The sequence below is a fragment of the Streptomyces sp. NPDC030838 genome, assembly GCF_055572035.1.
In genome coordinates this window covers 1-54,426 of record NZ_JBVIED010000021.1, presented here as the reverse complement: position 1 = coordinate 54,426, position 54,426 = coordinate 1, and the positions used below count along the sequence as shown (strand labels likewise).

At 71.9% G+C, this 54,426-nt stretch carries 58 protein-coding genes, 1 rRNA gene and 1 riboswitch (1 of these 60 only partly in view); of the genes, 25 read left to right on the top strand and 34 right to left on the bottom strand.

Going from position 1 to position 54,426, the window contains the following annotated elements; genetic code table 11:
• Window positions 1-222, top strand: the 3' portion of a protein-coding gene (locus ACZ42A_RS37280; RefSeq protein ID WP_468531802.1) for an Lrp/AsnC ligand binding domain-containing protein. 30 nt of this gene lie to the left of the window's left edge; only the last 222 of its 252 coding nucleotides appear in the window; its start codon lies beyond the left edge, outside the window; it ends in the stop codon at window positions 220-222.
• Window positions 223-225: 3 nt separating this feature from the next.
• Here ACZ42A_RS37280 and ACZ42A_RS37275 read toward each other — a convergent pair whose 3' ends face one another.
• Genes ACZ42A_RS37275 through ACZ42A_RS37265 form a run of 3 tightly spaced genes read right to left on the bottom strand, consistent with a single transcriptional unit; the run spans window position 226 to window position 3,049 of the window.
• On the bottom strand, window positions 226-957 hold the full coding sequence (locus ACZ42A_RS37275; protein WP_468531801.1) for a cupin domain-containing protein: 732 nt from the start codon (window positions 955-957) through the stop codon (window positions 226-228).
• Window positions 951-1,883 carry a DUF6807 domain-containing protein gene (locus ACZ42A_RS37270; protein WP_468531800.1) on the bottom strand — a complete coding sequence of 311 codons (933 nt, stop codon included), beginning with the start codon at window positions 1,881-1,883 and terminating at the stop codon, window positions 951-953. The genes ACZ42A_RS37275 and ACZ42A_RS37270 overlap by 7 nt, the downstream gene beginning before the upstream one ends.
• Window positions 1,880-3,049, bottom strand: a complete 1,170-nt coding sequence (locus ACZ42A_RS37265; RefSeq protein WP_468531799.1) for a Gfo/Idh/MocA family protein — start codon at window positions 3,047-3,049, stop codon at window positions 1,880-1,882. Before ACZ42A_RS37265 ends, ACZ42A_RS37270 begins: the two co-directional genes overlap by 4 nt.
• A gap of 298 nt (window positions 3,050-3,347) precedes the next feature.
• Between ACZ42A_RS37265 and ACZ42A_RS37260 the strand changes: the two genes are divergently transcribed.
• The 3 genes from ACZ42A_RS37260 to ACZ42A_RS37250 all read left to right on the top strand — a co-directional run bounded on the left by ACZ42A_RS37260 (window position 3,348) and on the right by ACZ42A_RS37250 (window position 5,079).
• On the top strand, window positions 3,348-4,223 hold the full coding sequence (locus ACZ42A_RS37260; protein ID WP_468531798.1) for an undecaprenyl-diphosphate phosphatase: 876 nt from the start codon (window positions 3,348-3,350) through the stop codon (window positions 4,221-4,223).
• Window positions 4,224-4,322: 99 nt separating this feature from the next.
• On the top strand, window positions 4,323-4,502 hold the full coding sequence (locus ACZ42A_RS37255) for a hypothetical protein (RefSeq protein WP_468531797.1): 180 nt from the start codon (window positions 4,323-4,325) through the stop codon (window positions 4,500-4,502).
• A 7-nt stretch (window positions 4,503-4,509) separates the two neighbouring features.
• Window positions 4,510-5,079: a chloramphenicol phosphotransferase CPT family protein gene (locus ACZ42A_RS37250; protein ID WP_468531796.1), complete on the top strand. Its 570-nt coding sequence runs from the start codon at window positions 4,510-4,512 to the stop codon at window positions 5,077-5,079.
• A 12-nt stretch (window positions 5,080-5,091) separates the two neighbouring features.
• Here the strand turns inward: ACZ42A_RS37250 and ACZ42A_RS37245 are convergent, their stop codons facing one another.
• Window positions 5,092-5,697 (bottom strand): DUF4291 domain-containing protein, encoded by a 606-nt coding sequence (locus tag ACZ42A_RS37245; protein ID WP_468531795.1) that lies wholly within the window; start codon window positions 5,695-5,697, stop codon window positions 5,092-5,094.
• Between the two features lie 98 nt (window positions 5,698-5,795).
• Between ACZ42A_RS37245 and ACZ42A_RS37240 the strand changes: the two genes are divergently transcribed.
• Window positions 5,796-6,281 (top strand): nuclear transport factor 2 family protein, encoded by a 486-nt coding sequence (locus tag ACZ42A_RS37240; RefSeq protein ID WP_468531794.1) that lies wholly within the window; start codon window positions 5,796-5,798, stop codon window positions 6,279-6,281.
• Between the two features lie 67 nt (window positions 6,282-6,348).
• A complete protein-coding gene (lnt, locus tag ACZ42A_RS37235) occupies window positions 6,349-7,920 on the top strand; it encodes an apolipoprotein N-acyltransferase (RefSeq protein WP_468531793.1) in 1,572 nt (523 codons plus the stop codon).
• Here lnt and ACZ42A_RS37230 read toward each other — a convergent pair.
• On the bottom strand, window positions 7,832-8,749 hold the full coding sequence (locus ACZ42A_RS37230) for a Gfo/Idh/MocA family protein (RefSeq protein ID WP_468531792.1): 918 nt from the start codon (window positions 8,747-8,749) through the stop codon (window positions 7,832-7,834). The two genes, lnt and ACZ42A_RS37230, sit on opposite strands and share 89 nt — an antisense overlap.
• Window positions 8,750-8,759: 10 nt before the next feature.
• A complete protein-coding gene (locus ACZ42A_RS37225) occupies window positions 8,760-9,941 on the bottom strand; it encodes an FAD-dependent monooxygenase (protein WP_468531791.1) in 1,182 nt (393 codons plus the stop codon).
• 104 nt (window positions 9,942-10,045) lie between these two features.
• Here ACZ42A_RS37225 and ACZ42A_RS37220 point away from each other — a divergent pair, with 104 nt between their 5' ends.
• Window positions 10,046-10,651 carry a TetR/AcrR family transcriptional regulator gene (locus ACZ42A_RS37220; protein ID WP_468531790.1) on the top strand — a complete coding sequence of 202 codons (606 nt, stop codon included), beginning with the start codon at window positions 10,046-10,048 and terminating at the stop codon, window positions 10,649-10,651.
• Window positions 10,652-10,824: 173 nt separating this feature from the next.
• The gene (locus tag ACZ42A_RS37215) at window positions 10,825-11,307 is read left to right on the top strand and encodes a hypothetical protein (RefSeq protein ID WP_468531789.1); all 483 of its coding nucleotides are present in this window, start codon (window positions 10,825-10,827) and stop codon (window positions 11,305-11,307) included.
• 18 nt (window positions 11,308-11,325) lie between these two features.
• Here ACZ42A_RS37215 and ACZ42A_RS37210 read toward each other — a convergent pair whose 3' ends face one another.
• The 5 genes from ACZ42A_RS37210 to fabG all read right to left on the bottom strand — a co-directional run bounded on the left by ACZ42A_RS37210 (window position 11,326) and on the right by fabG (window position 16,198).
• The gene (locus ACZ42A_RS37210) at window positions 11,326-11,862 is read right to left on the bottom strand and encodes a hypothetical protein (RefSeq protein ID WP_468531788.1); all 537 of its coding nucleotides are present in this window, start codon (window positions 11,860-11,862) and stop codon (window positions 11,326-11,328) included.
• 213 nt (window positions 11,863-12,075) lie between these two features.
• A complete protein-coding gene (locus ACZ42A_RS37205; RefSeq protein ID WP_468531787.1) occupies window positions 12,076-12,759 on the bottom strand; it encodes a uracil-DNA glycosylase in 684 nt (227 codons plus the stop codon).
• 89 nt (window positions 12,760-12,848) lie between these two features.
• Window positions 12,849-14,429 carry an ABC transporter substrate-binding protein gene (locus ACZ42A_RS37200; protein WP_468531786.1) on the bottom strand — a complete coding sequence of 527 codons (1,581 nt, stop codon included), beginning with the start codon at window positions 14,427-14,429 and terminating at the stop codon, window positions 12,849-12,851.
• Window positions 14,430-14,670: 241 nt separating this feature from the next.
• Window positions 14,671-15,423, bottom strand: a complete 753-nt coding sequence (locus ACZ42A_RS37195) for an SDR family oxidoreductase (protein WP_468531785.1) — start codon at window positions 15,421-15,423, stop codon at window positions 14,671-14,673.
• Window positions 15,424-15,436: 13 nt separating this feature from the next.
• The gene (fabG, locus tag ACZ42A_RS37190; protein WP_468531784.1) at window positions 15,437-16,198 is read right to left on the bottom strand and encodes a 3-oxoacyl-ACP reductase FabG; all 762 of its coding nucleotides are present in this window, start codon (window positions 16,196-16,198) and stop codon (window positions 15,437-15,439) included.
• 266 nt (window positions 16,199-16,464) lie between these two features.
• Here fabG and ACZ42A_RS37185 point away from each other — a divergent pair, with 266 nt between their 5' ends.
• Complete coding sequence (locus ACZ42A_RS37185; protein ID WP_468531783.1) at window positions 16,465-16,950, top strand: excalibur calcium-binding protein; 486 nt, start codon at window positions 16,465-16,467, stop codon at window positions 16,948-16,950.
• A gap of 661 nt (window positions 16,951-17,611) precedes the next feature.
• Here ACZ42A_RS37185 and ACZ42A_RS37180 read toward each other — a convergent pair.
• A complete protein-coding gene (locus tag ACZ42A_RS37180) occupies window positions 17,612-18,028 on the bottom strand; it encodes a DUF3037 domain-containing protein (protein ID WP_468531782.1) in 417 nt (138 codons plus the stop codon).
• Window positions 18,025-18,789: a HipA family kinase gene (locus ACZ42A_RS37175; protein ID WP_468531781.1), complete on the bottom strand. Its 765-nt coding sequence runs from the start codon at window positions 18,787-18,789 to the stop codon at window positions 18,025-18,027. The genes ACZ42A_RS37180 and ACZ42A_RS37175 overlap by 4 nt, the downstream gene beginning before the upstream one ends.
• Window positions 18,790-19,019: 230 nt before the next feature.
• Here ACZ42A_RS37175 and ACZ42A_RS37170 point away from each other — a divergent pair, with 230 nt between their 5' ends.
• Window positions 19,020-19,430: a Rieske (2Fe-2S) protein gene (locus ACZ42A_RS37170; RefSeq protein WP_468531780.1), complete on the top strand. Its 411-nt coding sequence runs from the start codon at window positions 19,020-19,022 to the stop codon at window positions 19,428-19,430.
• A 9-nt stretch (window positions 19,431-19,439) separates the two neighbouring features.
• Here the strand turns inward: ACZ42A_RS37170 and ACZ42A_RS37165 are convergent, their stop codons facing one another.
• Window positions 19,440-20,072, bottom strand: a complete 633-nt coding sequence (locus tag ACZ42A_RS37165; RefSeq protein WP_468531779.1) for a cysteine hydrolase family protein — start codon at window positions 20,070-20,072, stop codon at window positions 19,440-19,442.
• A gap of 104 nt (window positions 20,073-20,176) precedes the next feature.
• Here ACZ42A_RS37165 and ACZ42A_RS37160 point away from each other — a divergent pair, with 104 nt between their 5' ends.
• Window positions 20,177-20,665 (top strand): pyridoxamine 5'-phosphate oxidase family protein, encoded by a 489-nt coding sequence (locus ACZ42A_RS37160; RefSeq protein WP_468531778.1) that lies wholly within the window; start codon window positions 20,177-20,179, stop codon window positions 20,663-20,665.
• Here ACZ42A_RS37160 and ACZ42A_RS37155 read toward each other — a convergent pair.
• Entirely contained in the window at window positions 20,607-21,560 is a 954-nt protein-coding gene (locus ACZ42A_RS37155) for a LysR family transcriptional regulator (RefSeq protein WP_468531777.1), read from the bottom strand. The genes ACZ42A_RS37160 and ACZ42A_RS37155 overlap by 59 nt on opposite strands.
• Before the next feature lie 97 nt (window positions 21,561-21,657).
• On the opposite strand from ACZ42A_RS37155, the gene ACZ42A_RS37150 reads away from it, so the two are divergent.
• Window positions 21,658-22,596 carry a DMT family transporter gene (locus ACZ42A_RS37150; RefSeq protein WP_468531776.1) on the top strand — a complete coding sequence of 313 codons (939 nt, stop codon included), beginning with the start codon at window positions 21,658-21,660 and terminating at the stop codon, window positions 22,594-22,596.
• A 4-nt stretch (window positions 22,597-22,600) separates the two neighbouring features.
• On the opposite strand, the gene ACZ42A_RS37145 is transcribed toward ACZ42A_RS37150, so the two are convergent.
• Window positions 22,601-23,932 carry an aminotransferase class I/II-fold pyridoxal phosphate-dependent enzyme gene (locus ACZ42A_RS37145; protein ID WP_468531775.1) on the bottom strand — a complete coding sequence of 444 codons (1,332 nt, stop codon included), beginning with the start codon at window positions 23,930-23,932 and terminating at the stop codon, window positions 22,601-22,603.
• 35 nt (window positions 23,933-23,967) lie between these two features.
• Between ACZ42A_RS37145 and ACZ42A_RS37140 the strand changes: the two genes are divergently transcribed.
• Entirely contained in the window at window positions 23,968-24,651 is a 684-nt protein-coding gene (locus tag ACZ42A_RS37140) for a pyridoxamine 5'-phosphate oxidase family protein (protein ID WP_468531774.1), read from the top strand.
• A 157-nt stretch (window positions 24,652-24,808) separates the two neighbouring features.
• Here ACZ42A_RS37140 and ACZ42A_RS37135 read toward each other — a convergent pair whose 3' ends face one another.
• A complete protein-coding gene (locus ACZ42A_RS37135) occupies window positions 24,809-25,813 on the bottom strand; it encodes an EamA family transporter (protein ID WP_468531773.1) in 1,005 nt (334 codons plus the stop codon).
• A gap of 165 nt (window positions 25,814-25,978) precedes the next feature.
• Entirely contained in the window at window positions 25,979-26,560 is a 582-nt protein-coding gene (locus ACZ42A_RS37130) for a peptidase (protein ID WP_468531772.1), read from the bottom strand.
• 198 nt (window positions 26,561-26,758) lie between these two features.
• Between ACZ42A_RS37130 and ACZ42A_RS37125 the strand changes: the two genes are divergently transcribed.
• Window positions 26,759-26,947, top strand: coding sequence for a hypothetical protein (locus ACZ42A_RS37125; protein WP_468531900.1), 189 nt, complete (start codon window positions 26,759-26,761; stop codon window positions 26,945-26,947).
• Window positions 26,948-27,063: 116 nt separating this feature from the next.
• Window positions 27,064-27,492: a type II toxin-antitoxin system Rv0910 family toxin gene (locus ACZ42A_RS37120; protein WP_468531771.1), complete on the top strand. Its 429-nt coding sequence runs from the start codon at window positions 27,064-27,066 to the stop codon at window positions 27,490-27,492.
• Between the two features lie 75 nt (window positions 27,493-27,567).
• Here the strand turns inward: ACZ42A_RS37120 and ACZ42A_RS37115 are convergent, their stop codons facing one another.
• Complete coding sequence (locus ACZ42A_RS37115) at window positions 27,568-28,203, bottom strand: PadR family transcriptional regulator (RefSeq protein ID WP_468531770.1); 636 nt, start codon at window positions 28,201-28,203, stop codon at window positions 27,568-27,570.
• Between the two features lie 169 nt (window positions 28,204-28,372).
• Between ACZ42A_RS37115 and ACZ42A_RS37110 the strand changes: the two genes are divergently transcribed.
• Both ACZ42A_RS37110 and ACZ42A_RS37105 read left to right on the top strand, forming a co-directional pair.
• The gene (locus ACZ42A_RS37110; RefSeq protein ID WP_468531769.1) at window positions 28,373-29,314 is read left to right on the top strand and encodes an aminoglycoside phosphotransferase family protein; all 942 of its coding nucleotides are present in this window, start codon (window positions 28,373-28,375) and stop codon (window positions 29,312-29,314) included.
• Window positions 29,315-29,403: 89 nt separating this feature from the next.
• A complete protein-coding gene (locus tag ACZ42A_RS37105; RefSeq protein WP_468531768.1) occupies window positions 29,404-30,213 on the top strand; it encodes a PhzF family phenazine biosynthesis protein in 810 nt (269 codons plus the stop codon).
• 56 nt (window positions 30,214-30,269) lie between these two features.
• On the opposite strand, the gene ACZ42A_RS37100 is transcribed toward ACZ42A_RS37105, so the two are convergent.
• On the bottom strand, window positions 30,270-31,070 hold the full coding sequence (locus ACZ42A_RS37100) for a CPBP family intramembrane glutamic endopeptidase (protein ID WP_468531767.1): 801 nt from the start codon (window positions 31,068-31,070) through the stop codon (window positions 30,270-30,272).
• A 147-nt stretch (window positions 31,071-31,217) separates the two neighbouring features.
• A complete protein-coding gene (locus tag ACZ42A_RS37095) occupies window positions 31,218-32,735 on the bottom strand; it encodes a glutamate-cysteine ligase family protein (protein WP_468531766.1) in 1,518 nt (505 codons plus the stop codon).
• A 559-nt stretch (window positions 32,736-33,294) separates the two neighbouring features.
• Between ACZ42A_RS37095 and ACZ42A_RS37090 the strand changes: the two genes are divergently transcribed.
• Both ACZ42A_RS37090 and ACZ42A_RS37085 read left to right on the top strand, forming a co-directional pair.
• Window positions 33,295-33,879, top strand: coding sequence for a hypothetical protein (locus tag ACZ42A_RS37090; protein WP_468531765.1), 585 nt, complete (start codon window positions 33,295-33,297; stop codon window positions 33,877-33,879).
• Between the two features lie 236 nt (window positions 33,880-34,115).
• A complete protein-coding gene (locus ACZ42A_RS37085) occupies window positions 34,116-34,322 on the top strand; it encodes a DUF5999 family protein (RefSeq protein WP_468531764.1) in 207 nt (68 codons plus the stop codon).
• 94 nt (window positions 34,323-34,416) lie between these two features.
• Here the strand turns inward: ACZ42A_RS37085 and ACZ42A_RS37080 are convergent, their stop codons facing one another.
• Window positions 34,417-35,961: a glycoside hydrolase family 43 protein gene (locus ACZ42A_RS37080; RefSeq protein WP_468531763.1), complete on the bottom strand. Its 1,545-nt coding sequence runs from the start codon at window positions 35,959-35,961 to the stop codon at window positions 34,417-34,419.
• A 140-nt stretch (window positions 35,962-36,101) separates the two neighbouring features.
• Here ACZ42A_RS37080 and ACZ42A_RS37075 point away from each other — a divergent pair, with 140 nt between their 5' ends.
• The 5 genes from ACZ42A_RS37075 (at window position 36,102) to ACZ42A_RS37055 (ending at window position 40,134) form a co-directional block, all read left to right on the top strand.
• Window positions 36,102-36,665 (top strand): hypothetical protein, encoded by a 564-nt coding sequence (locus ACZ42A_RS37075; protein ID WP_468531762.1) that lies wholly within the window; start codon window positions 36,102-36,104, stop codon window positions 36,663-36,665.
• A gap of 81 nt (window positions 36,666-36,746) precedes the next feature.
• A complete protein-coding gene (locus ACZ42A_RS37070; protein ID WP_468531761.1) occupies window positions 36,747-37,142 on the top strand; it encodes a TOBE domain-containing protein in 396 nt (131 codons plus the stop codon).
• Between the two features lie 147 nt (window positions 37,143-37,289).
• Window positions 37,290-38,090, top strand: a complete 801-nt coding sequence (gene modA / locus ACZ42A_RS37065; RefSeq protein WP_468531760.1) for a molybdate ABC transporter substrate-binding protein — start codon at window positions 37,290-37,292, stop codon at window positions 38,088-38,090.
• Entirely contained in the window at window positions 38,087-38,914 is an 828-nt protein-coding gene (locus ACZ42A_RS37060; protein WP_468531759.1) for an ABC transporter permease, read from the top strand. The genes modA and ACZ42A_RS37060 overlap by 4 nt, the downstream gene beginning before the upstream one ends.
• A 152-nt stretch (window positions 38,915-39,066) precedes the next feature.
• Window positions 39,067-40,134 carry an ABC transporter ATP-binding protein gene (locus ACZ42A_RS37055; protein ID WP_468531899.1) on the top strand — a complete coding sequence of 356 codons (1,068 nt, stop codon included), beginning with the start codon at window positions 39,067-39,069 and terminating at the stop codon, window positions 40,132-40,134.
• Window positions 40,135-40,217: 83 nt separating this feature from the next.
• On the opposite strand, the gene gcvP is transcribed toward ACZ42A_RS37055, so the two are convergent.
• Window positions 40,218-43,103 carry an aminomethyl-transferring glycine dehydrogenase gene (gene gcvP, locus ACZ42A_RS37050; RefSeq protein WP_468531758.1) on the bottom strand — a complete coding sequence of 962 codons (2,886 nt, stop codon included), beginning with the start codon at window positions 43,101-43,103 and terminating at the stop codon, window positions 40,218-40,220.
• Window positions 43,104-43,280: 177 nt separating this feature from the next.
• Window positions 43,281-43,375, bottom strand: a riboswitch (glycine riboswitch).
• Between the two features lie 113 nt (window positions 43,376-43,488).
• Here gcvP and ACZ42A_RS37045 point away from each other — a divergent pair.
• Window positions 43,489-43,860 carry a PRC-barrel domain-containing protein gene (locus ACZ42A_RS37045; RefSeq protein WP_468531757.1) on the top strand — a complete coding sequence of 124 codons (372 nt, stop codon included), beginning with the start codon at window positions 43,489-43,491 and terminating at the stop codon, window positions 43,858-43,860.
• An 84-nt stretch (window positions 43,861-43,944) separates the two neighbouring features.
• On the opposite strand, the gene ACZ42A_RS37040 is transcribed toward ACZ42A_RS37045, so the two are convergent.
• The 11 genes from ACZ42A_RS37040 to rrf form a co-directional block, all read right to left on the bottom strand.
• Complete coding sequence (locus ACZ42A_RS37040) at window positions 43,945-45,366, bottom strand: DNA polymerase IV (protein ID WP_468531756.1); 1,422 nt, start codon at window positions 45,364-45,366, stop codon at window positions 43,945-43,947.
• A gap of 115 nt (window positions 45,367-45,481) precedes the next feature.
• Complete coding sequence (locus tag ACZ42A_RS37035) at window positions 45,482-46,123, bottom strand: MerR family transcriptional regulator (protein ID WP_468531755.1); 642 nt, start codon at window positions 46,121-46,123, stop codon at window positions 45,482-45,484.
• Window positions 46,124-46,375: 252 nt separating this feature from the next.
• Entirely contained in the window at window positions 46,376-46,849 is a 474-nt protein-coding gene (locus ACZ42A_RS37030) for a bifunctional nuclease family protein (protein WP_004002801.1), read from the bottom strand.
• A 157-nt stretch (window positions 46,850-47,006) separates the two neighbouring features.
• The gene (gene ftsR / locus ACZ42A_RS37025) at window positions 47,007-47,744 is read right to left on the bottom strand and encodes a transcriptional regulator FtsR (RefSeq protein ID WP_468531754.1); all 738 of its coding nucleotides are present in this window, start codon (window positions 47,742-47,744) and stop codon (window positions 47,007-47,009) included.
• A gap of 43 nt (window positions 47,745-47,787) precedes the next feature.
• Window positions 47,788-48,744, bottom strand: coding sequence for an FHA domain-containing protein (locus tag ACZ42A_RS37020; RefSeq protein ID WP_468531753.1), 957 nt, complete (start codon window positions 48,742-48,744; stop codon window positions 47,788-47,790).
• Window positions 48,745-48,805: 61 nt separating this feature from the next.
• Complete coding sequence (locus ACZ42A_RS37015; RefSeq protein WP_468531752.1) at window positions 48,806-49,639, bottom strand: DUF881 domain-containing protein; 834 nt, start codon at window positions 49,637-49,639, stop codon at window positions 48,806-48,808.
• Between the two features lie 5 nt (window positions 49,640-49,644).
• On the bottom strand, window positions 49,645-49,977 hold the full coding sequence (locus tag ACZ42A_RS37010; RefSeq protein WP_003988855.1) for a small basic family protein: 333 nt from the start codon (window positions 49,975-49,977) through the stop codon (window positions 49,645-49,647).
• Window positions 49,974-50,903: a DUF881 domain-containing protein gene (locus ACZ42A_RS37005; RefSeq protein ID WP_468531751.1), complete on the bottom strand. Its 930-nt coding sequence runs from the start codon at window positions 50,901-50,903 to the stop codon at window positions 49,974-49,976. Before ACZ42A_RS37005 ends, ACZ42A_RS37010 begins: the two co-directional genes overlap by 4 nt.
• Before the next feature lie 98 nt (window positions 50,904-51,001).
• Window positions 51,002-53,497, bottom strand: a complete 2,496-nt coding sequence (locus ACZ42A_RS37000) for a sugar phosphate nucleotidyltransferase (protein ID WP_468531750.1) — start codon at window positions 53,495-53,497, stop codon at window positions 51,002-51,004.
• A gap of 115 nt (window positions 53,498-53,612) precedes the next feature.
• On the bottom strand, window positions 53,613-54,221 hold the full coding sequence (locus ACZ42A_RS36995) for a CDP-alcohol phosphatidyltransferase family protein (RefSeq protein ID WP_468531749.1): 609 nt from the start codon (window positions 54,219-54,221) through the stop codon (window positions 53,613-53,615).
• 110 nt (window positions 54,222-54,331) lie between these two features.
• Window positions 54,332-54,426 (bottom strand): 5S ribosomal RNA (rrf, locus tag ACZ42A_RS36990); the annotation flags it as partial.

Sequence of the window (54,426 nt, the reverse complement as noted above, 5' to 3'; positions counted from 1 at the left end):
CACGACCGCGACACGTTCCTCGACTTCGAGCGCACGGTGGCCTCCTACGAGGAGGTCGTCGAGTTCCGCCGGATGTACGGCCGCCCCGACTACTTCATCCGCGTCGCCGTCGCCGACCACGCCGCCTACGAGGCCTTCCTGGTCGAGAAGCTCAGCGGCATCTCCTGTGTGCTGCGGATCGACTCCCACCTGACCATGAAGAAGATCAAGGCCGCTCCATGACGCTCAAGGCCGGTCCGTGGCCCCTTGCCGGTAGACGTCCAGCCGCCCGCACATCCCGAACCGCCCCCGCGCGAAGGGCTGTTCCGCCTGTACGGCGGCCTCGGCGAGGTGAGTGACGTCGCCCTGTTCGAGCCGGTCGAGCTGGTCCCCCGTGGCCGCGGCGGCGGCCGCCGCACCGCCCTGCCAGCGGACCCGCCACTCGGCGAGCCGGGGCCGGACCAGCGCGGCGGCGGCCCGGTGGAAGGCGGCCAGCGCCTCGGGCCCGTCCGCGCGCAGCGCCCGGTACCCCTCCAGCGCCAGGTCGCGCCGGGCGCGGGCGATCCGCTCCTGCTCCGCCTCCGGCGCGTCCGCCGGGATCGCCGTCGCGGCGGCGTACGTCTCCGGGTCGGCCAGGTAGCGCGGGGGCAGCGTGAGCACCGCGTCCCCGGCTTCGGGCAGTCCGCTGTTCTGCATGAGGACGGTGATGCGCAGATCGCCCTCGTTGACGAGCCGGTGGATGGTGCCCGGTGTGAACCAGGCGACCGTCCCGGGCGCGAGCGGCGTGACCTCGTACCCGGAGGCCGTGAGCGTCTGCACGGCCCCGCGCCCGCCGGTGACGACGTACCCCTCCGAGCAGACCAGGTGCAGGTGGGGCGTCCCGCCGCAGACCCCGTCCACGGCCGGCCAGTCGTACACCGACAGGCCGGAGACGGCGACCCCGCCGGGCAGCCCCTGGAAGACGCCGGTGCTCACCACGGGTGTGCCTCCAGGTACTTGGCGATCTCCTCCCGCTCCCACGCGCCGTCGGCCACCACGACCCGGTAGCGGCGGGTGAGGGTGTCGCCGGGCGCCAGTTCCAGTTCGTCGAAGAACGCCCACGACGGCGCGACGGCCGCGAACGGCTCGTTGCGGACGAACCAGTGGGCGGGGTGGGCTCCGTGCGTCCCCGCGTGGTCGTTCTCCGGCGCGTGCGCGAAGACCAGCGTGGCGTGGCCGTCCACACCGTCGTGCTCACCGGAGTAGGCGAGCCAGGGCGCCTGCTCGCCCATCATGCCGGGCCCCTCGCTCTCCGGGCCGGTGATGCGCCCCTCCCGGAAGGCGCGCGGGCCGCGCCAGAACAGGCCGGTGTAGCCCGCCATCTCGCGTCCGGCGGTGGTGGGGCTGCCGAACAGCAGCGGTTCGGCCCGCCGGTTGGTGATGGCGCTCGTCCAGGTCAGTGCCCAGGAACCGGCCGCCGGATCGACGTCGTGCACCTCGATTCGCCGCCGCTCCTCGGCCCACAGCTCCCCGCTGTACGGATGCCAGGTGAGCCGCTCGGCGATGACGACCCGGTCGCCGTCCGAGGCCACCTCGTCGAAGGCCACGTGCGCCATCGAGCCGACCCGCTCGGGCAGCGCCAGGTACCCCTCGCCGTGGACGTACGAGTTGCCGCCCCACAGGTTCGCCCCGGACAGGTGCGAGGCCGTCATCTGCAGGCCCTTGTGCCAGCGGTGGTCGTTGGGCCGGTAGTCGGTGACGACGGCGCCGGACAGGGTGCGCAGCGGGTGGAGATACGGCTTCGGGGCCTCCCAGGCCGCCTCGGGCCGGTAGACGTAGGCGAGCAGTTCGACACCGGTCTCCGGCTCGGTGACGGTGATGCGGTCGCCGTGCGTGTGCGTGTGCGTGATGCGCGGTCCGGTCATGCGGGCACCTCCTGACTGTCGGCGGATACGGCGGACTCCGCGACGCCGGGCGCCCAGCCGGGCGCGCCGCCGTGCAGCTCGGTGTAGTAGGGGTCGCCGGGGCCGATCTCGCCCCGCCGCACGGTGGTGTCCGTGAACGCCGACTTGTACAGCGCGGTGACCAGCTCCAGGCTCTTGCGTCCGTCCGGGCCGCTGCTGCGCGGCCGCTCCCCTGCACGCATGCCGGCGACCAGCTCGCGCAACTGGGCCAGGTGGGAGCTGGGCACGTCCGCCCCGAAGTCCCGCCAGGCGGCGGCCTCCGCCTCCGGCACGTCCGGCGCCGGGGTGATCCGCCAGGAGGCGTTGCTGTACCCGTACAGGTGGGTCAGTTCGATCGTGGCGCGCTCGCAGTCGACGCGGATCCGGCTGACCTCGTCGGGGCTGAGCACGCTGTTGACGACGGTGGCCAGCGCCCCGCTCTCGAACCGCACCAGGGCCGTGGAGACGTCCTCGGTCTCCACGTCGTGCACCAGTCGGCCGGCCATGGCCCGCACCTCGCTCCAGGGGCCGAGCACATCCAGCAGCAGGTCCATCTGGTGGATCCCGTGGCCCATCGCCGGGCCGCCGCCCTCGGACCGCCAGCGCCCGCGCCAGGGCACGGCGTAGTAGGCGGTGTCGCGGTACCAGGTGGTCTGGCAGTGCGCCACCAGCGGCCGCCCCAGGGCGCCCTCGGCGAGCAGCCGGCGGACATGGGCGGCGCCCGAACCGAAGCGGTGCTGGAAGACGATCGCGGCGTACGGGCCGCCGTCGGTGCCCTCCTCGGCCTCGATGGCGTCGAAGTCGGCGAGCGAGGGCACGGGCGGCTTCTCGCACCACACCCAGGCCCCGGCGCGCAGCGCGGCCACGGTCTGCTCGCGGTGCAGGGTGGGCGGGGTGCAGACGCAGACGAGGTCGGGGCGCTGCTCGCGGAGCATCCGGTCCAGGTCGGTGTACGCGTGCGGGATGCCGAATTCCGCGCAGAACGCCTCGACGGCGCCGGCGTCGATGTCGACCGCCGCGACCACCTCCGTCTCGCCCTCCTCGGCGAGCGCGGCGAGGGCGGGCAGATGCTGGCCGCGGGCGATGGCGCCGGTGCCGATGACGGCGGCGCGGAGGGGGCGGCCGGCGAGGGACGCGGACGTGGACATCAATCTGATCAGCACTCCTACGGGGTGGCGAGCCAGGTCAGCACCAGCGATAGCAAGCGCTTTCCCTCGCCTGGCAACGTAGGGGCCCGCACACCGGCCGGTCAACACCGCGAACCGATCACCGTCGATCTCGTTCGAAACCCCCTGTGTCGGGCTCGTCATCGCGGGGCGCTACGCTGCCCCTCGACACACCTGATCACCGCGCGCGTGGGCCTGGTGCGCCCGTCATCACCGCGCGCGGCGGCAAGGACGTGTCCGTCGTCCGTTCCACGATCGGCACTTGGACTCCGTAACTTCCATGTCTTGGTTCGAATCACTCATCCTCGGACTCGTCCAGGGGCTGACCGAGTTCCTCCCCGTGTCCTCCAGCGCGCATCTGCGGCTGACCGCGGCCTTCTCCGGCTGGGACGACCCGGGCGCCGCCTTCACGGCGATCACCCAGATCGGCACGGAGACCGCCGTGCTGATCTACTTCCGCCAGGACATCGGACGGATCCTCTCGGCGTGGTCCCGCTCGCTGTACGACAAGGCGTGGCGCAAGGACCACGACGCCCAGATGGGCTGGCTGGTGATCGTCGGCTCGATTCCGATCGGCGTGCTGGGCGTGACGCTCAAGGATCAGATCGAGGGGCCGTTCCGTGATCTGCGGATCACCGCGACCATGCTGATCGTGGTCGGCGTGATCATCGGCGTCGCCGACCGGCTGGCGGCCCGCGACGAGACGGGCGGCCGGCACCGCGCGGTGAAGGAGCGCAAGGGCCTGCAGGACCTCGGCGTGAAGGACGGCCTGATCTTCGGCCTCTGCCAGGCCGCCGCGCTGATCCCGGGCGTCTCCCGCTCCGGCGCGACGATCAGCGGCGGCCTGTTCATGGGCTACCAGCGCGAGGCCGCGGCCCGCTACTCCTTCCTGCTCGCCATCCCGGCGGTGCTCGCCTCCGGCCTGTTCGAGCTCAAGGACGCGATGGAAGGCGGCCATGTGTCCTGGGGGCCGACGATCTTCGCGACGATCATCGCGTTCGCGACCGGATATGCGGTCATCGCATGGTTCATGAAGTTCATCTCGACCAAGAGCTTCATGCCTTTTGTCTGGTATCGCGTGGCCCTCGGCATCATCCTCATCGCCCTCGTCACCTTCGGTGTCCTGAGCCCGCACGCGGCCGAATCGGCGCACTGACAGCGGGAGTTGGCGCGATTGCCGCTCGTGACCAACCCCATACGAATCGAGTAGCCGTGCGGTAGCGCAGTGTCAGTGCGACCGCCTAGGCTTGCCCGCATGTCCCCTGATTCCGGTGCCCCTGGTTCCGTGCGCTCTGCGGCCGAGGTGAACGAGCAGATCCGCGCGCTGTGGCTGCGCGCGGGCGGCACCCTGTCGGCGCAGGAGCGCGCGGAGTACGAACTGCTGGTGGTCGAGTGGGCCGCCGCCGTGCGGGGCGAGATCATCGAGGCGGCCTGAGCGGCGTATGCGGCATCTGACCGGCGTACCGCCGCGCCGCGGCCTCGTCATCCTCCTCAACGGCACGTCGAGTTCCGGCAAGTCGAGCATCGCGGCCGAGCTGCTGCGCCTCCTCGACGAGCCGTACTTCCACATGCCCGTGGACGCCTTCCACGCCATGCGCGCGCACGTCCCCGTCCCGCCGGACCGGCTCGACACCGTCCTGCACCGCACCTGGCAGGGGTACCACCGCGCGGTCGCCGGCATGGCCGCCGCCGGCAACGGCGTCGTGATGGATCATGTGCTGAGCGCCGAGTGGCGCCTGGCGGACTGCCTGTCCCTGTTCGTGCCCGAGGACGTCGTCTTCGTGGGTGTGCGCTGCCCCCGGGAGGAGCTGGAGCGCCGGGAGCGCGAGCGCGGGGACCGGCCGGCCGGTCTCGCCGCGCGTCAGCTGCGTCGGGTGCACGCCCACGGGGTGTACGACATCGAGGTCGACACCGGCGTCCACGACCCCGCCGAGTGCGCCCGCCGAATCAGGGACTTCCTGCCCGTACGCCCGACCCCGACCGCCTTCGAGAAGCTGCGCGGCACGCTCTGAACAGCGACACGGCTACGCCCGCAGGTGCGCCAGCACCTCCTCGTCGAGCGGATACGGCCGCTCCGTCGGCAGCAGGCCAGCCGCCCGGTCCAGCTGCCCCGCCCGCACCAGCCCGTGGATCTCCGTGGCGAGCGGAGTCACGTCCTCGATGCCGACGATCCACTCGTCCGCGTACCGGGCCGCCGCCTCCCCCGCGAGCCCCAGCTGGAGCGACCGGTGCGGCAGGGGCGTGAAGTGGAGGTCGCGCTCGGGGTCCCACTGGACACGCGCGGGCGCCTCCCGCAGCTGCCGCTTCCAGGCGGCCTGGTCGGCGTGGAGTTCGGGGACGTAGTGCGAGAGGCAGGCGTGGCGCAGCGCCCAGAGGAAGCCCTCGTGCGTGATCTCGACGGCGAGGACGGTCTCCTGGTTCTCCTTCGTGCCCCAGCCGCAGCGGTACATCATCCACAGGAACGACGGCTTGATCCAGGTCATGCGCTCGCGCTTCCAGGTGGCCGGGAAACGGCCGGTGCGGGCGGCGGCCCGCCCGATCCCGGGGTGGTAGGCCTGGTAGACGGTGAGCGTGGAGTCGGTATGGCGGGCGCGGACCCGGAATCGCGGTTCTTCGGCATGATCGTTCACGGGGTCCACCCTCACCTCCGCCACCCGCTCGGAGCCACCGAATATCGCGTCCCGCACGCCCTCTTGGCGGGACCGGTCCCGTGCCCAACACTGAGCCGATGACGCAGCGTGTGGAGCTCGCGACCGTGATGGACCGGCTGGCCGTGGACGGGCTGATCACCGACTACGCGGTGGCCCTGGACGACGGCGACTGGGAGGCGTACCGAGAACTGTTCACCCCGGACGGGCGCGCGGACTACCGCTCGGCCGGCGGGATCGAGGGCGAGGCACGGAGCGTCGCCGCGTGGCTCGCCGAGAGCCTGCGGGTGTTTCCCATGCGCCAGCATCTGATCGTCAACCGCCGGGTGCGGTTCGAGATCCTGGAGCGGGACACCGGCGACACGGCCCGGGTGCAGGCCGACTACGTCAATCCGATGGGCTTCGCCGCCGCCGACGGCGCCTCGGTGCCGCCCGACCTGGTGTGCGGCGGCCGGTACTCCTTCGGCCTGCTGCGGACCGACGACGGCTGGCGGCTGCGGGAGGTGATCGTGCGGGAGAAGTGGCGCCGTTCCCCCAAGGGCGCCGGGACGGCGGGGACCGGCTGAGCCGGCGCCCCCTGTACCGAGATCGTCCGCAGCGCGCACACTGGACCCACGGGTAGGGAGGCGCCGTATGAAGACGTTCGGCCACTGGCTCGTCTCGCCGTGGCGGCGCTCGGCCCTCGCCGTCGCTGCGGGCGCTCTGCCGATGTTCGCCTTCCCCGGCCCGTCCCTGTGGTGGTTCTCCTACGTGGCGCTGGTGCCGTGGATCCTGCTGGCCCGGGGGGCGCCGACCGGGCGGCGGGCGCTGTACGACGGCTGGTGGGGCGGGTTCGGCTTCGTGCTGGCCGTGCACCACTGGCTGCTGCCGAACCTGCATGTGTTCACGTTCGTCCTCGCGGCGCTGCTCGGCGCGCTCTGGGCGCCCTGGGGCTGGCTGGTGCGCCGTTTCCTGGGCGGCGCGCCCGGGCCGGGCCGGATCGCGGCCGGGCTGCTGGTGCTGCCCTCGGGCTGGCTGGCGGTGGAGCTGGTCCGCTCCTGGCAGGGGCTCGGCGGGCCCTGGGGCATGCTGGGCGCCGGCCAGTGGCAGGTGGAACCGGCGCTGCGACTGGCCTCGGTGGGCGGGGTGTGGCTGCTGAGCTTCCTGGTGGTGCTGGTCAACGTCGCCGTCGCCGCGCTGGTCGCGTTGCGCGCGGCACGGATACCCGCGCTGGCCGGTCTGCTGGCGACGGCTGCCGCCGCCTCGGCGGCCTGGTCCTGGTCGCCGCGCCCGGACGTGCGCGGCGAGGTGCGGGTGGCGGTCGTCCAGCCGGGGGTGATCGACCGCCCCGGCGAGCGGTTCGACCGTGCGGAGCAGCTGACCCGGCGGCTGGCCGGGCAGGAGCTGGACCTGATCGTCTGGGGCGAGAGCAGCATCGGCTTCGATCTACTCGCCCGGCCCGATCTGGCGAAGCGGGTCGCGGACCTGTCCCGCCTGACGGAGACGCCGGTCCTGGTCAACGTGGACGCCCGGCGCTCGGACCAGCCCGGCATCTACAAGAGCTCGGTCCTGGTCGGCCCCGGCGGCCTGACCGGTGACCGGTACGACAAGATGCGGCTGGTGCCGTTCGGCGAGTACGTCCCGGCGCGTTCGCTGCTCGGCTGGGCCACCTCGGTCGGGGAGGCGGCCGGCGAGGACCGGCGGCGCGGCTCCGAGCAGGTGGTGATGGACGTCGGGGGCGGCCTGCGGGTGGGCCCGATGGTGTGCTTCGAGTCGGCGTTCCCCGACATGAGCCGCAATCTCGTCGAGGCCGGTGCCGATGTGCTGATCGCCCAGTCGGCGACCTCCACCTTCCAGGAGAGCTGGGCGCCCGCACAGCACGCCTCGCTGGCCGCGCTGCGCGCCGCGGAGACCGGGCGCCCGATGGTGCACGCGACCCTGACCGGGATCTCCGCGGTCTACGGCCCCGAGGGACAGCGGATCGGCTCCTGGCTCGGCACGGAGGAGAGCACGGCCGAGGTGTACGAGGTGCCGCTGGCGGCGGGGACGACGCCGTACGTCCGGTTCGGCGACTGGCCGGTGTACGCGGCGCTGCTGGTGCTCGGCGGGTATCTGCTCGCCGAAGGGACGCGGGCCGTCAGGCGGCGGCCCCGCCGGAGCGCTCCAGAACCGCGTGTACCACCCGCTCGCACAGTTCGTGCGTCGCCAGCGCGTCCCGGGCGCTGAGCACCTTGCCCGCGCGGACGGCGTCGAGGAAGGCGAGGACGGTCTGTTCGATGCCGCGCTGACGGGCGACCGGCACCCAGTCGCCGCGCCGCCGCACGGTCGGCTGACCCTTGTGGTCGATCACCTCGGCGAGGTTGAGCACCTGCCGCTTGGTGTCCTGCCCGGAGACCTCGAGGATCTCCTCGTTGGAGCCGCTGAGCCGGTTCATCACGCCGAGCGCGGTGAAGCCGTCCCCGGCGAGCTGGAGCACGACGTGGTGGAGCAGCCCGTCCCGGACCCGGGCCCGCACGGTCACATCGTCGACCGGCCCCGGCACCAGGAACCGCAGGGTGTCCACGACGTGGATGAAGTCGTCGAGGATCATCGAACGCGGCTCTTCGGGCAGTCCGACCCGGTTCTTCTGCATCAGGATCAGCTCGCGCGGATGGTCCGCGCACTGCGCGTAGGCGGGCGCGTGCCGCCGGTTGAAGCCGACGGCCAGGCTCACGCCGCGTTCCTCGGCGAGCGCCACCAGCCGCTCGGAGTCGGCGAGTTCGTAGGCGAGCGGCTTGTCGACATACGTGGGTACGCCCGCCTCCAGCAGCCGGGTGACGATCTCCGGGTGGACGGCGGTGGGCGCGTGCACGAAGGCGGCGTCGAGGCCCTGGGCGAGCAGCGCGTCGAGGTCGGCGTGCCGCTGTGGCCCGGGCAGGTGCAGGCTGTCGGCGACCCGGGCGAGCGTCGCGGGCGTCCGGGTCTGGAGATGCAGCTCGACCCCGGGCAGGAACCCGAGCACCGGCAGATACGCCTTCTGCGCGATGTCCCCGAGTCCGATGCAGCCGACCTTCACGTGTGCTCCCCTACCGCTTGCCTGCGTCCGCCTCGACGGCAGCATACGGGGGCTGCGGAGGCCGCCAGTCGGCGATCCCGTCGAAGGAGCGCAGGAAGAGCGCGGGTCCGGCCTTCGAGACGGCGGCGATGGCCGTGTTCCGTACGGCGATACCGGCCCGGTTGCTCATCATGTTCAGCCGGGCGACCTTGACGGCCTGGCGCGCGATGGCCGTCGTACGCGGAAGGCGGGCCGCGGTGTAGGCGGGCAGGTCGTCCGCATGGTGCGCGAGGACGATCGCGTCCTCGACGGCCTGGTTGCCGCCCTGGCCGAGAGTGGGCGGCATGGCGTGCGCGGCGTCGCCGAGGAGGGCGACCCGGCCGCGGTGGTAGGCGGGCAGCGGCTCGGCGAGGTGGTGCACGTCGTGGCGGAGGACGTCCTCGGTGCGGGCGGCGGCGAGCACGGCGGGGATCGGGTCGTGCCAGTCGCCGTAGCGGCGCAGCAGTTCGGCCTTCTCGTCGGGGCGGCGCCGGCCCGCGGGGGTGACGGCTGCGGCGTACGCGTAGATCCGGCCGTCCTTGAGCGGGTGCGTGCCCCAGATGCGGCCCGGTCCCCAGGTCTCGTGCGAGGCGAACCGCACGCCGGGCACCGGGATCACCACCCGCCATGTGGTGAAGCCGGAGTAGACGGGCCCCGGGTGCTCCGGGAACAGGGTGCGGCGTACGGCGGAGTGGATGCCGTCGGCGGCCACCACGAGGTCGGCCTCCAGCTCGCCGTCGGGGGTGGTCACGCGGGCCGGGCGGCGGTCGTCGCCGGGGTCGGCGAGGGTCGCCTCGGCGGCCGTGCGGACGGTGCCCTCGGGGAGCAGCGCGGCCAGGTGGTCGATCAGGGTGGCGCGGTGCAGCAGCACCAGGGGGCCGCCGAAGCGCTGCTGGGCCGCGGCGGCGCTGGAGCGGGAGAGCCAGCGGCCGGACGGGGTGCGCAGTCCCCCGTCGCCCTGCCAGGCGGAGAGGGCGCGGATGGTGTCGCCGAGGCCGATGACGTCCAGGGCGCGCAGGGCGTTGGGGGCCAGCGAGATGGCCGCGCCGACGGGCTCCAGCGAGCGGGCCCGTTCCAGGACGGTGACCTGCCGGCCGCTGCGGCGCAGGGCGACGGCCGCGGTCAGGCCTCCGATGCCGCCGCCGATCACGACGGCACGCGCGGGCTGTGCCATGGCTCCTCCTCGTCACGACGGGGACTACGGCTGTAGTGCCGGGCTCGGCCCCCACCGTACTACAGCTGTAGTGCAGCGAGAAGCGGGACGGTAGGTTGATCTCCATGTCCGAAGGCACCACCAGCCGCGCTTCCCGCGCCGACCTCGTCGCCGACACCGCCCTCGCCCTGCTCGCCGAGCGCGGGATGCGCGGGCTGACCCACCGGGCGGTCGACGAGGCGGCCGGGCTTCCCCAGGGCTCCACCTCCAACCTGGCCCGCACCCGGCAGGCGCTGCTGGAGCTGGCCGTGCGGCGGCTCGCCGACCGGGAGGCGCGGGTGCTCGCGCTGCACGAGATGCCCGACCCCCGCGGCGGTCTCGACGCGCTGGTGGACGGGCTGGCCCTGGCGACCCACCGGGCGCTGACGGGCAACCGCGACCTGACCCTCGCCCGCTACGAACTCGCCCTGGAGGCGACCCGGCGCCCGGAGCTGCGGGCGTACTTCGACGCGACGGGCGCCCGTTTCCGCGACCAGCTCCACGCCCTCGTCACCGCACTGGGCTCGCCTCACCCCGACCGGCACGTCCTGTCCCTCGTCGCCTGGGCGGACGGGCTGATGTTCAGCTGCGTGGCCGGCTCGTTCAGCGCGCGGGTGCCGGACCTGGAGGAGGTGCGGGCGGGACTGCGGGAACTGCTGAACGGAATGCTGGACGGCGCCACGGGCGACTGAGACCTCTGGAGACGCCTGAGACGTCACCCCTGCGTGGCGCACTCACCCCGTACGGGGATGGACATCACCCGTACGGCGTAACGTCCGCTTGTCCGCCGTGCCCGCGGGAAGCCTGAGCCAGCATTGTTGCGCGGGTGCATCGAACGACGACGACCGCAACCCTCCTGGTCACCGTGGCTGTCGCGGCCCTCTCCGGCTGTACGGCGGTCCCGCGCCCGCCCGCGCCCGGGCCGTCGGCCGCGCCGTCCCCTCAGCCGTCCCCACCGCCGGCGCCGCGTCCCAGCGGGCGGGCCGAACCCCAGGTCGTGCAGGCGCCGGCCCTCGAAGCCCTGGAACTCGTCGGGCCCTCACGGCAGCCGGAACACTCCGCGCCGGAGCCGCAGCCCCCGACCACCGCCGCAGCCGCACCCGCCACCGAGCCCGCCTCACCCGCCACCCGGTCCCGCCCCGAGCCCCAGCGCCCGAAGCAGCAGGAACCCCGGCGTCCGAAGCCGCCCCGGACGCACGTCCCCGACGTCTCGGAGTCCGTCCGCGCGGACGTCGCGCAGAACGTCCCGCAGGGATCGGCGGACGTCTGCGCCCTCGGCAGGAAGTACGGCGGCTGGCGCGCCGGCAGCCCCGAAGCGAGGATCTGCGACGACACGTACGGCCGCTGATCCGGGAGTGTCCCGGCCTCAGGGCCGGTGCTGCGGCGGCGGCCCCCAGCTCCCGTCGCCCCGGGACTCCCCCTCGGGCCCCCCGTCCCGCAAGGTCAGCTCCAGCCGGCGGATCGCCGCGCGCACCCCGTCGCCGTAACTGTCGTCCGCGAGCGCGTCGGCCGCGCTGCGGGCCCGGCGCAGATGGACGCGGGCGGCGTCGGAGCGGCCGAGCTTGACGTAGTCGGCGGCCAGGTTGAGGTGGAGGGAGGGGTAGAGGGCCCGCACGGCGAGGGTTCCCTCACGCACGGCGAGCCGGTCGTCGCTCAGCTCCTCCGCCGCCGTCAGGGCCCGCAGATCCCAGGCCAGTTCGTCCGACGGATCGTCCTGCGTATCGGCCAGGTAGTGCGCCAGCGTGCACCGGTGCAGCGGATCCCCGTCCTCTCCGATCTCCGCCCAGAGCTGCAGGAACCTCTGCCGGGCCTCTTCACGGTCCCCCGCGTGATGCAACATCACGACCTGCCCGATCCGCCCCATCACCCCGCCCGTCGCCGCCTGCCCCTGCCGCTCCACCACCACACCCTCCGCCCACTCACCATGGATCCCGACCCCCCTGACGCTAACGGCCACCACTCCCGATCCGTCCGAGGCGGCTCCGCGCGGCGGGAAGTCGGGAGGTACGGCGGGACGGTGGGACGGCGGATCACGCGACGCGGACCGGTCGCGGGAGAGGGGTGAGACACCGGGCCGGCCCCGTCCCGGTGTGGGGGACGGAGCCGGCGCGGGTCGTCAGGCCAGGTTCGGGATGCGCCAGTCGATCGGCTCGTGGCCCTGCTGGGCGATGGCCTCGTTGATCTGGGTGAAGGGGCGGGAGCCGAAGAACTTCTTGGCGGAGAGGGGGGAGGGGTGGGCGCCCTTGACCACGACGTGGCGGGTCTCGTCGATCAGGGGGAGCTTCTTCTGGGCGTAGTTCCCCCACAGGACGAAGACCGCCGGGTCGGGGCGCTCGGCCACCGCGCGGATCACCGCGTCGGTGAACTTCTCCCAGCCCTTGCCCTTGTGCGAGTTGGCCTCGCCCGCGCGGACGGTCAGGACCGCGTTGAGGAGCAGGACGCCCTGCCGGGCCCACGGCATGAGGTAGCCGTTGTCCGGGACCGGCAGGCCCAGCTCCTCCTGCATCTCCTTGTAGATGTTGCGCAGCGACGGCGGGGTCTTCACCCCGGTACGGACCGAGAAGCACAGGCCGTGGCCCTGGCCCTCGCCGTGATACGGGTCCTGGCCGAGGATCAGCACCTTCACCTGCTCGTACGGCGTCGCGTCGAGCGCGGCGAAGACCTCCTCCCGCGGCGGATAGACGGGACCCTTCGCCCGCTCCTCCTCCACGAACTCGGTCAGCTCCTTGAAGTAGGGCTTCTGGAGTTCGTCGCCCAGGACCCCGCGCCAGGACTCGGGCAGCATGGCGATGTCGGTCACGTCAACTTCCTTACGGTGTGCGGTCGCTTACGGATCTGTCGGACTCAGAACCTACAGGCGACCACTGACAACGCCCTCCGCGGGCCGCCTCACCAGCTGGTCTTCCGGTCCAGCTCCCACATCATCATGATCGTCGACGGGTCGAGGGCGCGCTCGCCGCCGGAGATCTCCTCGCTCGCCGCGATGTACTGCTTGCCCTGCCACAGCGGCAGCAGCCGCGCGTCGTTGACGAGGATCTGCTGGGCCTCCTCGAACTCGCGCTCCACCTGCGCGCGGTCGCTCTCGCGCCGGGAGCGGGGCAGCAGGTCGCCGGTGATCTCGGGCGCCGAGTAGGGCGTACCGAGGGCGTTCTCCTTGCCGACGAACGGCGCGATGTAGTTGTCCGCGTCCGGGAAGTCCGGGAACCAGCCGCGCCCGAACACCGGGTACTCGCCCTTCTGGTAGCCCTGGACGTACGTCTTCCAGGGCCGGCTCTTCAGGGTGATCTCGAACAGGCCGGACGCCTCCAGCTGCCGCTTCAGCTCCTGGAAGAGGACCGCGGTCTCGGAGCCGTAGCGGTCGCTCGTGTACCAGAAGGTGAGCGGGACCGGCTCGGTGATGCCCGCCTCGGTCAGGATCGCGCGGGCCTTGTCGGCGTCGGGGTCGCCGTAGTCGTCGAAGAAGCCGGTGGTGTGGCCGTTGATGCCGTTGGGGACCATGGAGTACAGCGGGTCCACGGTGTCCTTGTAGATCTTGTGGGCGATGGTCGGCCGGTCCACGATCTGCGCGATCGCCTTGCGCACGGCGGCCTTCCCGGCCCACGGGTCGCTCGGGTTGAACACCAGGTAGCTGATGTCGATGCCGGAGCCCTCGACGAGCTGGAGCGTCTGGTCGGCGTCCTTGGTCTGCAGGTCGACGATGTCGTCGGCGGCCAGACCGCGGTAGGTGAGGTCGATCTCCTGGTCCTCCAGGGCCTTCACCATGGTGCCGGAGTCCTGGAAGTAGCGGATGGTGACCGCGTCGTTGCGGCGCTCGGCGTAGCCCTCGTAGTGGTCGTTGCGGACGAGCTCGGCGCGCTCGTTCTCCTGGTACGACTGGAGCTTGTAGGGGCCGGAGCCCGTGATCTCGTCGCCCTCGCGCAGCGCGTCGGCCGGGTAGCTGCCGGGGGCGACGATCGACATCGCCGGGGTGGCGAGCACGAACGGGAAGGTGGCGTCGGAGGTCTTCAGGTGGAAGACGACCTCGCGCTCACCGCGCACCTGCACCCGGCTGAGGCTGCCCAGCAGCCCCGCGGGCCCGGTGGGCGCCTTGATGTTCAGGATCCGGTCGATCGAGTGCTTGACGGCCTCGGCGTCGAGCGCGCTGCCGTCGGAGAACTTCAGCCCCTCGCGCAGCTCGCACCGGTAGACCTTGTTGGAGGTGTCGGTGAACTCGCAGCTCTTCGCGGCGTCGGGCTGCGGCGTGGTCGAGCCGTTGGGGTAGCTGAGCAGCGTCTGGTAGACGTTCCGGAACAGCTCCCAGGAGCCGTCCCAGGACGCGGCGGGGTCCAGGGTGGTGGGCGCGCTGGTGGTCCCGACGACGATCGGGCCGTCGTCGGCCTCCCCGCTGTCGGAGAACAGGCCGCAGCCGGTCACCAGGGATATGGAAGCGATCGCCGCCACTTGCCGCAGGCATCGGTTCCGGTTGAACACGCGCACGCTCCTCGATCTGCCATACCAAATGTCGGCAGACACTACCGCAGCAACACGCCGCGTGGACCGTCCTTGGGGAAGGTAGTTGATCACCTTTCCCATGACGACGTTGCCAGTCTGCGCGCACCCCCAATACGTCGACACGGGCGCCGTTTCCGTCAACACCGATCGCGTCACGTGCGGGGCACGAAACGATATCGGCGGAGAACGGAACGCGGCGCCCGTGGGGTGATCGAACGCGTCAGGCGACGCCCGCGTTCAGGAAGATGCCACCGTCCACGACCAGCGTCTGGCCGGTGACCCAGTCGGCCTGCTCCGAGGTGAGGAACGCGGCGGCGCCGCCGATGTCGGACGGCACGCCGAGCCGCTTCAGCGGGTAGGCCGCGGCCGCCTCCTCCTCGCGGCCCTCGTACAGGGCCTGGGCGAACTTGGTCTTGACCACGGCCGGGGCGATCGCGTTGACCCGCACCTTGGGCGCGAACTCGTGCGCAAGCTGCACGGTCAGGTTGATCATCGCGGCCTTGCTGACGCCGTACGCGCCGATGAAGGGCGAGGGCGCGAGGCCCGCGACGGAGGCGATGTTGACGATCGCGCCGCCGTTGTCCTTCTGCCAGGCGTGCCAGGTGCGCTGGGCGAAGCCGAGCGCCGAGATCACATTGGTCTCGAAGACCTTGCGCGCCACGTTCAGGTCGAGGTCGGCGATCGGGCTGTACACCGGGTTGGTGCCGGCGTTGTTGACCAGGTAGTCGACCCGGCCGAAGGCCTCCATGGTGCGCTCGACGGCGAGCGCCTGGTGGGCCTCGTCGTGGGCCTTGCCGGCCACGCCGATGACCCGGTCGGCGCCGAGCTTCTCGACGGCCTCCTTGAGGGCGTCCTCGTTGCGGCCGGTGATGCAGACCCGGTCGCCGCGGGCGACCAGCGCCTCGGCGACGCCGTAGCCGATGCCGCGGCTGGCGCCCGTGACGAGCGCGACCTTGCCCGAGAGTTCAGTCATGGTGATGTGATCCCTAGTCGAGCGGTCCGCCGGCGACGTACAGCACCTGGCCGGAGACGAATCCGGCCGCCTCGCCGGTGAAGAAGGCGATGGCGTTGGCGATGTCGTCCGGCTCGCCCACGCGCTGCACGGGGATCATCGAGGCGGCGGCGGCCTTGAACTCCTCGAAGCCCATGCCGACGCGCTCGGCGGTGGCGGCGGTCATGTCGGTGGCGATGAAGCCGGGGGCGACGGCGTTGGCGGTGATGCCGAACTTGCCGAGTTCCTTGGCGAGGGTCTTGGTGAAGCCCTGCAGACCGGCCTTGGCGGCCGAGTAGTTGGCCTGGCCGCGGTTGCCCAGGGCGGAGGACGAGGAGAGGTTGACGATCCGTCCGAAGCCGGCGTCCACCATGTGCTTTTGGCAGGCCTTCGACATCAGGAAGGCGCCGCGCAGGTGCACGTTCATGACGGTGTCCCACTCGGACACGCTCATCTTGAACAGCAGGTTGTCGCGGAGCACGCCCGCGTTGTTGACGAGGATGGTCGGCGCGCCCAGTTCCTCGGCGATCCGCGCGACGGCCGCCTCGACCTGCGCCTCGTCCGAGACGTCGCAGCCGACCGCGAGGGCCTTGCCGCCGGCCGCGGTGATCTTCTCCACGGTGTCCTTGCAGGCGGCCTCGTCGAGGTCGATCACGGCGACCGCGCGGCCCTCTGCCGCCAGTCGTACGGCGGTGGCGGCGCCGATACCGCGCGCGGCGCCGGTGACGACCGCGACCCGCTGCTCAGTGGTGGACATTGCTGCTTCTCCTCGCCCTTGGGATGCGGCTCATGCGGTACGCCCATCCGGTGAGCGACCGCTTAGTACCTTCAGCAGACGTGACGCTAGAAGCCCTGGCACGCGGTGTCAACGCCCGATCGTGTGCGTGTGATCGATTACCCGAACGCGGGGGATCGATTGCTCGAACGCCCCGCCATCCGATCGGCCTAGTGCTGCGCGCCGCCGGGTGACGCGGCGCCTAGCGTCGAGGTGCGAGCCATTCGTGGCCGGAAAGGAGGCGCTCCATGCGCCGTCGCACCGGTGCCGCCGGCACGCTGTTCGCGATCGTCGCGATAGTGCCGTTGGCGGCCCCCGCTCACGCAGAGCACGATCTCGACTGCACCCACTTCAGCCACCAGGAGGACGCGCAGGCCATCTTCAACGCGGACCCGAGCGATCCGCACCGCCTCGACGAGGACCAGGGGCCGGACGACGGCATCGCCTGCGAGGTGCTGCCCGCCCGCGACGGCGTCATCTCGTCCACGAGCCGCCCCAGACCACCCGCGACCCCCGCCGTCCCCGCGGTCCCCACCGTCGCGGCCCCGACGGCCGCCCCCACCATCGCAGCCCCGGCCACCACGGCCACCGCCGGCCCGACGCGTGGCGTACGGGGCGGCCTGGGCGGCGCCACGGACGCCGGTCCGGGCACCTGGGACCTGGCCATCGGCGCGACCTTCGTCGCGGCCGCCGCCCTCACCACCGGCTACGTGGTCCGACGCCGCAGACGCTGACGGGCCACGGCAGCGGCCGGGGCGGGAACCGACCGGCCACAGGCACGGCCACCGCAGGAGCCAACGGGCCACAGGCTGTCACGGCAGGTCCGGAGCAGCCTCAGGCACGGTCGCCGAACGAGCCGACCCGCCACAGGACTGTCACCGGGGCTCGGTCCAGCCACAGGCACATCACCACGCGAGCCGACCGGCCACAGAGCCCCCCGCCCCGGGGCAGCCGCAGGCACCGTCGCCGCACCAGCGGACCCGCCACATAGCTGCCACCGCGGGCTGGGACCAGCCACGGGCGCGGTCGCCGCAGGAGCCGGTCGGCCACAGAGCCGTCACCGCAGGCCTGGACGAGCCACAGGCACATCACCACGCGAGCCAACCGGTCACCGAGCCGCCACCGCAAGCCCGTGGCAGCCACAGGCACCCGCGCCGCACCAGCGGACCCGCCACAGGCACGGTCACCACACGAGTCGCCCGGCCACAGAGCCGTCACCACAGTCCCTGACCACCCACAGGCACGGTCGCCGACCGGCCACGCACCTGCCCTCGCAGGCCCGGACCAGCCACAGGCGCGGTCGCCGCAGGAGCCGGCCGGCCAAAGACACGGTCACCGCGAGGCCGAACCCGCCGCAGGCACAGCCCCCGCGAGCCGAACCCGCCGCAGGCACGGTCACCGCACCAGCAAGTCCAGCAACCGCTCCGTCTCGGCCGCCGGGTCGGTGGTCAGGCCGGTGTGGACCGGGCCCGGCTGGACCACCGTCGAGCGGGGTGCGATCAGCCAGCGGAAGCGGCGCCCGGCGTCGTCGGCCGCCGCCTGCCCCGCCGCGGCACCGCCGGCGCAGACGCCTTCGACGGCGCGCAGCGCGGCCCGTACGCCGGCCACGTCGGCCCGCGGGTCCAGGGCCAGCAGCCGTGCCTCGTCGAGGTGGGTGCGGGCGCCGACGTAGGCCTTGGCCCGGCAGTAGACGAGCACGCCCGCGTTGATGCACTCCCCGCGCTCGATCCGCGGTACGACCCGCAGCAGCGCGTACTCGAAGACGTCCCGGTCGCTGCGCCGGGTGCCCCTGATGATGTGGCGCTCGGTCACTTGGCCCCCTCGATGCCGTTGATGCGGTCGTGGACGACGGCGGCGCGCGCGAGCAGCGGCCGGGCGTACGCCCTCCTCAGGTCGTCCGGCGAGTCGAAGCCGGGCTCGTCCGCCAGCCAGGCGTCCGGGATCTCCGCGGTGACCTCGGCGAGCAGTTCCTCGGTGACGCGCGGCGCGAGGTCCGCGGCGGCGGCCCGGACGTCCGGCGCGAAGGACCGCAGGGCGTGGTCGGAGGCGTCGTACGGGCGGGCGGCGGAGGCCTCGGCGGACGGCCAGTTGTGCTGCCAGATCATGGTGGCGCCGTGGTCGATGAGCCACAGCTCGCCCCGCCACATCAGCAGATTGGGGTTGCGCCAGGAGCGGTCGACGTTGTTCACCAGCGCGTCGAACCAGACGATCCGCCCGGCCTCCTCGGGGCTCACCCGGAAGGCGAGCGGGTCGAAGCCGAGCGCGCCGGAGAGGAAGTCCATCCCGAGGTTGGTGCCGCCGCTGGACTTCAGCAGCTCCTGCACCTGCTGGTCGGGTTCGCCGAGCCCCAGGTCCGGGTCGAGGTCGACGGTCACCAGTCGGGGCGTCCGGAAGCCGAGGCGGCGGGCGAGTTCCCCGCAGACCACTTCCGCCACGAGGGTCTTGCGTCCCTGCCCCGCTCCGGTGAACTTGATGACGTACGTCCCGAAGTCGTCGGCCTCGACGAGCCCCGGCAGCGAGCCGCCCTCACGCAGCGGCGTGATGTAACGGGTCGCGATGACTTCCTTGAGCATCGCCCCAGGTTACTGGGGCGTCGGGCAGGGCCTGACCGAGGCGTTCGGTACGGCGGCCGGGCCACGGCCCGAAGCGGCCCGGAGCCACGGCCGGAGCGGCCCCGGTCCGCGCCCGGTCTCTATCGGGTGACGAACCGCGTGGCAGCTGAACCGGAGCCGCTCGACGGCCGTACTGCTGGACGTCACGACACAGACCGACTGCACACGAAGTCAGCGGAAGGAACCCCAGGATGCCCACGGAATCGCTTCACCCCGGGTCGGGCCCGGCCCGTCGTACCGTCATGGCGGCGGCCGGAGCGGCGGGCCTCGCCGTCGCGCTGGCCGGGTGCGGTTCGGATGACGGCGCCCCGTCCGGCACCGTGCTCGGCGCGGCCTCCGAGATCCCGGAGGGCGGCGGCAAGGTCTTCGCCGACGAGGGCGTGGTGGTCACCCAGCCGACGGCGGGCGAGTTCAAGGCGTTCTCGTCGAAGTGCACCCACCAGGGCTGCGCGGTGAAGGACGTCCGGGACGGGCTGATCATCTGCCCCTGCCACGACAGCCGCTTCTCGGCCACCGACGGCAGCGTCAAGAAGGGCCCGGCGACCAAGCCGCTGCCGGGCGCCGAGATCACCGTGGAGGGCGACGAGATCAGGCTGGCGTGAGTCCGGGCGTCAGCGGCGGCGCGGAGCCCTGAGGCGGCCCAGCAGCTCGTCGGTGGTGGTGAGCGTGGCGACCAGGGCGAGCGTGTGCCGGATCATCGCACGGGTGTACTCCGCGGGCACCCCCGCGAGGGCGTCCGTCGGCACGACGGCCGTGTAGCCGCGGTTCACCGCGTCGAAGACGGCGTTGGGTATGGCGACGTTGGCGGAGACGCCGGTGACGATCAGGGTGCGGCAGCCGAGGTTGCGCAGCAGGGCGTCGACCTCGGTGCCCTGGATGGGCGACAGTCCGTGCAGCCGCCGTACGACGAAGTCCTCCTCCGTGACCTCGATCGGGGCCGCCACCCGCACCGCGGCGGTCCCGGCCAGCTGCCGGACGGGCAGCCGTTCGGCGGCGCGGAACAGCCGGGCGTTCCGGCTGGCGCCCCGGCCGTCGGGGCGGCGCTCGGCGACGGCGTGGACGACCTGGAGGCCGCTGTCGTGCGCGGCGGCCACCAGCCGGGCGATGTTGGCGAGGGCGCCGGAGGCGCGGGCGGCCCGGGCGAGTTCGGGCAGCGCGCCGTCCGGCCCGACGACGCCCTGCTGGCACTCGACGGTGAGCAGTACGGTGGTGGCCGGATCGACGGTCTCCTCGTACGGTGGCATGGCCCTCGCCCTCCTCCTGCTGTCCTCGCGCTTGTCCTCGGCGGCGCGCCGCCCCATTCTTGGCTGACTGACCGTCAGATGCCATCCTGCGGAGGGGACCTCGCATGACCGCCACTCAGCGCCGGGGCCGGAAGATCATGATGACGCCCGGCGAGCTGGACGCGTTCCTGGCCACGGAACGCACCTGCCGCGTCGCCACCGTCTCGGCCGACGGCACGCCGCATGTGAGCCCCCTCTGGTTTGCCTGGGACGGCGCCTCGCTGTGGCTGTACTCGATCACCCGCAGCAGGCGCTGGGCCGATCTGCGCCGGGACGCGCGCCTCTCCGTGGTGGTCGACGCCGGGCAGGAGTACGACGAGCTGCGGGGCGCCGAGCTGTCCGGGACCGCCGAGGTCGTGGGCGAGACACCGCGCACCGGCGAGCCGCACCCGGAACTCGAGCGCGTGGAGCGGCTGTTCGCGCGGAAGTACTTCGGCCTCGACACCCTCCCGCACGACGGCCGGCACGCCTGGCTGCGGCTGACGCCGGACGCGATCAGCTCGTGGGACTTCCGGAAGCTGGCGTCGCCGCAGGCGCCTCCGCCCGCCCGGTGATCCACTCCCCCGCCGCCCGCAGCGCCCGCACCGCCGCGCGGATCGACGGCCGGCGGTCGGCGTCCGCGCGCCAGACGACGTAGACATGGCGCCGCACCCGCTGCCGCAGCGGGACGGTGACGACCCCGGGCGGCATCGGATGGCGGCCCAGCAGCGGCACCACGCACACCCCGAGCCCGGCGGCGACCAGCCCCAGCTGCGTGTGCGTCTCGGCGGCGCGGTGGCCGAGGATCGGCTCGATGCCCTTGGAACGCAGGGTGAACATCAGCCACTCGTGACAGAACTCGCCTTCGCCCCAGGTGATCCACTCGTCCTCGGCGAACTCCGCGAGGTCCACCTCGTCCCGTCCGGCCAGCGGATGGCCGACCGGCAGGGCGACGTCCGCGGGGTCGTCCAGGATCGACGCCTTGACCAGGCCGTCGGGCAGCGGCATCGGCTTGTTGTACCAGTCGAGGACGACCGCGAGGTCGAGATCGCCGCGGATCACGCCGCGGATCCCGTACTCGGGTTCCAGTTCGCACGAGCGCAGCCGCAGCGCCGGATGCTCCGCGCGCAGGGCCGCGAGCGCGGTGGGGAACAGGCCGCGCGCGGCGGTCGGGAACGCCGACAGCCGCAGCTCGCCGACCACCTGGCCGCGCTGCGCCTCCAGGTCGGACTGGGCGAGCGCCACCTGCGACAGGATCCGCGCCGCGTGCTCGGCGAGCAGCCGGCCGGCGTCGGTGAGGCGGACGCCCCGCCCGTGCTTGGCGAGGAGCTGCTGCCCCACCTCCCGCTCCAGCTTGGCCAGTTGCTGGGAGACGGCCGAGGTCGTGATGTGCAGCCCCTCGGCGGCGCCGCTCACCGAGCCGTGCCGGGCGAGGGCGTCGAGCGTGCGCAGTCGGTCCAGGTTCAGCATGCGGCGATGCTACGGCCGGACACTTAAGCAGGTCTACGAGATATCGCGTGCGAATTCTCGATTGTGCTACGAGATCGACTCCAGCAGGGTGGGCTCCATGACCACCGTCGCCTCCTCCACCCGCACCCCGTCCGCCGCCCCGCCCCGCCCCCGACGCACCGTCGACTGGCGCGTCCGCTTCACCGTGCTGTCACTGATCTGGGGCTTCAGCTTCCTGCTCATCAAGGTGGGCACCGAGGGCTACGCACCCTTCCAGGTCACCCTCGGACGGCTGGTGTTCGGTACGGCGGTGCTGGCGGCGGCCATGGCGATGAAGCGGGAACGGCTGCCGCGCGGCGCCCGCACCTGGGCCCACCTCACGGTCGCCGCCTTCCTGCTGAACGCGCTGCCGTTCTCCCTCTTCGCCTACGCCGAGCTGACCATCCCGTCCACGCTCGCCGGCATCTGCAACGCGACCTCGCCGCTGTGGGGCATGGCCCTGTCCCTGGTGGCCCTCTCCGAGGACCGTCCGACCCGGCTGCGGGTCGCCGGGCTCGGCATCGGCTTCCTCGGCGTCCTGACGGTGCTCGGCGCCTGGCAGGGCTTCGCCGGCCTGGACGCGGGCGGCACGGCGATGGCCCTGCTGGCCTCGCTCAGCTACCCGGTCGGCTGGATCTACGTCCGCCGCACACTCGCCGGTTCGCCCGACTCCCATCTGTCCCTGACCGGCGCCCAGTTGCTGCTCGCCACGCTTCAACTGGCGATCGTCACCCCGCTGTTCACCAGTGCGCCGACCCGCTTCCCGCTCGGGCCCCTGCTGGCGGTCGCCGCGCTGGGCGCGCTCGGCACCGGGGTCGCCGTGCTGGTCCAGTACGGCCTGGTCGCCGAGATCGGCCCGACCACCGCCCAGATGGTCACCTACTTCATCCCGGTCATCGCCACGGCCGCCGGCGTCGCCCTCCTCGGCGAGTCACTGACCTGGTCGACGCCGGTCGGCGCGGTGATCGTGCTGGTGGGGGCGGCGCTGACGCAGGTGCGGTCCAGGACACGGCCATAGGGCCTCACGCGTAGCCCCGTACCGCCCCCGGCCCCACCGCCGCCGCGATCGCCTCGGCCAGCGCGTCCGTCTCCGCCTCGGTGAGGCCCGAGACGGTGACCCGGATGCCGGGCGGCGCGCTCATCCGGAAGCGGGCGCCCGGGGCGACGGCCCAGCCCGCGTGCAGCAGCCGGGCGACGGCTCCGGTCTCGTCGGGGACCGGGATCCACACGTTCATCCCGCTGCGCCCGTGCGCCGTGATGCCCCGGTCCGCCAGCGCGCCGATGAGCGCGTCCCGGCGCCGCCCGTAGGCCGCCGCGACCGCCCGCGCGTCGACCGCGCCGTCGCTCCACAGCCGGACCACCGCCCGCTGGGTGATCCGGCTGACCCAGCCGGGGCCGAGCCGCTGCCGGCCCCGCACCCGGTCGACGGTGACGGCGTCCCCGGTGAGCACGGCGAGCCGCAGGTCGGGCCCGTAGGCCTTGGCGACCGAGCGGACCAGGGCCCAGTGCCGGGTGGCGCCGGCCAGCGGGTGCAGCGGCAGGTCGACGATCCGGTACCCGTGGTCGTCCTCGATCAGCAGCGTCTCAGGGTGCTGCCGGAGCACGGACCGCAGGGCACGCGCGCGCGTGGCGGTCACGGCGGCTCCGGTGGGGTTCTGGGCCCGGTCGGTGACGACCAGCGCGCGGGCCCCGGCGGCGAGGGCGGCGCGGACGTCGTCGGCGAGCGGTCCGTCGTCGTCCACGCCGACGGGGACCGTGCGCAGGCCGAGCGCCGGTACGAGGTCGAGGAGGCTGCCCCAGCCGGGGTCCTCGACGGCGACCGCGTCACCGGGCTTGAGATGGGCGGCGAGGACCCGTTCGATGGCGTCCAGCGAGCCGGAGGTGACGGCCACGGGCCCGTCCGGCACCCCGTCGGCGTCAAGGTCGGCGCGGGCGATCCGCTCCAGCTCCGGCTCCACCGCCGCCTCGCCGTACAGCACCGGATGCCGGTCGCTCTGCCCGGCGGCCGCCGCGAAGGCCGCCGCCAGGGGTGGCAGCAGCGCCGGGTCGGGGTTGCCGGCGGCCACGTCGCGCACACCCTCCGGCACCTCCACCCGGATGTACTCGCGCCCGGTGGTGGCCGGTTTGGCCCGCACCCGGCTGCCCCGGCGGCCGTCGGTCTCGATGACCCCGCGCTCGCGCAGGACGCGATACGCGGCCGCGACGGTGTTCGGGTTCACCCCGAGCCGTACCGCCAACTCCCGCATGGGCGGCAGCAGTTGACCGGGGCGCAGGTCGCCGCCCGCCACCGCCTCCTCGACGCTCGCGGAAATCTCCGCTGCGCGCCGCCCGCTGATCGGATATTCTCCTAGCACAAAGCCAATTATGCACTAGTGCAATGGAGAGCGCCATGCAGGGGACCCAGCAGACGCCGTCGCTGCCCGCCGCCTACACCCCGACCGACCGCACCGTCCCCACGCGCTCCGCCGACCGCGCCTCGTACGACAGGGACCTGGTGCACGCAATACTCGACGAGGGCTACGTCTGCCACCTCGGCTTCGTCCGCGACGGCGCCCCGGTCGTGCTGCCGACGCTCTACGGCCGGGTCGGCGAGCGGCTGTACGTGCACGGCTCGACGGGTTCGCGCCCGCTGCGGATGACCGGCCAGACCGACCCGGGCCTGCCGGTCTGCCTCACGGTCACCCATGTCGACGCGCTGATCCTGGCCCGCTCGGCCTTCCACCACTCGATCAACTACCGCTCGGTGGTGGTGCACGGCCTGGCCTACGACGTCACCGACCCCGACGAGAAGCGCGAAGCCCTGGACGCGCTGGTGAACCACGTGGTGCCGGGCCGGGCGCAGGACTCCCGCCCCGCCAACAAGAAGGAACTCGCCGCCACGGCCGTGATCCGCCTCGATCTGAACGAGGTCTCCGCCAAGCTGCGCACCGGCGGAGTGAACGACGAGCCCGAGGACCTGACCCTCCCGCACTGGGCCGGCGTGGTCCCGCTGCGCAAGGGCTACGACACCCCCGTCGCCGACGCCGGTCTGGCCCCCGGCACACCGGTCCCGGACTACCTCGCGGCGCTCTGATCCCCCAACGGCAGGAACATCGGCCCCGGGCCGGTGAGCGGCCCCGCACCAGCGCGGCGTCCAGCTCACCGGCCCGCACCGCGGCCGGTCAGTCGGTCGCCGACCGTCTCCTGACCGGACAGGACCCGTCTCCTGACCGAACAGGACCGCTCTGCCGTCAGCCGGTTCCGCGGGCGGACAGCTCCCGGTCCTGGTGCCCGCCGCTCGCCACGGGCTCCCCCGCCGATTTCGCGGGCGTCGAGGACTGCGCGATGAACGCCCCCACCAGCACCACCGCACCGCCCGCCACCTGCGGGGCGGACAGGTGCTCGCCGAGCAGCACCCAGGCCAGCACGGTCGCGATGACCGCTTCGAGGCAGGCCACGACGCCCGCGACCTGCGGCGAGAGCCGGCGTACGGCCAGCACGCCGGTGCCGTAGGCGACGACCGTGGCGATGAGCACGATCCAGCCGAGCAGCAGCCAGGCCGCGACCGGGGTGCCGTCCATGGGCGCGGCGCCGGTGAGCACCGACCAGTCCATGCCCCAGGGGCGGGCGACGACGGTCAGCACCGCGGCGCCGACGAGCAGGCCGTAGGCGATCACGCCGAGCGGGTCGGGGGCGTCCTCGCCGGAGTCGCCGCCCTGGTCGGACAGGACGAAGTAGCCGACCTGGCAGCAGGCGGCGCCGAGCGCGAGCAGCAGGCCCAGCGCGTCGAAACCGAGCCCCGACCACACCTCGACGACACACGCGAGCCCGCCGACCGCGAGGACCACGCCCAGCGCGGCGGCCCGGGTCACCGGCCGCCGCTGCACGAACCGCACCCAGCCGAGGACGAGGGCGGGTGCCAGGTACTCGACGAGCAGCGCGACCCCGACGGGGATCCGGGAGATCGCGGCGAAGTAGCACGCCTGGACCCCGGCCACGGCGAGCAGTCCGAACCCGGCGAGCAGCGCGGGCCGGCGGCGCAGCAGCGCGCGGTGCCGCACGGCGAGCGGCAGCATCACCAGGGCTGCGCCGGCCACCCGCAGCCACACCACGTGCAGCGGGTCGAGGCCGGCCTCGATCAGCGGCTTGGCCGCCACTCCCGAGCCGCCGAAGGCGACGGCCGACGCGAGCGCGAGACCCAGCCCGAGACCCTTCCCGCGGCTGCCGTGACTGCTTTCAGACGTATGCACCGGCACATGATGGCAGGCGATGACATGAGCGTCATCCCCGATGACACCTGTCTCACCGGCTGGACCAGGCGGCCCCGCTGGACCTTCCGGTCGGCTGCCCCGGCCGCCCCGGCCGGACCCTCTTACCGGCTGGACCGGCCGCTCCGGCCGGACCTTCCCACCGGCTCGCCCTCAGAGCCCCGTCTCGCCTCCGGTGACGTACTCCTGCGACGGCTCCTCGAAGAGCCGGACGTCGAGCATCCGGCCGTCGATCCGCGCCCGCAGCTCCGTGACGTCGATCCCGGCCCGGCCGAGCACCTCGACCGCCCGTGCCTCGGGGTCCGCGACGATCCCCGCGAGCAGATCGGTCCCGCGGGCCCGGTCGCCGCCACGGCCCCGGGCCCGCCCGCAGGCGTACGACAGTGCCGCGGCGGCCACCGGCGACCACCCCTCGGCGCCGGGCACCACCGGGATGGCGCCGGAGTCCTCGACGGTCCCCTGCCAGCGCAGGCCGTAGCCGATGCTGCGCTGCACCAGGTACCCGAGCAGCCGGGCGAGCTGAGGTCCGCCGTCCAGGAGGGCACGCGCCTCGGGGTCGTACTCCAGCAGGGAGTGGAGGAGATGGGCGGTGTCGATCTGCCGGTCCCCGTCCCGCACGGCCCGTCGGCGGGCAGCGGCGAGCACCGACGCCAGCTCGGCACTGAGCCCGGCATCGCCGTCCACGCCGTGGGCGCCCTGGTCATGGCCCGACTGCCGGGGAATACGGGGTTGCACATCCCCTACCCCATCAGCCTCCGCTGAGCGGGGCATCCCCGGCAGGATGCATTTTTGCGTCCCACACAGAGCGGACACCCCCGGCCGGAATCTCCTCCTTACGGATGAGATCACGCCGTTCCCTCCCCAGGGGCGCGCGCCGCCTTGCCGTGCGCCTCGCGAGCAACCGTCGTGCCCCGCCGCACGTCCCACAAGGCGATGGAGAGCGGGTGCTGGCTGGTCGCCCTGCCGGCGGTCGACGGACGACAGTACGTGTACCGGGTGTACGCCCCGGAGGACGCACTGCCCGCCGACCTGTTCTGGGACGCCTGGCACTGCCACGACGAAGGGCCGTTCCCGCGCGCGTGGGATCAGTTCGACGCGGCGGTGATACGACGGGTGGGCTGAGATCAGCACTCCGGCCGCAAGGTACCGCAGATTTCTGACGGCCCGTCAGCCTTGAAGGTTGCGGGCTCCGCCGCTACGTTCCGCGACACCGAAGGCCGACACGAAGAGGTGGTCGTATGGCCGAAGTCAGCGCGGAGGCGAGCATCCCGGCCCCGGCCGAGAAGGTCTGGGCACAGCTCACGGACTGGTCCGCGTACGGGGAGTGGAACGCGACCCACACCGCGTTCCCGCAGGGCGGCCCCGCCAGCCTGGAGGTGGGGGCCACCTTCCAGGAGAACATGAAGCTCATGGGCTTCCCGGCCGAGGTCGAGTGGACCGTCGAGGAGCTGACGCCGGCCCGGGTGCTCGCCATCCGGGGCAAGGGCCCGATGGCCGTGACGGTGGCCACCCGCTACACCCTGACGCCCACCGGTGAGACCACGACGGTGCGCATCGACGGCGAGTTCACCGGCGCCGCGGTGTCCCTGATGGCGGGCAAGCTCAAGGACTCGGCGACGGCCGCGCTCAACGAGTCACTGCGCAAGCTGGGCGGACTGGTCGGCTGACGCGCACGGAGACGCGTACGCGAACCGGCACACGAAGGCGCCCCGCGAGAATTCCGCGGGGCGCCTTCAGCGGCCTCAGTCCTCGTCGGCGAGGATCAGATACAGCTTCTTACGGGCGTCGTTGATGACCCCCAGCGCCTTCTCGCGCTGCTCGGCGCTGCCGGTCTTCCAGACCTGACCGAAGGCCTCCATCAGACCGAAGCCGGCCTGGCGGATGTCGTTCAGCGCCTCCCAGTCGACGCCGCGCGAGGCCTCTTCCCAGGGGGCGTCGGGGCCTTCCTCGGCCGCCGTGCGGCCCGCCTCGGTCAGCGAGAACAGCTTCTTGCCGCCCTCGCTCTCACTGGAGATCAGCCCCTCGTCCTCCAGCAGCTGGAGGGTCGGGTACACCGAGCCGGGGCTCGGCTTCCACGCGCCGCCGCTGCGCTCGGCGATCTCCTGGATCATCTCGTAGCCGTGCATCGGCCGGTCCTTCAGCAAGGCCAGGATCGAGGCCCGTACATCACCCCGCCGTGCCCTGCCGCGCGGTCCGCCGCGCCCTCGCGGTCCCCAGGGGCCCGCTCCGAAGCCCGGTCCGCCGAAGCCGTGGCCACCCGGCCCGAAGGGACCGAAGGCGGCACGCCGACCCTCGAAACTCCCGCCGAAACCACCGAAACCACCCCGGCCGTGACCGCCGGGACCACCGTGTCCACGCTCGAATCCGTGGGTACGCATGACCATCACTCCATTCACTCGTTGATCTGTCGCGTATCGTTCGCGATGCCTCAACGATATATCGGAACAGCTCGCCCGACAAGACCCTTCCCGACGTGGACGTCTGATCCGCACGGAGTGTCGGGTGACAGGAAACAGGCGGGGCCACCGTCGGCTACCGTGACTCCGCATGACCCACACCGAGATCGAGATCACCGCGGAGCTGATCCGGGAACTGCTGCGCGACCAGCACCCGGACCTGGCCGGTCTCCCTCTGAAGCTCGGCGCGCGCGGCTGGGACAACCAGCTGTGGCGGCTCGGCGACGACCTCGCCGTCCGGCTGCCCTGGGCGACGCTGTCCGCGGATGCTCTGCTGCGCAAAGAGCACGAGTGGCTTCCCGCTCTCGCTCCGCGTCTCCCCTTGCCGGTCCCCGTTCCGCAGCGCCTCAGCGAGCCCTCCGAGCGGTTTCCGCGGCCGTGGATCGTCACCACCTGGGTGCCGGGAACGCCCGCCGACCGAGCCCCCGCCACGCGCGCCGCGGAGGCGGCCGACACCTTGGCCGCCTTCCTGACCGCTCTTCACCGACCCGCCCCCGAAGGGGCGCCGACCGGCCGCGACCGCGGGGGTCCGCTGGCCGACCGCGCCGAGGGGTTCGCCCGGGGATTGGCCTCGGCCACCGAACTGGGGCTGATCCCCGACCCGGACGCCGTCCGCGCGGTCTGGGAAGACGCCGTCGCCGCGCCCGACTGGACGGGGCCGGCACTGTGGCTTCACGGCGATCTGCATCCGGCCAACGTCCTCACCGCGGACGGCACCTTCTGCGGCGTGATCGACTTCGGCGACCTCTTCGCCGGCGATCCGGCCTGCGACCTCGCCGCCGCGTGGATACTGCTGCCGGACGGCGCCGTCGACCGCTTCCACGACGCCTATCAGCCGAGCCCGGACCCGGCGACCCTCCGCCGCGCGCGTGGCTGGGCGGTGCTGAAAGCCCTCGCCTGCCTCCACATTGGCGAGGCGGGCGTCCACGGCCGTCCCGGTGGCAAGCGCACCTGGGGCCCACCCGCCCAAGCCGCCCTGCGACGCCTCACCGCGACGATCCATCGCCCCGGTTCCCCAGCGCCGGAGAAGTGACCCGCCCGAAGGCCACCACCCGCGGATTCGGTCCAGGACTCGCGAATTGGCCTTGGCCTGCCGCTCCGCCGGACCCCTAACGTCGTCCCATGCGGATTCGAATCGTCGACGCCTTCACCGACCGTCCCTTCGCCGGCAACCCGGCCGGGGTCCTGCTCCTCGACGCCTTCCCGGACGACGCCTGGCTCCAGAACGTGGCCATGGAGGTCAACCACGCCGAGACGGCCTTCGCGCACCGCCTGCCCGAGGGCGGCGAGGCCGACTGGGCGCTGCGCTGGTTCACCCCCGTCGCCGAGGTCGCCATGTGCGGCCACGCCACCCTGGCCACCGCCCACGTCCTGCACACCACCGGCGCCCACGAGGGGCCCGTGCGCTTCGCCACCCGCAGCGGCGTCCTGATCGCGACGCCCCGCGAGGACGGCACGATCACCCTGGACTTCCCCACCGCCCCGCTCACCCCGGTCGAGGTCCCGGAGGGGGTCGCCGAGGCCCTGGGCGCGGAGCCGCGCGCGGCCTTCGACACCGGTCCGAACGTCGGCGACCTGCTGCTCGAACTCGCCGACGAGAAGACGGTCCACGCCCTGGCCCCGGACCACAAGGCGCTCGCCTCGTTCTCCCGACGCGGCATCATCGCGACCGCCCGCGCCGAGGACCCGGCGCGCGGCTACGACTTCGTCTCCCGCTGCTTCTTCCCCAACGTCGGCATCGACGAGGATCCGGTGACCGGCAGCGCCCACACCGCGCTCGCCCCGTTCTGGTCCGACCGCCTCGGCCGCCCCGCCCTGACCGGCCTCCAGGCCTCACGCCGCTCGGGCCGCGTCCACGTCGAACTGCGCGGCGACCGCACGCTGCTCAGCGGGCACGCGGTCACGGTGATCGAGGGCGAACTGCACGCCTGACGAAGCCAGGAGGGGCGTACGACTTGGCCGTACGCCCCTCTGTCAGCCCGCGTGTGTCAGGCGGTCGGCAGCCAGCCCACCTTGCCCGCCAGCAGCGCGTAGCCCACGAACGCGCCGATGTCGAGCAGCGAGTGCGCCACCACCAGGGGGCCCACCCGTCCCCAGCGCCGGTACAGGTGGACGAAGACGACGCCCATCACCAGGTTGCCGATGAAGCCGCCGATGCCCTGGTAGAGGTGGTACGAGCCGCGCAGCACCGAACTGGCCATCAGCGCGCTGCCGGGCGACCAGCCCAACTGGCCCAGCCGGCGCAGCAGATACCCGACGACGATGACCTCTTCGAGGACGGCGTTCTGCACCGCGGAGAGGATCAGCACCGGGTGCTTCCACCACACCTCGGGCAGCGCCTCCGGCACCACGGTCAGGTTGAAGCCGAGGCCCCGGGCGGCGAGGTAGAAGGCGATGCCGGTACTCCCGATCACCGCGGCGATCGCGGCGCCACGGCCCAGGTCGGGCCAGGGCCGGGTGCGGTCGAAGCCGAGGGTGCGCAGGCTCTGCCCCTCCCGCAGCAGGAAGTGCGCGACCAGGGCGACCGGAACCAGCGCCGTCGTGATGCCGAAGAGCTGCCAGGCGAGGTCGAGCCAGGGGCGGCCCGGCGCGGCCGAGGCATTGAGGGTGGCGGCCTGGTCCTTGAGCCCGCCCGGCCTGGTCACCGAGCCGATGAAACTGATCAGCGCGGACACTCCGCTGGCGCCGAGCGACAGCGCCAGGACCAGCACCGTCTCGTCCCGCAGCACCCGCCGCCCCGGCCGCTCCCCCGACGAGGCCCCAGCCACCGCACCCGCCTCGCCCTGCACCCTGCCTCCCGTTGCTCACCATCCGCCCCACGACGGATCCGGGACAGAGCTTACGAAGCCGGCGCCCTCCCCTACACCGACACCCTCACTCACTCCGCGGCAGCGGCGATCAACCGCGACGGAACGTTCGGGCAGCGGCGACGCCCCTCACCCCGCCGGCACCGGCTCAGGCAGCCCCACCGGCCACAGGTGCACCGGCTCGCCCGTCCACATGAGCTCCGCGTACCGCCGAGTCGTGGCGGCCAGCGCCGCATCCCGCGCCAGCCCCGCCTCCAGCGCCCGGTGAAACGTCGCGACCTGCCACGACGCCCCGTTCACCCGCCGCCGGCACCGTTCCTCGATCACCCCGAGGTACAGATCCCGGTCCGCCGGCTCGACCCCCCACGCGTCCAGCCCCATCTCGGCCAGCGGCAGCAGTTCGTCGCGTACGAGGCTCACCGCGTCGACCTCGGTGAGCCCGCCGTACCGCCCGCGCCGCGGCCAGCTGAACCGCGCCTCGATGCCGTACCGGCACGCCGCGTCGAAGTTGGCGGCCGCCACCTCGAACGGCAGCCTGCTCCACACCGGCCGCGTCTCCTCGGCCAGCGCGCGGACGAGTCCGTAGTAGAAGGCCGCGTTGGCGACGACGTCGGTCACGGTCGGCCCGGCCGGAAGCACCCGGTTCTCCACCCGCAGATGCGGAACCCCGTCGGCGATGCCGTACACCGGCCGGTTCCAGCGGTACACCGTGCCGTTGTGCAGTACCAGTTCGGCGAGCTTGGGCACCCCGCCCGCGTCCAGGACGGCCAGCGGCTCCTCGTCGTCGCAGATCGGCAGCAGCGCCGGGAAGTAGCGCAGGTTCTCCTCGAACAGCTCGTACGCCGAGGAGATCCACCGCTCCCCGAACCAGGTCCGCGGCCGCACTCCCTGCGCCTGTAGTTCGGGCGGGCGGGTGTCGGTGGACTGCTGGAACAGCGGCGGCCGGGACTCCCGCCAGAGCTCCCGGCCGAACAGGAAGGGCGAGTTGGCCCCGACGGCTATCTGCGCGGCCGACGCCGCCTGCGCCGCGTTCCACACATCGGCGAACCGGCCCGGTGTGACCTGCAGATGCAGCTGTACGGAGGTGCAGGCGGCCTCGGGCGCGATGGACCGCGCGGTGCAGACCAGGTGTTCCACGCCGTCGATGTCGAGCGTGAAGTCCTCCCCGCGCGCGGCCACGATCTGATCGTTGAGCAGCGTGTAACGGTCGACGTCGGACAGGTTGGAGGAGACCAGGTCGTCCCGCTCCAGCGTCGGCAGAATGCCGATCATCACGATTCCCGCGTCGACCTCCCCGGATTTCCGGTGAGCATATGCCAGAGCCGTACGGAGTTCCTCGGCCAGCCGATCGAATACCCGCCCGCCCAGCCGGTGTGGGGCGATGTTGACTTCCAGATTGAACATGGCGAGTTCTGTTTGGAAATCGCGGCTCGCGATCCTTTCGAGAACTTGACTGTTCAGCATTCTCGGCATGCCGTCGGCGCCCGCGAGATTCAGCTCGATCTCCAGGCCCATGAGATTCTTCGGCCGGTCGAACCGCTTCTCTTCCAGGAGTCGCTCCAACCCCTTCAGGCACTTCTGGAGCTTGTCGCGGTACCGCTGCCGATCGGACAGGTCGAACGCGCCTGCCACGACCTTCTCCCCCATCGAAGCGTCCCTCCTTCGGTGGGCGGGCCGGGCGGTCCGGCCGCCGGTGTCCGGGTCAGGGGGGATGATGCCCACCCGAAGCGATCCATAACGTGCCCGGCCGGCGCCTCGGACGGCTACTCTGGTCACACCGGACGGACTTGATCGACGGCACATTCCTCAGGCATGACGCCGGGCGCATTTTCCCCATGCTGCCCACTCGTGAAAAACGCCGACGAGAAACGGCCGACCGCATCCCGGGCATTTCCCGAGGTCAGCACCGTATGGTCGGCCGGGAATCGGGAGGATTCCCCGCGTATCGTCGGCGCCTCACCGGCTGAATGACTTCTTGCCGAAGTGCCCCGGAAGCGCTAGACGAAACACCGAGTGAACATGCGTCGTATAAACTCCGCGCACAAGGCAGAGAAGGCTGGCGCCCGGTCGCCGGAGCCCGCCGCCGACAGTCCACGGCAGCCCTCCCCACATCTCCCCGGCCCCGCCTCTCTGACCTCGTGAGCTGACAGCGCCGTCCGCCCAGCCCCCTCGCGCCACCGTGCCTGTCAATGAGAGGCGACCCACCATGCCGCTGCATGTCCCCCCGGCTCCCGCGCCCGCACTCCGCTCCGTCCTCACGGCACTCGGTTCCCCCACCGCCGTCCGCGAGGCCCGAACCCCTTCGCTGCTCACCGCCCAGGGCCCCGTCACCCCCGAGCTGCCGCTGCCGGTGCACGTCCTCGACAGCGTCACCGCCAAGGGCGTCCCCGCCACCCGGCTGGCCGGCTGGCGTTTCCTGATCCGCTCCGGCGACCGCGCCGTGGCGGCCGCCGAGACCATGCTCACCCCCGACGGCTGGGCGTTCTCGCACTTCTTCGAGGGGCCGTACATCCGGTCCACCGAGCAGGCGCTGCGCCAGGCCGAAACCCTGACCCAGTCCTACCAGCCACGGCTGCTGTCCGTGCCCGGCCTGTACATGCTCACGCTGTGGCTGCACGGCGACTGCACGGCGGACGGGGCCGTCGGCGGGCCCGCGGCGAGCGATCTGCTGGTCCCGCTGGCGCCGGCTCCGCCCGGTATCGCCGCCCACCGCCCGCACCGCGTCGCCGAGCTGCTCCCGGTGCTGACCCTCCGGGCGACCCCGACGCCCCTCCTGGGCTCGCCCGCCTGAACGGAGCACGACCGTTGGCCGCCCCCCGTTCGGACTAGCCCCTTCCGGCCACTCCGAACCACCCAAAGGGACAGTGCAGTTGGGATGAACCGTCCGCGCGGGTGATGCGTCATGAACCTGTGAGAAGCGGTGCTGCGAAATGCCTGCGGATTCACGCCCGTAGGGCAACACTGGGTTCCGACCGACACATCGCAACGGGGGCGGCCATGAACACGACAGAGCGAAAGATCCCTTCCATGTGCCAGCACCAGCCACCGTGCCCGACCGCCGACTCCGCCGACCGGGAATCCGCCCGTCTCGTGGCGCACCACCCGGAGCAGGGATGGAGCCTGCTGTGCAACGGGGTCGTCCTCTTCGAGGACACCGGTGAGCTCCTGCCGGACGGCCAGATCATCGCCCCGCACCGTCCTCTGGACACCAGCCAGGTGATGACGGCCGCCTGAGCACCACCGCAAAAACGCGCACCACCGTGCAAACGAGCACCACCGTACAAAGGGGCCGGCCCACGGACCGGCCCCGCTGCACGTCCGGCGCCGGTCAGCTCCCCGCCTCGTAGGCGAACCAGTCGAACGCCGCCCGCCCCTCGGTGACGTACATGCCGATCACCCGGCCGGTGAACCCCCCGGCGACCTCCGTGGACAGATACCGCCCGTCCAGCTCCGCCAGGCGTACGACCCCGTCCGGGCCCTCGACCGAGAAGGCGAGCGTGTCCGGCCCTCCGGCCCGGATGCCGACGGCCTCCTCTCCGGGCCGCACGGCCGTCGGCGGGCGGACGTCGGTCGTCCGGATGTCGACGGCGAGGGTGACCGGCCCCGAGGGCACCGGATGCTCGGCGAGGCGCTGGCGCACCGGCCCGATCCGGGCGATCACACTCACCGTCCCCTCCGCGACCTCGATGTCGTAGTGGTGGGCCTCGTCCATCCTGACCGACAGCCCGGCCCGTCCCGCCCCCGGGTCCAGCCGCGCGGATGCCCGGCAGTCGTGATGCTGCTGCCGCCGTCCGACGAAGGTGTGCCCCGGCCGGTCCAGGCTGTCCCCGGTCGCGGTCAACGTCAGCCACCCCGGCCGCTCGGTCAGCGACCAGGAGCCCTCGGGGCGGCGGTACGGGGAGATCCAGTACGGGGCGAGGGCCGCGCCGTCGAAGTCGTCCCGCGCCGGATCCGACTGGGGATGAGAGGCGTCCCGCGCCGGGTCCGCCGCCTCGGGATGCCAGGTCGCCGGTGCCGGCTGCCGCTCCCGCACCGGTCCGACCCGAGGCCAGCCGTCGACCCACTCCACCGGGGCCAGGAACGTCTCCCGCCCCAGGACGTGGAACTCCGGGAAGAAGCCGCGCGGCCGGGTGCCGAGGAGCACCATCCACCAGCTGCCGTCGGCCGCCTGCACCAGATCGGCGTGCCCGGTGCACTGGATCGGCTCGCGGCTGCCGCTGTGGGACAGGACAGGGTTGTGCGGCGCGGGTTCGTACGGGCCCAGCGGGGTGCGGGCGCGGGCGATGGAGACGGAGTGGCCGCGCCCGGTGCCGCCCTCGGCGACCAGCAGGTACCACCAGTCCCCGATCCGGTACAGATGCGGCCCCTCCGGGTCCCGCTTCCCCGAGCCGGACCACACCGGCACCGGCCCCTCCAGCACCTTCCCGGTGGCCGGCTCGATCCGGGCCACGCCGACCCCCGCCAGAGCGACCCAGCAGGTGCCGTCGTCGTCCCAGGCGAGGTCGGGGTCGATGCCGGGCAGGTCGATCCACACCGGGTCGGACCAGGGGCCCTCGGGCCGGTCGCTGGTGACGAGGAAGTTGCCCCCGCCTCCGACGTTGGTGGTGATGACGTGGAAACGTCCGTCGTGGTGGCGGATCGTCGGGGCGTAGATCCCGCCCGAGGCGGGCACCTCGTCCGGCAGCGGCAGCTGCCCCGGCCGGTCCAGGACGTTACCGATCCGGCGCCAGTGCACGAGGTCCCGGCTGTGGAAGACCGGTATGCCGGGGAAGTACTCGAAGCTGGAACAGACCAGGTAGTAGTCCTCGCCGACCCGGCACACGCTGGGGTCGGGATGGAAGCCGGCGAGGACGGGGTTGTCGTATGTCCGCATGCGTCACAGCCCTTCGTGAGTCATCCCGAGCCTGCGACGGCGCGGGCCCGGATAAACCCGCGTCAAGAAACCCCTTTCCACCCGTCAGCGTCCCGTCAAGCCGGGCCGCCCCGGCCCGGCCGGCTCCTAACGTCGAACACATGAAGCCCCCCGACGGCACACGACCCGATCTGTCCCGGTTACCGGAGCGGCACACCCAGCCCACGGCGTACGACCGCCAGTGGACGCGGCAACTGCACAGCGCGCTGGGCTCCGCCGCCGTACTGCTCGCAGCGCTGTTCCTCATCGACTGGGCCGCCACCACCCTCAGCCCGTGGCGCGGCGCCCTCTGGCTGACCCTGGCGGCGCTGCTCTTCCTGGTGCTGTGCCCGCCCCGCGTCACGGCCGGAAGCGGCTGGCTGGAGACACGGTTCCTGCTGCGCAGCCGACGGGTGCGCACCGATCTCCTGGTGTCCGTGCGCTGGTGCGACGGCATCGCCCAACGGCTCGTGCTGCGCGACGCCCTCGGCGCGCGCGCCGAACTCGACCCGCGGGTCCTCGTCGCCAACCCGGACCTCTGGCACCGCCTCGACGAGGATGCCCACCGCGCCGAGACGGCCGGGACGCTGCTGTGCGGGCGTACCGCGCTGTATCGCCTGGAGCGGCGCGTCGACCGCGAGACCACGCTGGCCGTGTTCCGGGTGTCGGGGCTGGAGGGGCCGTGACATGACGTCGGGTTCCGTGCCCTGTTGCCACGGGGTCACCGGCTGATCCACACCGGCCCGCCCCGCCCTATCGTGGCGGACATGCACTCCTACACGATCGGCCAGGCCGCACGACTGCTCGGCGTCAGCCCCGACACCGCACGCCGCTGGGCGGACGCGGGCCGGGTGGCGACCCACCGCGACGACACCGGACGCCGGCTCATCGACGGCCGGGACCTGGCCGCGTTCTCGGTCGAACTCGCCAAGGCCGGAAACTCCGAGGAGGGGACCGCCTATACCTCGGCTCGCAACGCCTTCCCCGGCATCGTGACCGCGATCAAGCTCGGCGACGTCGCGGCCCAGGTCGAGATCCAGGCGGGTCCGCACCGCCTGGTCTCCCTGCTCACCCGTGAGGCCGTGGAGGAACTGGGCCTGGAGGTGGGCATGGAGGCCACCGCGCGGGTGAAGTCGACGAATGTCCATATCGACCGCACCTGAGACCCCGCTCCCTCCGTACGAACGTACATGCATGCCTGCATCGGGTCGTAGGCTTGCTCATGCGATGCTCCAGGAGACATACGGCTCGCACCTGCGTCACTATGATCGGCGTTGAGCACGCATGGACGACCGAGGAGTGGCCCCGAGATGACCCCTACCGCCCGCCGGACCCTGCGCATCGCCGGCGCGGGCACCGCGGCGCTGCTCGCGGTGAGCGCCTGCTCGTCGTCCTCCGATGACGCGACCGCCGGCGCCTCGGGATCCCCGAAGCTCTCCGGCACGGTCACCGTCTTCGCCGCCGCCTCTCTCAAGGAGAGCTTCGAGAAGCTGGGCAGGGAGTTCGAGCAGCAGCACCCCGGCACCAAGGTCAGCTTCAACTTCGGCGGCAGCGACGGCCTCGCCGCCGGCATCACCAACGGCGCACCCGCCGACGTCTTCGCCGCCGCGAGCCCGAAGACCATGGCCCTCGTGACGGACCAGGACGGCACGGCCGGCAAGCCGGTCACCTTCGTCCGCAACCAGCTGGAGATCGCCACCCTCCCGGGCAACCCCGACAGGATCTCCTCCCTCAAGGACCTCACCAAGTCCGGCCTCAAGGTCGTGCTGTGCGACGAGACGGTGCCCTGCGGCGCCGCCGCGCAGAAAGCTCTCGACGCCGCCGGACTCGACCTCACCCCCGTCTCCTACGAGCAGGACGTCAAGGGTGCCCTGACCAAGGTGGAGCTGAAGGAGGCCGACGCGGCCGTCGTGTACCGGACGGACGTGCGGGCCGCGGGTGACAAGGTGGAGGGCGTGGAGTTCCCCGAGTCGGCCGACGCCATCAACGACTACCCGATCGCCCTGCTCAAGAACGCACCCAACGCTGAGGCCGCCAAGGCCTTCGTCACGCTGGTGCGCTCCGCCGAGGGGCAGCGGGTGCTGACCGAAGCCGGGTTCCTCAAGCCATGAGCTCCACTAGCCAGGAGAAGCCGACGCGCGGGCGGCCGAGGGGCGCCCGGGGCGTGCCGCTGCCCCTCCTGGTCCCCGCCCTCCTCGGCCTGGCGTTCCTCCTGGTCCCGCTGATCGCCCTGCTCGTCCGCTCCCCTTGGCGCGACCTCCCGGAGCAGCTCACCAGCCCCGAGGTGTGGGACGCGCTGCGGCTGTCCCTGATCTGCGCCACGGCCGCGACCGCGCTCAGCCTGGTCCTCGGCGTCCCGCTGGCCTGGCTGCTCGCCCGCACGGAGTTCCCCGGCCGCGGCCTGGTCCGCGCCCTGGTGACCCTGCCGCTCGTGCTGCCCCCCGTGGTCGGCGGTGTCGCGCTGCTGCTCGCGCTCGGCCGCAACGGCGTCGTCGGGCAGTGGCTGGACGCGTGGTTCGGCATCACACTGCCGTTCACCACGGCGGGGGTCGTCCTGGCAGAGACGTTCGTCGCCATGCCGTTCCTGGTCATCAGCGTGGAGGGCACGCTGCGCGCCGCCGACCGGCGCTACGAGGAGGCCGCCACCACTCTGGGCGCCTCCCGCTTCACCGCCTTCCGCCGGGTCACCCTGCCCCTGATCGCCCCCGGCATCGCCGCGGGCGCCGTCCTGGCCTGGGCCCGCGCCCTCGGCGAGTTCGGCGCGACGATCACCTTCGCGGGCAACTTCCCCGGCCGCACCCAGACCATGCCGCTCGCCGTCTACCTGGCCCTCCAGAACGACCCCGCGGCCGCGATCGCCCTCAGCCTGGTCCTCCTGACCGTGTCCATCGCGGTCCTGGCGGGCCTGCGGGACCGCTGGATGAGAGCCACATGACCGAGAACAACACACCCACGAGCGGCACCCCGAACACCGAAGACGGCCCGTCAGCCGCCGACGGCGCCAAGCCCCCACAGGGGCCACCCGCACCCGACAACGAAACCCGCACGGGCGGTGCGGGTGGGAACCCCAATCCGGCCGAAGGCCGGATGCCCACCCACAACCCGACACACAACAACGGCCTGGACGCCCACCTGACCGTCGACCGCGGAGAAGGCTTCCGCCTGGACATCACCCTCACCGCCGCCCCCGGCGACGTCCTCGCCCTCCTCGGCCCGAACGGCGCCGGCAAGACCACCGCGCTGCGCGCCCTGGCCGGCCTCACCCCGCTCACCGGCGGCCATCTCCGTCTGGACGGCGTCGCACTGGACCGTACGCCACCCGAGTCCCGCCCGGTCGGCGTCGTCTTCCAGGACTATCTGCTCTTCCCGCACCTGACCGCCCTGGACAACGTGGCGTTCGGCCCGCGCTGCCAGGGCGCGACCAAGGCGGAGGCCCGAGCCCAGGCCGCCGCGTGGCTGGACCGCATGGGCCTCGCCGAGCACGCCGGCGCCAAGCCGCGCCGCCTCTCCGGCGGCCAGGCCCAGCGCGTGGCTCTGGCCCGCGCCCTGGCCACCCGCCCCCGGCTGCTGCTCCTGGACGAACCGCTCGCCGCCCTGGACGCCCGTACGCGGCTCGACGTCCGGGCCCAGCTCCACCACCACCTGGCCGACTTCGAAGCGGTCGCCGTCCTGGTCACCCACGACCCGCTGGACGCGATGGTGCTGGCCGACCGGCTGGTGGTCGTCGAACAGGGCCATGTCGTCCAGGAGGGCACCCCGGCCGAGATCGCCCGCCGCCCCCGCACCGACTACGTCGCCCAGCTGGTCGGCCTGAACCTCTACAAGGGCCGCGCAGACGGCCACACCGTCCGCCTCGACGCCGGCCCCGCCATCACCACCACCGAAGACCTCACCGGCCCGGTCTTCGTCGCGTTCCCCCCGGGTGCGGTCACCCTCTACCGAGAGCGCCCCGCCGGCTCCAGTGCCCGCAACCTCTGGCGCTGCTCGGTCACCGGCCTGGAGACTCACGGCGACCAGATCCGCGTGGCCCTCACCGGCGAGCTCCCGCTGGCCGCCGACCTCACCACGGTCGCCGCCGCGGAGCTGGACCTGCACCCCGGCGCCGAGGTCTGGGCCACGGTCAAGGCCACCCAGACGCACGCGTACCCCGCCTGAGCGCGCCCCAGGGCAGCGAAAAGGGCCCCGCCCCGGCCGTCCGGGCCGAAGCGGAGCCCCGCACGCGAGGGATCCGCGAGGGATCAGTCCTCGTACGCGTCCAGCGGCGGGCACGAGCACACCAGGTTCCGGTCACCGAACGCCTGGTCGATCCGGCGCACCGGCGGCCAGTACTTGTCGGCGGCGGAGACCCCGCCCGGGAAGACGGCCTCTTCCCGGCTGTACGCGTGCTCCCACTCCCCGCCGAGCGCGCCCGCGGTGTGCGGCGCGTTGCGCAGCGGGTTGTCGTCGGCGGGCCACTCGCCGGAACCGACCTTCTCGATCTCCGCGCGGATGGCGATCATCGCGTCGCAGAACCGGTCCAGCTCGGCCAGGTCCTCGGACTCGGTCGGCTCGATCATCAGCGTCCCGGCCACCGGGAACGACATGGTCGGCGCGTGGAAGCCGTAGTCGATGAGCCGCTTGGCGACGTCGTCGACGCTCACGCCGGTCGCCTTGGTGAGCGGGCGCAGGTCGATGATGCACTCGTGCGCGACCAGCCCGCCCGGACCGGTGTAGAGCACCGGGTAGTGCGGCTCGAGGCGCTTGGCGACGTAGTTGGCGCTGAGCACCGCCACCTGCGTGGCGCGCTTCAGCCCCTCGCCGCCCATCAGCCGGACGTACGCCCAGGAGATCGGCAGGATGCCCGCGGAGCCCCACGGCGCGGCCGAGATCGGGCCGACGCCCGTCTCCGGACCGGCCGCCGGCTGGAGCGGGTGGTTCGGCAGATACGGCGCCAGGTGCTCGCGGACGGCCACCGGGCCGACGCCGGGACCGCCGCCGCCGTGCGGGATGCAGAACGTCTTGTGCAGGTTCAGGTGCGAGACGTCGCCGCCGAAGTGGCCCGGCTTCGCCAGCCCGACCAGCGCGTTCAGGTTGGCACCGTCGACGTACACCTGGCCGCCCGCCTCGTGCACCTGCGCGCAGATGTCGGAGACGTGCTCCTCGAACACACCGTGCGTCGAGGGATACGTGATCATCAGCACCGACAGCTCGTCGCGGTACTGCTCGATCTTCGCCCGCAGGTCGTCTACGTCGATCTCGCCGTCCTCGGCGGTCTTGACGACCACGACCTTCATGCCGGCCATGACGGCGCTCGCGGCGTTCGTACCGTGCGCGGAGGACGGGATCAGGCACACGGTGCGCTGCTCGTCGCCGTTGGCCCGGTGGTAGCCGCGTACGGCCAGCAGGCCGGCCAGCTCGCCCTGCGAACCGGCGTTCGGCTGGAGCGACACCTTGTCGTAGCCGGTGACCTCGGCGAGACGTTCCTCCAGCTCGCGGATGAGCGTGAGGTAGCCCTCCGCCTGCTCGGCGGGCGCAAAGGGGTGCAGCTGGCCGAACTCCGGCCAGGTGACCGGCTCCATCTCCGTGGTCGCGTTGAGCTTCATGGTGCAGGAGCCCAGCGGGATCATGCCCCGGTCGAGCGCGTAGTCGCGGTCGGCGAGCCGGCGCAGGTAGCGCAGCATCGCGGTCTCGGAGCGGTGCTGGTGGAAGACCGGGTGGGTGAGGAAGTCATCGGCGCGCAGCAGCCCGCCCGGCAGCGCGTCCTCGGTGGTCGCGTCCAGCGCCTCGACGTCGCCCTCGACGCCGAAGGCGGTCCATACGGCGCCCAGCTGGACCCGCGTGGTGGTCTCGTCGCAGGCGATCGACACCAGGTCGCCGTCGACGAGCCGCAGGTTGACGCCGTTCTCGCGCGCGGCGGCCACGACCTCGGCGGCCCGGCCCGGCACCCGCACGGTGACCGTGTCGAAGAAGGCACCGTGGACGACCTCGACCCCGCCCTTCGCCAGGCCCGCGGCCAGGATCGACGCGTACCGGTGGGTGCGCCGCGCGATGCCCTTCAGGCCCTCCGGGCCGTGGTAGACGGCGTACATCCCGGCCATCACGGCGAGCAGCACCTGCGCGGTGCAGATGTTGCTGGTCGCCTTCTCGCGGCGGATGTGCTGCTCACGGGTCTGCAGCGCGAGGCGGTACGCCCTGTTGCCGTCGGCGTCCACGGACACGCCCACCAGCCGCCCGGGCAGGCTGCGCGCCATCTTCTCCTGCACCGCCATGTAACCGGCGTGCGGCCCGCCGAAGCCCATCGGCACACCGAACCGCTGCGTCGTACCGACGGCGATGTCCGCGCCCAGCTCACCGGGCGACTTCAGCAGCGTCAGCGCCAGCAGATCGGCGGCGACGGTGACGAGGGCACCCCGCTCGTGCGCCTGGTCGATGACCGCCTTGATGTCCCGTACGGCACCGGAGGCGCCGGGGTACTGGACGAGGACGCCGTTGATCTCCCGCCCGTCCAGCTCGGCCGGGATGCCCTCGGACAGATCCGCGACGACGACCTCGACGCCGGTCGGCTCGGCGCGGGTCTGGATCACGGCGATGGTCTGCGGCAGCGCGTCCGCGTCGACCAGGAACAGGCCCTTCTTGTTCTTGCCCATGCGCCGGGACAGCGCCATCGCCTCGGCGGCGGCCGTGCCCTCGTCCAGCAGCGAGGCGCCGGAGGTCGGCAGGCCGGTGAGGTCGGCGACCATGGTCTGGAAGTTCAGCAGGGCCTCGAGCCGCCCCTGGGAGATCTCGGGCTGGTACGGCGTGTAGGCCGTGTACCAGGCCGGGTTCTCCATCACGTTGCGCAGGATGACGGGCGGCGTGAAGGTGCCGTAGTAGCCGAGGCCGATCATGGAGCCCAGGACCTGGTTGCGGTCGGCCAGCGACCGCAGCTCGGCCAGCACCTCGGCCTCGCTGCGCGCGCCCGGCAGGTCGAGGGCGTCGGCGTTCTTGATCACATCCGGGACCGCGGCGGCGGTGAGCTCGTCCAGCGAGCCGTAGCCGACCTGCGCGAGCATCTTGGCCCGAGCCTCCTGGTCGGGCCCGATGTGGCGCTGCTCGAACGGAATGCCCTGTTCGAGCTCGGAGAGCGGAATGCGATGGGCGGTCATTGCGGAGGCCTCCTGGTCTGACGCGACCTTCGAGGGGCACCACGGCGCGGGTGCCCCGACGGCCTCCCCCTCTGTCATCTCAACCTGAGAGCTTCACCGGATCGCCCCAGAGGGATCCGGCTTTCACCGTCGGTGAGAGCGGAAGCCGTCGACACCCGCTCTGCTTTCCAGAGTGACCTCGTCCGTGCGGTACGTGGGCCTGAGAGATTCCGGGGAGGATTTGCTCCTTCGGCGCCTCCGATCACTTCGGAGGACTCTCCCGCACGGGGTCAGCAGCCGCTGTCAGCCTACCAGCGAGGTCAATGCCCAGGCGTTCGAGTGGCCGGGTTCACCAATGTGCTCTTTCGTAGTGCTTACGGATGAGTTGCGACCACGTGGAGGGCCCGTGCAGACCGATATCGATCCGCGCAACCTGATCGGCCGCAAGGCGTTCGACCGCAACGGCACCAAGATCGGCACCATCGACGAGGTCTACCTCGACGACGCGACCGGCGTTCCGGAGTGGGCCGCCATACGCACCGGGCTGTTCAGCAGGGATGCCTTCGTCCCCCTCGAACCCAGCGAACTGATCGAGGGCAGCCTCCACGTGCCCTTCGACCGCGCCCTGATCAAGGACGCCCCCGACTTCGGCGTGGGCCGCCATCTCTCCCCCGAGCAGGAACTCCAGCTCTACCACCACTACGGCCTCGACATCGCGTCCCCGCCGCCGCTCCCCGACCGCGACTTCGGCAAGCTGGCGGGCACGGACGAGCCCTGAAGACCCCGGGGTGAGCAGCCCCGGCAGGGCCGAGTCGCGCGACCACCGGCTTCACCCACCGAGCGCGCCCGGCCGCACCGCCGGTCAGCCGCTCACCCCGGGCATCACCCCGGCACCGTCCGCGGGCCCGTCCGCCGGTGCCCTGCCTTCGCCGGGTCTTCGCGGAACCAGCGGAACCCGCGGAACCAGCGGCAACGGCTCGGCCGGCTCCAGCGCCGGGTCGTCGATCCGGAACGTCCGCACCCGCCCCGGCTCCGAATCCGGGGTCTCGAACCGCACGGTCACTCTCCCGAGCCCGCTGCCCTGCACCCAGCCGTGCCCGTACTCGGCATGCCGGACGTCATGGCCCGCCGGCCACCGCCGCTCGGTCTGCTCGACCGCCACCGGCGCCTGCTCCTCGGTCCCCTCCTCCACCGGCCCGTCCTCCCGCTCCCCCGCCGCCTGGGCGAACAGATCCTCCTGCGTGTAGTCCGCGAGACCGCTGACGCCGACGCCGAGCAGCCGGACGCCGCCCGTGGTGTCCACGGACTCCAGCAGCCGTGCCGCGGCCTCCCGCACCACCGCCGGGTCGTCCGTGGGGCCGCGCAGCGTCTCGGAGCGGGTCAGCGTGGAGAAGTCGTACCGGCGCACCTTCAGCACGATGGTCCGCCCCGACAGCCCCGCGCCGCGCAGCCGCCGCACACACCGGTCCGCCAGCCGCTGCACCTCCAGCCCCACCCGGACCCGGTCGTGGATGTCCACGTCGTAGGTGTCCTCCACCGACACCGACTTGGCCTCCCGCTCGGCCACCACGGGCCGCTCGTCCCGCGCCAGCGCCATCGCGTAGAGCGCGTGCCCGTGGGCCTTGCCCAGCAGCCGCACCAGCTCGTCCTCGCCCGCCTCGGCCAGCTCCTCGACCGTGGTGATGCCGGCCCGCCGCAGATGGTCACCGGTCGCCGGACCCACCCCCGGCAGCGTCCGCACCGGCATCGGCCCGAGCAGCGCCCGCTCCATGCCCGGATCGATCAGCACCAGACCGTCGGGCTTGGCCTGCTCTGAGGCGATCTTCGCGAGCATCTTGGAGGCGGCCAGCCCCACCGACCCGGTCAGCCCGGTCACCTCCCGGATGTCCGCGCGCAGTTTCGTCCCGGCCAGCCGCGCCGACTCCGCGTCCCAGGCCGCGTCCCCGGCCTCCAGATCGACGAAGGCCTCGTCCAGGCTCAACGGCTCCACCAGCGGCGACAGGGACCTGAGCAGCCCCATCACCTGCTCGCTGATCGACCGGTAGAGACCGAAGCGCGGCGTGAGGTACGCGGCGTTCGGCGCCAGCCGCCGCGCCTGGGCCATCGGCATCGCCGAGTGCACCCCGAAGACCCGGGCCTCGTAGGAGGCGGTGGCGACCACACCGCGCGGCCCCAGCCCGCCCACGATGACGGCCTTTCCGCGCAGGCTCGGCTTCGACGCCTGCTCCACCGAGGCGAAGAAGGCATCCATGTCGAGATGCAGGATCGTGGGCGCGGTTCTCACATTTCCGATGCTGCACCACACCACTGACAATGCGGCCGCAGAACCGTCCCTGCACCTCAGAAAGCGCTTGAGCCTACGACACTCTGCGAACCAGCCGGATCACTCCGCGACCGCCTCAGACCGCGCGGTTGCGCCGGCGTGCCAGCTCGTCGGCCGGATTGTGCCCGACCAGTGTCTCCCCGGTGTCGATACGCTCCCCGTGCAGCTGGGACAGCGCGCTCTCGACATCCCGCCACACCACGCCGACCGCGATCCCGAAGATGCCCTGGCCGCCCTGGAGCAGAGCGTGGACCTCGTCCGGCGAAGTGCACTCGTACACCGTCGCGCCGTCGCTCATCAGCGTCATACGCTCAAGATCGCGGAAGCCGCGTTCCCGCAGATGCTGAACGGCGGTGCGGATGTTCTGCAGCGACACGCCGGTGTCGAGGAACCGCTTGACGATCTTCAGGACGACGACGTCCCGGAAGCTGTACAGCCGCTGGGTCCCCGACCCGTAGGCGGGCCGCACACTCGGCTCGACCAGGCCCGTACGTGCCCAGTAGTCCAGTTGCCGGTAGGTGATGCCGGCGGCCGCGCAGGCCGTCGGACCTCGGTAGCCGACCTCCTCGGTCGCCTCGGACGCCGCCCCTCCGCCGCCGGGCACAGCCATCGGCCGCGGTGCAGCGTGACCGGCCGCCCGCCCAAGCGGGTACGGACCGCTCTCCCCCAGACTGCGTCCGGGGGCACCCCCAGCCGTACCGTCGCCGCTGCTTCTCACGCCGACCTCCGTCCTTGACCTGCCTTCTCGACGGTAGGCAGTCACCAAGGGTGCGTCAACGATCGCCACACTCGGCACGCCGAGTGATAATCACCCTAGGAGTGGTTTCCCGTACCCCACCGCGGGGAAAGGCTAGCCGAATGCTCTCGGCGGGAGCCGCAGGACGCTCTCACTCGCCACCGGCACGTGCCGATGGCGTGCTGTGACGAGGCACGGCCCGACCGGCCCGAGGACCCGCCGAACCACCCCGCCTCATTGGCTGCTGGTGCCGAAGTCCTCGGGCGAGATCTGGTCGAGGAACTCGCGGAACTTCTCCACCTCGTCCTCCTGCTCGTCCGGAATCGCGATACCGGCGTCGTCGAGCACCCCGTCACTGCCGTAGATCGGCGTTCCGGTGCGCAGGGCCAGCGCTATGGCATCGGAAGGACGGGCGCTCACCTCGACCCCGCTGGCGAAGACCAGCTCCGCGTAGAAGACGCCTTCACGCAGGTCCGTGATGCGCACTTCGGTGAGCTCCTGGCCGACGGCCTCCAGCACGTCCTTGAACAGGTCGTGGGTCAGCGGTCGCGCGGGGGCCATGCCCTGCTGGGCGAAGGCGATCGCCGTCGCCTCCCCCGGCCCGATCCAGATGGGGAGGTAACGGTCGCCTCCCACTTCACGCAGGAGCACGATCGGTTGGTTGGAGGGCATCTCGACCCGGACACCTACGACATCGAGCTCGTTCACACAGCAACCCTAGGCCGTGCTCGGGACGTTTGGGTAGTCGGGCCGACTTCAGGCGCCCGATCCGGCCGCCCGCGGACCCCCCGGACATCCTCCACGGACCCGCCGGACATCCTCCGCGGCCCTGTCCGAACCGCCCTCCCGGGCTGCTCGCCCCAGCTCAGGGCAGCCGCACCCCGAGCGCGATCTGCACCAGCGCCGCGTGCAGCTTCACCGTGAGCCCCGCCAGCTCCTTGGTCCGGGCCTCGGCGAGCGCCCTGGTCTGCGGGTTGCGGTGGCGCTTCAGCGGGGCCACCACCTGGTCCACCAGCCCGGCCTCACGGTCGGCCGCGGCCTTCATCAGCCGCAGATGCCGCGGCTCGATCCCGAACCGCCCCAGCTCGGCGACCAGGGTCGCCACGGTGACGGTCTCCGCGTCGTACACCCCGTCCGACAGGGCCGTGATCAGCCCGTACGCCTCCCACTCGGCGAGCTGGTGCTCGTCGATCCCGGCGGCGGCCAGCAGCTCCGCCCGCCCGATCCGGACCGCCGTGGGCCCCTCGGCAGGCTCCGGCACGGCCTCGCCGTCCCGCTGTCTGCCGAGCGTGGGAAGCCGGACCTCCTCGCCCCGCTCCATCGCGTCGAGGTGCTCACGGATCACTTTGAGGGGCAGATAGTGGTCCCGCTGCATTCTCAGGACATGGCCGAGACGCTCGACATCACCGGCGCTGAACTTGCGATACCCCGACGGGGTCCGCTGCGGCTCGATCAGCCCCTCCGACTCCAGGAAACGGATCTTGGAGATGGTGACTTCGGGAAACTCCTCGCGCAGCACGTTCAGCACCGTGCCGATGCTCATCAGCCCACTGTCCGCGGCGGCGGTACCGTTCCCGGCACCGCCGCTCGGTGTTCGAAGCATGGACCTTCCCTGGGGTTCCCCCCGGACTGCGTCTGGGGGAGGGTCAGATGCCCTGCCGGCTGGCGTAGAACACCAGTCGGTACTTGCCGATCTGCACCTCGTCGCCGTTCGACAGCGCGACCTGGTCGATCCGCTCACGGTTGACATACGTGCCGTTCAGACTGCCCACGTCGGCCACCGTGAACGAGCCGTCCGGGCTGCGACGGAACTCCACATGCCGCCTGGAGACCGTGACGTCGTCCAGGAAGATGTCGCTCTGCGGATGACGCCCGGCCGTGGTCAGGTCGCTGTCCAGCAGGAAGCGGCTGCCCGAGTTCGGCCCCCGGCGCACCACCAGGAGCGCGGAGCCCAGCGGCAGCGCGTCGACGGCGGCCTGCGCCTCCGGGGAGAGCGTCGGCATCGGCGTCTGACCGGTGGCCTCGGCGTCGTAGGCCTCCAGGCCGCTGATGGAGATCGTGGAGGTCGTCTCCGACGGACGCTCCGCACCCGCCCGCAGCGGCGCGCCACAGTGGGAACAGAAGCGGCTGCTCTCCGCGTTGCGGTTACCGCACCTCGTACACACCAGGACCGACATGGACGGATCCTCCTGCCGCGGCTGCCCCGCCGGGGCATTGGACGCGTACGGACCAGAGGAAAACCCTCCACCCGTACTTGAGGTTGACGGTTGCCCGAAACCTATGCCGCCGGACTGGGCAGGGTCAACAGACGGCGCGCCCTGGCCTCCCGAAATGTCACCGCCCGGACCAGCCACCTGGTCCCGGAACAGCGGGCGCTGGCCCTCCGCGTCAGGCTGTGCGCGATGGCGAGCGGTCGCGTTGCTGTCGCTACCCTCTCGCGCGCTCTTGCCGAACAACTTCGCAAACAACTTCACGGGCGATTCCCCTTGACCGAAACAGACCCGCCCGTGGGGCAGGACGAACCCTGATTGCACACACTGGTCGAGCCGGACATCCTCACAACGTCCGTGTCCACCAGACAGTTTCCACCACGCACCACCCAATCGGTGCGCCGACCCCCCGCAACCTCATGCCCCCGCCGGACGTCAGCCATGCACCGCCGGTTCACTGGGAGGACGACCGAGCGTAGTCAGGTCGCTCCGCGGCCCGCAAGGCGTCCACGATGATCTTGTCGGACCGCTCGACGGTCACGGTGGCCTGCTCCTTCTCAAGCGTCTGCACCACGCCTCCAGGGATGTTCAGCGCCGGTTCCAGGTCCTGCGGCTTGCCGATGACCTTGAAACGATAGGGCGCGTTGATCTTGTTCCCGTCGACGCTCACGCTTTTGCCGGAATCCGTGAGGTAGGTGCCGGCGACCACCCGCACTCCGTTCACCTGGATCGCCTCCGCGCCCGCGGCGCGCAGCTCCTGGATCGCGTCGAGCAGCATGTCCGCCTCGACCGTCCCCTTCGTGTCCTCGATGGTCATGGTGATGCCGGGACCCTCCGCGGCCACCGTGCCCGCGAGAACGCCGAGTTGCCTCTCCTTCTCGATCGTCTGCCGACGGGCCTCCTCGGCCTGGTTCGAGCTGTTCTCCAGCTCGTCCCGCTGCTTCTCGAGACCCTGCTTCTCGTCTTCAAGACGCTGCGTGCGGTCGTCGAGTTCATCGAGGATGCGGACCAGATCCTCCTGCCGCGCTCCGCGCAGGGCGCTGTCGCCGTCGCTGTTGGAGGCGACCTGCACGGCCAGCCCGAAGCCCAGCCCGAACAGCAGCAGCGCGACGATGAGTTGGGCGCGGGTGACGCGCGGCGGCCACAGCCCCTTCACCAGCCGCTGCCGGCCGGTCAGCGCGGGCTCGGCCGTCTCCTCGGGCTCCGCGACCCGCGGTGCCGGTACCGGCACCTCCTCGGGCAGTTCCCTGCGCAGCCGGTTCTCGTCCGTCTCGTCCTGGTTGCTCATCGGCCTCACGCCCGGAACACGTGCCGGCGGATCGCCGCGGCGTTCGAGAAGATCCGGATGCCGAGGACGACCACGACACCGGTGGACAGCTGGGCCCCCACACCCAACTTGTCGCCCAGGAACACGATCAGCGCGGCGACGACCACGTTCGACAGGAACGACACCACGAAGACCTTGTCGTCGAAGATGCCGTCGAGCATGGCCCGCAGACCACCGAAGACGGCGTCGAGTGCCGCCACCACGGCGATCGGCAGATAAGGCTCGACGACCGCCGGAACCTCGGGCCGGACCAACAGGCCGGCCACGACTCCCACGACGAGGCCCAGTACGGCGATCACGATGTGCCTTTCTCAGTTCTCGGCTGTGCTGACTCAGTTCTCGGCTGTGCGGTGCGCACCGTCACGCTCGTCGCGGCCGGAAGCCGGAGATCGTCCTCCACGGAGATACCGGTCCGGATGCCGAAGTTCTCCTGCAGGGCATGCAGATACAGACCGTCCGCGCTGTTCTGGAAGCGGGTGCTCAACCGCTCGCCGTCGCCCACCGCGAGCACCGTGTACGGCGGCACCAGTGGCCGGTTGTCGACCAGTATGGCGTCGCCCGCGGCCCTGATCGCCGACAGCGCGGTCAGCCGCAACCCGTTGATCGAGACGGCCTCGGCACCCGACTCCCACAGCCCGTTGACCACGCGCTGCATGTCCCGGTCGCGCACCCGTCCGGTGTCGGAGAAACCAGAGGTCCCGCGCGGCTCGCCGTCTCCGCCGGCGCTGGAGTCCTTGGCGTCGTCGACGACGAGCTTCACCCCCGGGCCGTGCACCTCCGTGGCGCCCGACAGGATGCCCACCAGCTCCGTCCGCTCGCCCCCGCCGCTCTGCTTGAGCGCCGCGCGCCGGCGAGCGTCGACCTCGTCCCGCAGCTGGTCGACGGCGTCCTCCAGCTCGTCGGCGGCGTCGCTCTCCCGGTCGATGCGGTCGATCAGCTCCTCGCGCTCCTTGGCCACAACGGGAGCGGCCACCTGTGCCTGCGCGGCCCCCACGGTCACCACGAGGGCCGCCAGGACCAGGCCGGCGGCGAGCCCCAGCCGAGCCCTCAGCGTCTTGGGCATCCCCCCGTCGCCCGCGGCCTTCTTCCGCGCCGCCGCCTCGGCGTACCCGTCGTCCAGGCTGTGGTCCATGACGTTCGTGAGCAGCGACATCGACGCGTCCGGACGCGCGGGCGGGCGCGTGGACGTGCTCCGAACGGGGGGCTGCTGCGACATGCCGCACATCGTCGCACGTCGCGCCCAGTACCTCCGAATGGCCCCACCCGCGTGCCGGACAGGCCCCCTTGGGGACACTTGTCCGGCACGCGCGCGTGCAGGGCGTTTTAACGCCCGGCGCTGTCCACCACCGCCGACCACTCGTCCAGCAGGGCCTGAGCCGAGGCGTCGTCCGGCCCCTCCGCCCACAGATGCGTGACCGCCTCCGCCGGGTCGGGCAGCACCATCACCCAGCGCCCGTCGGCCTCGACCACCCGAACCCCGTCGGTGGTGTCCACGGAGCGATCTCCGGCCGCCTCGACGACCCGCCGCATGACCAGCCCCTTGACGGCCCACGGAGTCGCCAGATCACGCCTGAGGACGTGGGCCCGTGGAATCCGCGCGTCGATCTGGCTGAGCGTGAGCTGCGTGCGGGCCACCAGCCCGATCAGCCGTACGAAGGCGGCGGCGCCGTCGAAGACACTGCTGAACTCCGGAACGATGAAGCCACCCTTGCCGTCACCGCCGAAGATCGTCGCCTCCTCGGCACCGACCCGCGTCAGATCGTCCGGCGAGGTGGTGGTCCACTCGACCTGCGTCCCGTGATACGCCGCCACCTGCTCGGCGATCCTCGTCGTGGTGACGGGCAGAGCCACCCGCCCGCTGCGCCGCTCGGCGGCCACCAGGTCGAGCATCACCAGCAGCGCCCGGTCGTCCTCGACGATCCGCCCCTTCTCGTCGACCAGCGACAGCCGCTCGCCGACGGGGTCGAAGCGCACCCCGAACGCCGCCCGCGCGGACGCGACGATCTCGCCCAGCCGCACCAGCCCCTTGCGCCGCGTCTCCGCCGACTCCGTCGGCCTCGACTCGTCCAGGCCGGGGTTGATGGTCAGCGAGTCCACGCCGAGCTTGCCCAGCAGACTCGGCAGCACCAGCCCGGCGCTCCCGTTCGACGCGTCGACCACGACCTTCAGCCCGGACTCGGCGATGCCCGTCGTGTCGACGTTCCGCAGCAGCGACCCGGTGTACGAGTCGAACACACTCGCCGGGAAATGCAGGTCCCCGATCTCACCCGGGAAGGCCCGCCGGTACTCCTGCCGCGCGAACACCCGGTCGAGCTTGCGCTGACTGGCCTGCGAGAGATCCGCGCCCTGCCCGTCGAAGAACATGATGTCCACGGAATCCGGCACCCCGGGACTGGTCCGGATCATGATGCCGCCGGCACTCCCCCGCGCCGTCTGCTGCCGCGCGACCGGCAGCGGTACGTTCTCCAGGTCTCGTACGTCGATGGCGCTGGCCTGGAGCGCGGAGATCACCGCCCGCTTCAGCGCGCGAGCACCTCGGGAGTGGTCGCGGGCCGTGGTGACGGTCGCGCCCTTCTTGAGCGTGGTGGCATACGCGCCGGCCAGCCGCACGGCGAGTTCCGGCGTGATCTCGACGTTCAGAATGCCGGAGACGCCACGGGCCCCGAAGAGATGCGCCTGGCCCCTCGATTCCCAGATGACCGAGGTGTTGACGAATGCACCGGCCTCGATCGTCTTGAACGGATAGACCCGCACATTGCCCTGCACGATCGATTCTTCGCCGATCAGGCACTCGTCACCGATGACGGCGCCGTCCTCGATCCGGGCGGCGCGCATGATGTCGGTGTTCTTGCCGACAACGCACCCGCGCAGATTGCTGTGCGGCCCGACATACACGTTGTCGTGCACCACAGCCTTGTGCAGGAACGCGCCGCTCTTGACGACGACGTTCGAGCCCACGACGGTGTGCTCACGGATCTCGGCACCGGCCTCCACCTTGGCGTAGTCGCCGATGTAGAGCGGACCGCGCAGCACGGCGTCGGGATGCACCTCGGCTCCCTCGGCCACCCACACACCCGGGGAGATCTCGAAGCCGTCGATCTCGACGTCGACCTTGCCCTCCAGGACATCGGCCTGCGCCTTCACATAGCTCTCGTGCGTACCGACGTCCTCCCAGTAGCCCTCGGCGACATAGCCGTAGATCGGCTTGCCCTCCTTCATCAGCTGCGGGAAGACATCGCCGGACCAGTCGACGGGAACATCTGCCTCGACGTAGTCGAAGACCTCGGGCTCCATCACATAGATGCCCGTGTTCACCGTGTCCGAGAAGACCTGGCCCCAGGTCGGCTTCTCCAGGAAGCGCTCGACCTTGCCCTGTTCGTCGACGATGGTGATGCCGAATTCCAGAGGGTTCGGCACACGCGTCAGACAGACGGTGACCAGCGCGCCCTTTTCCTTGTGGAAGTTGATCAGGTCCGTGAGGTCGAAGTCGGTCAGGGCATCACCGGAGATGACGAGGAACGTGTCGTCCTTCAACGCTTCCTCGGCGTTCTTCACGCTTCCCGCGGTACCGAGTGGCTTCTCCTCGTTGGCATAGGTGAGCTCCATTCCGAGCTCTTCGCCGTCACCGAAATAGTTCTTGACCAGTGAGGCAAGGAACTGCACAGTTACGACGGTCTCGTTGAGCCCATGCCTTTTGAGCAGCCGCAGAACGTGCTCCATGATCGGCCGGTTGGCCACCGGCAGGAGCGGCTTGGGCATGCTTGAGGTCATGGGGCGAAGGCGTGTGCCCTCGCCGCCGGCCATCACGACGGCCTTCATGTCGGAAGCGTCCTCCTCGAAGAGACGACGGTCTAGCCGACTTCACCCGTCCGAATTGTCCCGCACTTTTCCCTCGCGGGCCATCGCGCCGTTGTGGCCGCACCAATCGGCGAGCTCAATCGGCCATGGCGTCCGCACGAACGAGACGGCGGACTTGTACCACGTAGAGGACTCCTGCCCACCAGTACAGCGTTGTACCCCATCCGGCGAACGCCCATCCGAAAATAGCAGCGAGTGACGAGATCCATCCAGTTCCGTCACTGAGCAACAGCAGCGGGAAGGCGTACATCAGGTTGAACGTGGCGGCCTTCCCAAGGAAGTTCACCTGCGGCGGCGGATAGCCATGGCGCCGAAGGATGCCCACCATCACCAGGAGAACCAGCTCTCGAGCCAGCAGTACAACGGTCAACCAGAGAGGCAGAATCTCCCGCCAGGTGAGGCCTACCAGGGTCGAGAGAATGTAGAGCCGGTCAGCCGCGGGGTCCAGAAGCCGGCCGAGGCTGCTGATCTGGTTCCAGCGCCGCGCCAACTTGCCGTCCAGATAGTCGCTGACGCCGCTCAGAGCCAGCACCAACAGCGCCCAGCCATCGCTCTTCGGGCCGCCGAACTCAGGCCTGAGGATCAACCACAGGAAGAGGGGCACGCCAAGGAGTCGCGCCATGCTGAGGATGTTCGGGATGGTGAGGACCCGGTCTGTCTGAACACGGGTCTCCTGGACCTCCACCCGGGGGCCTCCTGTGGGAAAACGTACCAACGATGCCCCCTGACCTTACCTCAACGTAAAAAAGCTCTGGCCCTCGGGCTGTGTGCCCAAGAGCCAGAGCTCTAAAAGGAGTTCGGCGGCGTCCTACTCTCCCACAGGGTCCCCCCTGCAGTACCATCGGCGCTGTGAGGCTTAGCTTCCGGGTTCGGAATGTAACCGGGCGTTT

Bases quoted from the DNA above. Each gene is read 5' to 3' on its own strand.
- gcvP (WP_468531758.1), bottom strand. From the start codon at position 43,103: ATGACCGCCCATCGCATTCCGCTCTCCGAGCTCGAACAGGGCATTCCG.
- ACZ42A_RS37265 (WP_468531799.1), bottom strand. From the start codon at position 3,049: ATGTCCACGTCCGCGTCCCTCGCCGGCCGCCCCCTCCGCGCCGCCGTC.
- ACZ42A_RS37110 (WP_468531769.1), top strand. From the start codon at position 28,373: ATGACCCACACCGAGATCGAGATCACCGCGGAGCTGATCCGGGAACTG.
- ACZ42A_RS37195 (WP_468531785.1), bottom strand. From the start codon at position 15,423: ATGACTGAACTCTCGGGCAAGGTCGCGCTCGTCACGGGCGCCAGCCGC.
- ACZ42A_RS37080 (WP_468531763.1), bottom strand. From the start codon at position 35,961: ATGCGGACATACGACAACCCCGTCCTCGCCGGCTTCCATCCCGACCCC.
- ACZ42A_RS37150 (WP_468531776.1), top strand. From the start codon at position 21,658: ATGACCACCGTCGCCTCCTCCACCCGCACCCCGTCCGCCGCCCCGCCC.
- ftsR (WP_468531754.1), bottom strand. From the start codon at position 47,744: ATGCTTCGAACACCGAGCGGCGGTGCCGGGAACGGTACCGCCGCCGCG.
- ACZ42A_RS37155 (WP_468531777.1), bottom strand. From the start codon at position 21,560: ATGCTGAACCTGGACCGACTGCGCACGCTCGACGCCCTCGCCCGGCAC.
- ACZ42A_RS37070 (WP_468531761.1), top strand. From the start codon at position 36,747: ATGCACTCCTACACGATCGGCCAGGCCGCACGACTGCTCGGCGTCAGC.
- ACZ42A_RS37015 (WP_468531752.1), bottom strand. From the start codon at position 49,639: ATGAGCAACCAGGACGAGACGGACGAGAACCGGCTGCGCAGGGAACTG.
- ACZ42A_RS37075 (WP_468531762.1), top strand. From the start codon at position 36,102: ATGAAGCCCCCCGACGGCACACGACCCGATCTGTCCCGGTTACCGGAG.
- ACZ42A_RS37175 (WP_468531781.1), bottom strand. From the start codon at position 18,789: ATGCTCAAGGAAGTCATCGCGACCCGTTACATCACGCCGCTGCGTGAG.
- ACZ42A_RS37255 (WP_468531797.1), top strand. From the start codon at position 4,323: ATGTCCCCTGATTCCGGTGCCCCTGGTTCCGTGCGCTCTGCGGCCGAG.
- ACZ42A_RS37055 (WP_468531899.1), top strand. From the start codon at position 39,067: ATGCCCACCCACAACCCGACACACAACAACGGCCTGGACGCCCACCTG.
- modA (WP_468531760.1), top strand. From the start codon at position 37,290: ATGACCCCTACCGCCCGCCGGACCCTGCGCATCGCCGGCGCGGGCACC.
- ACZ42A_RS37105 (WP_468531768.1), top strand. From the start codon at position 29,404: ATGCGGATTCGAATCGTCGACGCCTTCACCGACCGTCCCTTCGCCGGC.
- ACZ42A_RS37160 (WP_468531778.1), top strand. From the start codon at position 20,177: ATGACCGCCACTCAGCGCCGGGGCCGGAAGATCATGATGACGCCCGGC.
- ACZ42A_RS37240 (WP_468531794.1), top strand. From the start codon at position 5,796: ATGACGCAGCGTGTGGAGCTCGCGACCGTGATGGACCGGCTGGCCGTG.
- ACZ42A_RS37170 (WP_468531780.1), top strand. From the start codon at position 19,020: ATGCCCACGGAATCGCTTCACCCCGGGTCGGGCCCGGCCCGTCGTACC.
- ACZ42A_RS37260 (WP_468531798.1), top strand. From the start codon at position 3,348: ATGTCTTGGTTCGAATCACTCATCCTCGGACTCGTCCAGGGGCTGACC.
- ACZ42A_RS37000 (WP_468531750.1), bottom strand. From the start codon at position 53,497: ATGAAGGCCGTCGTGATGGCCGGCGGCGAGGGCACACGCCTTCGCCCC.
- ACZ42A_RS37090 (WP_468531765.1), top strand. From the start codon at position 33,295: ATGCCGCTGCATGTCCCCCCGGCTCCCGCGCCCGCACTCCGCTCCGTC.
- lnt (WP_468531793.1), top strand. From the start codon at position 6,349: ATGAAGACGTTCGGCCACTGGCTCGTCTCGCCGTGGCGGCGCTCGGCC.
- ACZ42A_RS37250 (WP_468531796.1), top strand. From the start codon at position 4,510: ATGCGGCATCTGACCGGCGTACCGCCGCGCCGCGGCCTCGTCATCCTC.
- fabG (WP_468531784.1), bottom strand. From the start codon at position 16,198: ATGTCCACCACTGAGCAGCGGGTCGCGGTCGTCACCGGCGCCGCGCGC.
- ACZ42A_RS37185 (WP_468531783.1), top strand. From the start codon at position 16,465: ATGCGCCGTCGCACCGGTGCCGCCGGCACGCTGTTCGCGATCGTCGCG.
- ACZ42A_RS37125 (WP_468531900.1), top strand. From the start codon at position 26,759: ATGGAGAGCGGGTGCTGGCTGGTCGCCCTGCCGGCGGTCGACGGACGA.
- ACZ42A_RS37220 (WP_468531790.1), top strand. From the start codon at position 10,046: ATGTCCGAAGGCACCACCAGCCGCGCTTCCCGCGCCGACCTCGTCGCC.
- ACZ42A_RS37165 (WP_468531779.1), bottom strand. From the start codon at position 20,072: ATGCCACCGTACGAGGAGACCGTCGATCCGGCCACCACCGTACTGCTC.
- ACZ42A_RS37005 (WP_468531751.1), bottom strand. From the start codon at position 50,903: ATGTGCGGCATGTCGCAGCAGCCCCCCGTTCGGAGCACGTCCACGCGC.
- ACZ42A_RS37270 (WP_468531800.1), bottom strand. From the start codon at position 1,883: ATGACCGGACCGCGCATCACGCACACGCACACGCACGGCGACCGCATC.
- ACZ42A_RS37115 (WP_468531770.1), bottom strand. From the start codon at position 28,203: ATGCGTACCCACGGATTCGAGCGTGGACACGGTGGTCCCGGCGGTCAC.
- ACZ42A_RS37095 (WP_468531766.1), bottom strand. From the start codon at position 32,735: ATGGGGGAGAAGGTCGTGGCAGGCGCGTTCGACCTGTCCGATCGGCAG.
- ACZ42A_RS37085 (WP_468531764.1), top strand. From the start codon at position 34,116: ATGTGCCAGCACCAGCCACCGTGCCCGACCGCCGACTCCGCCGACCGG.
- ACZ42A_RS37120 (WP_468531771.1), top strand. From the start codon at position 27,064: ATGGCCGAAGTCAGCGCGGAGGCGAGCATCCCGGCCCCGGCCGAGAAG.
- ACZ42A_RS37140 (WP_468531774.1), top strand. From the start codon at position 23,968: ATGCAGGGGACCCAGCAGACGCCGTCGCTGCCCGCCGCCTACACCCCG.
- ACZ42A_RS37225 (WP_468531791.1), bottom strand. From the start codon at position 9,941: ATGGCACAGCCCGCGCGTGCCGTCGTGATCGGCGGCGGCATCGGAGGC.
- ACZ42A_RS37060 (WP_468531759.1), top strand. From the start codon at position 38,087: ATGAGCTCCACTAGCCAGGAGAAGCCGACGCGCGGGCGGCCGAGGGGC.